The 56,885-nt window shown below is 73.4% G+C and carries 46 protein-coding genes and 3 pseudogenes (1 of these 49 only partly in view); 17 read left to right on the top strand and 32 right to left on the bottom strand.

All coding sequences use genetic code 11. The annotated features are described in order from the left end of the window. Window positions 1–853 carry the 3' portion of a cytochrome P450 gene (locus ABB07_RS32905; protein WP_208902122.1) on the top strand. Its footprint begins 374 nt before the window's first position, so 853 of the gene's 1,227 nt are visible here — the last part of the coding sequence; the start codon falls outside the window, past its left edge; it ends in the stop codon at window positions 851–853. 18 nt (window positions 854–871) lie between these two features. Here ABB07_RS32905 and ABB07_RS32900 read toward each other — a convergent pair whose 3' ends face one another. Together ABB07_RS32900 and ABB07_RS32895 are read right to left on the bottom strand one after the other, a co-directional pair. After that, window positions 872–1,387: an immunity 21 family protein gene (locus ABB07_RS32900; RefSeq protein ID WP_208902121.1), complete on the bottom strand. Its 516-nt coding sequence runs from the start codon at window positions 1,385–1,387 to the stop codon at window positions 872–874. 26 nt (window positions 1,388–1,413) lie between these two features. Next, complete coding sequence (locus ABB07_RS32895) at window positions 1,414–1,890, bottom strand: rhodanese-like domain-containing protein (RefSeq protein WP_208902120.1); 477 nt, start codon at window positions 1,888–1,890, stop codon at window positions 1,414–1,416. 94 nt (window positions 1,891–1,984) lie between these two features. Between ABB07_RS32895 and ABB07_RS32890 the strand changes: the two genes are divergently transcribed. Next, window positions 1,985–2,431, top strand: coding sequence for an Lrp/AsnC family transcriptional regulator (locus tag ABB07_RS32890; protein WP_208902119.1), 447 nt, complete (start codon window positions 1,985–1,987; stop codon window positions 2,429–2,431). Window positions 2,432–2,436: 5 nt separating this feature from the next. Here ABB07_RS32890 and ABB07_RS32885 read toward each other — a convergent pair whose 3' ends face one another. The 3 genes and pseudogenes from ABB07_RS32885 to ABB07_RS41120 form a co-directional block, all read right to left on the bottom strand. Continuing rightward, window positions 2,437–2,622, bottom strand: a complete 186-nt coding sequence (locus tag ABB07_RS32885) for a hypothetical protein (protein WP_244189589.1) — start codon at window positions 2,620–2,622, stop codon at window positions 2,437–2,439. Between the two features lie 175 nt (window positions 2,623–2,797). Beyond that, window positions 2,798–3,622, bottom strand: coding sequence for an SAM-dependent methyltransferase (locus tag ABB07_RS32880; RefSeq protein ID WP_208902118.1), 825 nt, complete (start codon window positions 3,620–3,622; stop codon window positions 2,798–2,800). 127 nt (window positions 3,623–3,749) lie between these two features. Next, window positions 3,750–4,055, bottom strand: a pseudogene (locus ABB07_RS41120) (hypothetical protein); the annotation flags it as partial. A 366-nt stretch (window positions 4,056–4,421) separates the two neighbouring features. Here ABB07_RS41120 and ABB07_RS32870 point away from each other — a divergent pair. Beyond that, entirely contained in the window at window positions 4,422–5,027 is a 606-nt protein-coding gene (locus ABB07_RS32870) for a hypothetical protein (protein ID WP_208902116.1), read from the top strand. A gap of 322 nt (window positions 5,028–5,349) precedes the next feature. On the opposite strand, the gene dnaN is transcribed toward ABB07_RS32870, so the two are convergent. From dnaN to ABB07_RS42080, 7 genes and pseudogenes are all read right to left on the bottom strand, one after another. Continuing rightward, window positions 5,350–6,480 (bottom strand): DNA polymerase III subunit beta, encoded by a 1,131-nt coding sequence (dnaN, locus tag ABB07_RS32865; RefSeq protein WP_208902115.1) that lies wholly within the window; start codon window positions 6,478–6,480, stop codon window positions 5,350–5,352. Window positions 6,481–7,002: 522 nt separating this feature from the next. Beyond that, window positions 7,003–9,993: an AAA family ATPase gene (locus ABB07_RS32860; RefSeq protein ID WP_208902114.1), complete on the bottom strand. Its 2,991-nt coding sequence runs from the start codon at window positions 9,991–9,993 to the stop codon at window positions 7,003–7,005. After that, entirely contained in the window at window positions 9,990–11,153 is a 1,164-nt protein-coding gene (locus tag ABB07_RS32855; protein WP_208902113.1) for an exonuclease SbcCD subunit D, read from the bottom strand. Before ABB07_RS32855 ends, ABB07_RS32860 begins: the two co-directional genes overlap by 4 nt. Before the next feature lie 108 nt (window positions 11,154–11,261). Beyond that, the gene (locus tag ABB07_RS32850) at window positions 11,262–11,888 is read right to left on the bottom strand and encodes a YigZ family protein (protein WP_208902112.1); all 627 of its coding nucleotides are present in this window, start codon (window positions 11,886–11,888) and stop codon (window positions 11,262–11,264) included. A 50-nt stretch (window positions 11,889–11,938) separates the two neighbouring features. Next, window positions 11,939–12,481, bottom strand: coding sequence for a SixA phosphatase family protein (locus ABB07_RS32845; protein ID WP_208902111.1), 543 nt, complete (start codon window positions 12,479–12,481; stop codon window positions 11,939–11,941). Continuing rightward, window positions 12,478–12,897 (bottom strand): annotated as a pseudogene (locus ABB07_RS42085) (hypothetical protein); the annotation flags it as partial. The gene ABB07_RS32845 and the pseudogene ABB07_RS42085, both read right to left, overlap by 4 nt. Before the next feature lie 285 nt (window positions 12,898–13,182). After that, window positions 13,183–13,578 (bottom strand): annotated as a pseudogene (locus tag ABB07_RS42080) (hypothetical protein); the annotation flags it as partial. Window positions 13,579–13,685: 107 nt separating this feature from the next. Between ABB07_RS42080 and ABB07_RS32830 the strand changes: the two are divergent. The 3 genes from ABB07_RS32830 to ABB07_RS32820 all read left to right on the top strand — a co-directional run bounded on the left by ABB07_RS32830 (window position 13,686) and on the right by ABB07_RS32820 (window position 17,286). Next, complete coding sequence (locus ABB07_RS32830) at window positions 13,686–14,096, top strand: CoA-binding protein (protein ID WP_208902110.1); 411 nt, start codon at window positions 13,686–13,688, stop codon at window positions 14,094–14,096. A 211-nt stretch (window positions 14,097–14,307) separates the two neighbouring features. After that, window positions 14,308–15,951: an APC family permease gene (locus tag ABB07_RS32825; RefSeq protein WP_208902109.1), complete on the top strand. Its 1,644-nt coding sequence runs from the start codon at window positions 14,308–14,310 to the stop codon at window positions 15,949–15,951. 66 nt (window positions 15,952–16,017) lie between these two features. Beyond that, window positions 16,018–17,286, top strand: a complete 1,269-nt coding sequence (locus ABB07_RS32820) for a 4-hydroxybenzoate 3-monooxygenase (RefSeq protein WP_208902108.1) — start codon at window positions 16,018–16,020, stop codon at window positions 17,284–17,286. On the opposite strand, the gene ABB07_RS32815 is transcribed toward ABB07_RS32820, so the two are convergent. Next, window positions 17,222–17,623 carry a YbaK/EbsC family protein gene (locus ABB07_RS32815; RefSeq protein WP_208903715.1) on the bottom strand — a complete coding sequence of 134 codons (402 nt, stop codon included), beginning with the start codon at window positions 17,621–17,623 and terminating at the stop codon, window positions 17,222–17,224. The two genes, ABB07_RS32820 and ABB07_RS32815, sit on opposite strands and share 65 nt — an antisense overlap. Next, on the bottom strand, window positions 17,620–18,192 hold the full coding sequence (locus tag ABB07_RS32810; protein WP_208902107.1) for a helix-turn-helix domain-containing protein: 573 nt from the start codon (window positions 18,190–18,192) through the stop codon (window positions 17,620–17,622). The genes ABB07_RS32815 and ABB07_RS32810 overlap by 4 nt, the downstream gene beginning before the upstream one ends. A gap of 133 nt (window positions 18,193–18,325) precedes the next feature. On the opposite strand from ABB07_RS32810, the gene ABB07_RS32805 reads away from it, so the two are divergent. Further along, on the top strand, window positions 18,326–19,183 hold the full coding sequence (locus tag ABB07_RS32805; protein WP_208902106.1) for an EamA family transporter: 858 nt from the start codon (window positions 18,326–18,328) through the stop codon (window positions 19,181–19,183). A gap of 28 nt (window positions 19,184–19,211) precedes the next feature. Here the strand turns inward: ABB07_RS32805 and ABB07_RS32800 are convergent, their stop codons facing one another. Next, window positions 19,212–20,009 carry an acyltransferase gene (locus ABB07_RS32800; RefSeq protein ID WP_208902105.1) on the bottom strand — a complete coding sequence of 266 codons (798 nt, stop codon included), beginning with the start codon at window positions 20,007–20,009 and terminating at the stop codon, window positions 19,212–19,214. A gap of 110 nt (window positions 20,010–20,119) precedes the next feature. Here ABB07_RS32800 and ABB07_RS32795 point away from each other — a divergent pair, with 110 nt between their 5' ends. Beyond that, window positions 20,120–20,647 (top strand): gamma carbonic anhydrase family protein, encoded by a 528-nt coding sequence (locus ABB07_RS32795; protein WP_208902104.1) that lies wholly within the window; start codon window positions 20,120–20,122, stop codon window positions 20,645–20,647. A 9-nt stretch (window positions 20,648–20,656) separates the two neighbouring features. On the opposite strand, the gene ABB07_RS32790 is transcribed toward ABB07_RS32795, so the two are convergent. Then, window positions 20,657–21,304 (bottom strand): DedA family protein, encoded by a 648-nt coding sequence (locus tag ABB07_RS32790; RefSeq protein WP_208902103.1) that lies wholly within the window; start codon window positions 21,302–21,304, stop codon window positions 20,657–20,659. A gap of 252 nt (window positions 21,305–21,556) precedes the next feature. Between ABB07_RS32790 and ABB07_RS32785 the strand changes: the two genes are divergently transcribed. Next, a complete protein-coding gene (locus ABB07_RS32785) occupies window positions 21,557–22,597 on the top strand; it encodes a lysylphosphatidylglycerol synthase transmembrane domain-containing protein (protein ID WP_208902102.1) in 1,041 nt (346 codons plus the stop codon). A 58-nt stretch (window positions 22,598–22,655) separates the two neighbouring features. Here ABB07_RS32785 and ABB07_RS32780 read toward each other — a convergent pair whose 3' ends face one another. The 7 genes from ABB07_RS32780 to ABB07_RS32740 form a co-directional block, all read right to left on the bottom strand. Further along, on the bottom strand, window positions 22,656–23,741 hold the full coding sequence (locus tag ABB07_RS32780) for a class I SAM-dependent methyltransferase (protein WP_208902101.1): 1,086 nt from the start codon (window positions 23,739–23,741) through the stop codon (window positions 22,656–22,658). Further along, a complete protein-coding gene (locus tag ABB07_RS32775; protein WP_208902100.1) occupies window positions 23,738–24,919 on the bottom strand; it encodes a glycosyltransferase in 1,182 nt (393 codons plus the stop codon). The genes ABB07_RS32780 and ABB07_RS32775 overlap by 4 nt, the downstream gene beginning before the upstream one ends. Beyond that, a complete protein-coding gene (locus ABB07_RS32770; RefSeq protein WP_208903714.1) occupies window positions 24,916–25,710 on the bottom strand; it encodes an alpha/beta fold hydrolase in 795 nt (264 codons plus the stop codon). The genes ABB07_RS32775 and ABB07_RS32770 overlap by 4 nt, the downstream gene beginning before the upstream one ends. Before the next feature lie 9 nt (window positions 25,711–25,719). Beyond that, entirely contained in the window at window positions 25,720–26,040 is a 321-nt protein-coding gene (locus tag ABB07_RS32765) for an acyl carrier protein (RefSeq protein ID WP_208902099.1), read from the bottom strand. Then, on the bottom strand, window positions 26,037–31,622 hold the full coding sequence (locus ABB07_RS41110) for a type I polyketide synthase (protein ID WP_244189587.1): 5,586 nt from the start codon (window positions 31,620–31,622) through the stop codon (window positions 26,037–26,039). The genes ABB07_RS32765 and ABB07_RS41110 overlap by 4 nt, the downstream gene beginning before the upstream one ends. Next, complete coding sequence (locus ABB07_RS41105) at window positions 31,619–39,190, bottom strand: type I polyketide synthase (protein ID WP_244189586.1); 7,572 nt, start codon at window positions 39,188–39,190, stop codon at window positions 31,619–31,621. The genes ABB07_RS41110 and ABB07_RS41105 overlap by 4 nt, the downstream gene beginning before the upstream one ends. 388 nt (window positions 39,191–39,578) lie before the next feature. Then, the gene (locus tag ABB07_RS32740; protein ID WP_208902098.1) at window positions 39,579–41,501 is read right to left on the bottom strand and encodes an RICIN domain-containing protein; all 1,923 of its coding nucleotides are present in this window, start codon (window positions 41,499–41,501) and stop codon (window positions 39,579–39,581) included. Window positions 41,502–41,795: 294 nt separating this feature from the next. Here ABB07_RS32740 and galU point away from each other — a divergent pair, with 294 nt between their 5' ends. After that, a complete protein-coding gene (gene galU / locus ABB07_RS32735; RefSeq protein ID WP_425264776.1) occupies window positions 41,796–42,758 on the top strand; it encodes a UTP--glucose-1-phosphate uridylyltransferase GalU in 963 nt (320 codons plus the stop codon). Window positions 42,759–42,824: 66 nt separating this feature from the next. Here galU and ABB07_RS32730 read toward each other — a convergent pair whose 3' ends face one another. After that, window positions 42,825–43,277: a DUF4442 domain-containing protein gene (locus ABB07_RS32730; protein ID WP_208902096.1), complete on the bottom strand. Its 453-nt coding sequence runs from the start codon at window positions 43,275–43,277 to the stop codon at window positions 42,825–42,827. Between the two features lie 125 nt (window positions 43,278–43,402). Between ABB07_RS32730 and ABB07_RS32725 the strand changes: the two genes are divergently transcribed. Further along, window positions 43,403–44,434 carry a DUF8017 domain-containing protein gene (locus ABB07_RS32725; RefSeq protein ID WP_208902095.1) on the top strand — a complete coding sequence of 344 codons (1,032 nt, stop codon included), beginning with the start codon at window positions 43,403–43,405 and terminating at the stop codon, window positions 44,432–44,434. Window positions 44,435–44,558: 124 nt separating this feature from the next. On the opposite strand, the gene ABB07_RS32720 is transcribed toward ABB07_RS32725, so the two are convergent. From ABB07_RS32720 to ABB07_RS32710, 3 genes are all read right to left on the bottom strand, one after another. Then, a complete protein-coding gene (locus tag ABB07_RS32720) occupies window positions 44,559–45,404 on the bottom strand; it encodes a spermidine synthase (protein ID WP_208902094.1) in 846 nt (281 codons plus the stop codon). Between the two features lie 24 nt (window positions 45,405–45,428). Then, a complete protein-coding gene (gene tuf, locus ABB07_RS32715) occupies window positions 45,429–46,601 on the bottom strand; it encodes an elongation factor Tu (RefSeq protein WP_208902093.1) in 1,173 nt (390 codons plus the stop codon). A 283-nt stretch (window positions 46,602–46,884) separates the two neighbouring features. Continuing rightward, the gene (locus ABB07_RS32710) at window positions 46,885–47,607 is read right to left on the bottom strand and encodes a DNA alkylation repair protein (protein ID WP_208902092.1); all 723 of its coding nucleotides are present in this window, start codon (window positions 47,605–47,607) and stop codon (window positions 46,885–46,887) included. Window positions 47,608–47,758: 151 nt separating this feature from the next. Between ABB07_RS32710 and ABB07_RS32705 the strand changes: the two genes are divergently transcribed. After that, window positions 47,759–48,910 (top strand): glutathione-independent formaldehyde dehydrogenase, encoded by a 1,152-nt coding sequence (locus tag ABB07_RS32705; protein ID WP_208903711.1) that lies wholly within the window; start codon window positions 47,759–47,761, stop codon window positions 48,908–48,910. Between the two features lie 107 nt (window positions 48,911–49,017). Then, window positions 49,018–49,785, top strand: a complete 768-nt coding sequence (locus ABB07_RS32700) for a TVP38/TMEM64 family protein (RefSeq protein ID WP_208902091.1) — start codon at window positions 49,018–49,020, stop codon at window positions 49,783–49,785. 3 nt (window positions 49,786–49,788) lie between these two features. Here the strand turns inward: ABB07_RS32700 and ABB07_RS32695 are convergent, their stop codons facing one another. Then, window positions 49,789–50,967 (bottom strand): thiolase family protein, encoded by a 1,179-nt coding sequence (locus ABB07_RS32695; RefSeq protein ID WP_208902090.1) that lies wholly within the window; start codon window positions 50,965–50,967, stop codon window positions 49,789–49,791. A 137-nt stretch (window positions 50,968–51,104) separates the two neighbouring features. Here ABB07_RS32695 and ABB07_RS32690 point away from each other — a divergent pair, with 137 nt between their 5' ends. Then, a complete protein-coding gene (locus tag ABB07_RS32690; protein WP_055708876.1) occupies window positions 51,105–51,584 on the top strand; it encodes a winged helix-turn-helix transcriptional regulator in 480 nt (159 codons plus the stop codon). A 102-nt stretch (window positions 51,585–51,686) separates the two neighbouring features. Here ABB07_RS32690 and ABB07_RS32685 read toward each other — a convergent pair whose 3' ends face one another. Genes ABB07_RS32685 through ABB07_RS32675 form a run of 3 tightly spaced genes read right to left on the bottom strand, consistent with a single transcriptional unit; the run spans window position 51,687 to window position 54,516 of the window. Then, window positions 51,687–52,412, bottom strand: coding sequence for a cupin domain-containing protein (locus ABB07_RS32685; RefSeq protein WP_425264775.1), 726 nt, complete (start codon window positions 52,410–52,412; stop codon window positions 51,687–51,689). Then, a complete protein-coding gene (locus ABB07_RS32680; protein WP_208902088.1) occupies window positions 52,409–53,338 on the bottom strand; it encodes a DUF6807 domain-containing protein in 930 nt (309 codons plus the stop codon). Before ABB07_RS32680 ends, ABB07_RS32685 begins: the two co-directional genes overlap by 4 nt. Continuing rightward, complete coding sequence (locus ABB07_RS32675) at window positions 53,335–54,516, bottom strand: Gfo/Idh/MocA family protein (RefSeq protein ID WP_208902087.1); 1,182 nt, start codon at window positions 54,514–54,516, stop codon at window positions 53,335–53,337. The genes ABB07_RS32680 and ABB07_RS32675 overlap by 4 nt, the downstream gene beginning before the upstream one ends. A gap of 497 nt (window positions 54,517–55,013) precedes the next feature. Here ABB07_RS32675 and ABB07_RS41100 point away from each other — a divergent pair, with 497 nt between their 5' ends. Both ABB07_RS41100 and ABB07_RS32665 read left to right on the top strand, forming a co-directional pair. After that, a complete protein-coding gene (locus ABB07_RS41100) occupies window positions 55,014–55,313 on the top strand; it encodes a hypothetical protein (RefSeq protein WP_244189585.1) in 300 nt (99 codons plus the stop codon). Window positions 55,314–55,404: 91 nt separating this feature from the next. Further along, window positions 55,405–55,584: a hypothetical protein gene (locus tag ABB07_RS32665; RefSeq protein ID WP_208902086.1), complete on the top strand. Its 180-nt coding sequence runs from the start codon at window positions 55,405–55,407 to the stop codon at window positions 55,582–55,584. Between the two features lie 27 nt (window positions 55,585–55,611). Here ABB07_RS32665 and ABB07_RS32660 read toward each other — a convergent pair whose 3' ends face one another. Next, window positions 55,612–56,223, bottom strand: a complete 612-nt coding sequence (locus ABB07_RS32660) for a DUF4291 domain-containing protein (protein WP_208902085.1) — start codon at window positions 56,221–56,223, stop codon at window positions 55,612–55,614. Window positions 56,224–56,358: 135 nt separating this feature from the next. Between ABB07_RS32660 and ABB07_RS32655 the strand changes: the two genes are divergently transcribed. Beyond that, window positions 56,359–56,835 (top strand): nuclear transport factor 2 family protein, encoded by a 477-nt coding sequence (locus ABB07_RS32655; RefSeq protein WP_208902084.1) that lies wholly within the window; start codon window positions 56,359–56,361, stop codon window positions 56,833–56,835. Window positions 56,836–56,885: the final 50 nt, after the last annotated feature.

The raw sequence follows: 56,885 nt of genomic DNA, 5'->3' as shown, positions 1-56,885 counted from the left end.
GATCGACGGCTTCGGGGACGCGCGGCAGATCGACCTGGTCGACCAGTTCGCCTACCCCTTCCCGGTGACCGTGATCTGCCGGCTGCTCGGGGTGCCGCGCGAGGACGAGCCCCGCTTCCGTGCCTGGGTCGACCCGATCGTGGCCGGCCTCGACCCCGACACCCGCACGAGCGCGGAGTCCGAGCGGGCCGCGCAGGAGGCACGGCTGCAGCTCGGCCTGTACCTGAACGGGCTGGTGGAGCAGCGCGCCCGGGAACCTCGCGACGACATGCTGTCCGACCTGGTGAACAGCAAGGGCCCGGACGGCGCCATGACGACGATGGAGGTCCTCAGCACGGCGGTGCTGCTGCTCATCGCCGGCCATGAGACGACCGTCAACCTCATCACCAACGGCATGCTCACCCTGCTGCGCCACCCGGAGATCCTGCGGCGCTTGCGTGACGATCCCGGTCTGTCGGTCAGGATCGTGGAGGAACTGCTGCGTTACGAGCCGCCTGTGCAGCTCGTGCCGCAGCGCACCTGCATCGCCGACATCGAGGTGCGCGGCGTGACGATTCCCAAGGGCTCGCGGATCTGGCTCGTGCTCGCCGCGGGCAACCGGGACCCGGAGCGGTTCACGGACCCCGACCGGTTCGACCCGGACCGCCAGGACATCCAGCACCTCGGCTTCGGCAGCGGCATCCACAGCTGCTTCGGCGCCCCGCTGGCCCGTCTCGAGGCCCAGATCGCCCTGTCCGAGTTGGCCCGGCGGCTGGAGAACCCCCGGCTGGTCGAGGACCCGCCGCCGTACCGGCAGAACGCGGTGCTGCGCGGCCCCAGGCACCTCGAGATCGCGTTCGACGGCCTCGGTTGACGGTCGCCGGCGGTCCGGTCAGTGGCCGAGCCGGCGGAGCTGCACCAGGCCGAGCCAGGTCTCCGGACCGGGCTGGACGTACGCGGAGCGCACCGAGTACGTGCCGGGTTCCAGCGGCACCCGGAGGTGCTCGCTGCGCCCGGCCGCCTGCCCCGGCCAGGCGGAGTCGAACAGCAGCACCGGGCCGGGCACCCGCCAGTGCACCTCGCTCCCCCACACCGCCGTATCCAGGGCGAAAGAGACACCGGCGAGGAGCTCCGTCTCGGAGTTCGCGGCGGACCACCGTACGAAGGTGGCGGTGTCCGGCAGGTACGAGGTGGCGGCGGGTTCGTCGCCGAACACCAGGGCCGCGCTGTCGCCGACGGGCAGCAGGCCGATGTGTCCGTCGACCTCGCACGCCCGGTCGTAGTCCGTGTCGAGTTCCTCGCTGTCGGCGCCCGCCCAGAACGGCAGCACCGTCTCCGGGACGGCTATCAGCGGGCCGCCGCCCGATTCCACCCACTCCAGCACGCCTGGATCCGCGTATCGAGCCATGGGCAGAGAACCTACACGGGTGCCGGTCAGCAGCCGCACTCGCCTTCGACGGGGGCGGTCAGCGGGTCGGCGTCGCGTCGTCCGCTCCCCTGCCAGGTCTCGTAGGCGAAGCCCTCGCGCGCCCAGTACTCGAAGCCGCCGAGCATCTCCTTGACCCGGTAGCCGAGTTCGGCGAGGGCGAGGGCGGCGCGGGTGGCGCCGTTGCAGCCCGGGCCCCAGCAGTACGTCACCACCGGCACGGACCTGTCCAGAAGGTGTTCGGCCTGCTCGGGGATGAGCGCGGTGGGCAGGTGGACGGCGCCGGGGATGTGTCCCTGGTCCCAGGACTCGGTCGAGCGGGAGTCCACGACGACGAAGCCGGGGTCGCCGCCGGCCGAGAGCGCGGCGGCCACGTCGGAGACGTCGGCGTGGAAGGCCAGGCTCGCCCGGAAGTAGGCCGCCGCCTCGGCGGGAGCGGCGGGGGCGACCCACAGGACGGGGTTCTCGGAGGTCTTGGTGATCATGACTGGAAATCTACGGTCCGGAGCCCGTCTCATGAAGGGGGAATCCACGGCACTCCCCTTGTCCACGCCGGGATTTCCCTGCTATCCATCCGGGATGACCGCGTATTCCCCGGACGCCACCGACTGGCGCATACTCGAAGTCCTCCAGCGGGAGGGGCGCGCCAGCTACGCCGAGTTGGCGCGGGCCGTCTCCATGTCGCCGAGTGCCGTCACCGAACGGGTCCGCCGGCTGGAGGAGGCGGGCGTGATCCAGGGGTACGCCGCGGTCGTGGACCCCGAGCGGCTCGGGCTGCCGATCCTGGCCTTCGTACGGCTGCGCTATCCCAACGGCAACTACAAGCCGTTCCACGACCTGGTGGGCGCGACCCCCGAGATCCTGGAGGCGCACCACGTGACCGGCGACGACTGCTTCGTCATCAAGGTCGCCACCCGGTCCATGGCACACCTGGAGGAGGTCTCCGGCAAGATCGGCGCGCTCGGCTCGGTGACCACCAGCGTGGTGTACTCCTCGCCCCTGCCCCGGCGCGCCCTGGGCCACTGACCCGGTCAGACACCGCGCTGCCGCGACGCCGACCCTGATCTGCTCCCCAGGACCTCCAGCTGCGCATGGATGCGGCGCCGCAGGTCGGGCACATGGCTGACGATGCCGACGCTGCGGTCGCGTGCGCGCAGGGAGTCCAGGAACATGGTGTAGTTCGAGTCGGTGACGAGTTGCCCGGAGACGTGTGCCACGCCTTTGCTGCGGTCAGCCTGGTCCCGCAGCTCCTGTGCTGCTTCCTTGGCTTGGTTCTGAGTGAGGAAGCCGCCCTTGCGAGGGCGTCTGCGCTCTTGGGTTCGGTGCACTTGCAGGTGCTGCCGTCGAACACGTGGGATCCGGATCCCCCTGAATGCGCGGGGCCATGACGCCCTACGGCTTCTTGGCCACGCCGCAGAACTGAGGCACATCGATGATCTCGGCCTGCCGTTGGGTCGGGCGCCAGCGCGAACACGTGACGACACCAGGTTCGAGCAGGTGCACTCCGTCGAAGAACCGCAGCAGCTCCTCGCGGGTCCGCAGGGTCATCGGCGCTGAACCTTGGCTGTTCCAGTGGCGCACCGCTTCCGTCATCGCCTCGCCGTCCACTTCAGTGGTGGGATGGGAGATCACCAGGTAGCTGCCGGAGGGTACGGCATCCAGGAGTCGGCGGACGACGGCCTGGGCCTCGCCGGTGTCGATGATGAAGTTGAGGACGCCGAGCAGCGTGAGGGCGACCGGTCGGCTGAAGTCCAGAGTTCGGGCGGCACACTCCACAATGGTGTCCGGGTCGTGCACGTCGGCATCGACGTAGTCCGTGGCTCCTTCGGCGGTGCTCGTGAGCAGCGCGTGGGCGTGACTGAGCACGATGGGGTCGTTGTCCACGTACACGATCCGGCAGGTCGGATCGACTCGTTGAGCGACCTCGTGGGTGTTGTCCACGGTGGGCAGTCCGGTGCCGATGTCCAGGAACTGCCGGATGCCCTCCTTGCCGGCGAGGTGCTCCACGGCCCGGGTGAGGAACTGTCGGTCGGCCACGGCCGAGCGGGGGAGGCCCGGTACGAACGCAAGTATCTGATCGCCGACTTCCTGGTCGATGGGGTAGTTGTCCTTGCCGCCCAGCCAGTAGTTCCAGACCCGAGCGGAGTGCGACACATCGGTGCGGAGCCGTGCAATCCGCGCGGCGCCCTCGTCGCGGGGAAGCGAAGCATCTGACATACCTGAGCTCTCCTCACGGTTCATCATGTGATCAGTATCGAGCCCAACCTAGACGCCTTCCGCCCCGTCGACATCCGCTTCATCAACAGCGGGCACGAACAGCCGGCGGCACCGAAGTGAGCACGAATCAAGGAGAGTTCGGCAAGCGGTCACCTCGTCGGTCTGGTGACCTTCGTCCGCGTGGCCCGGTTCGTTCGTCCACCACGGCCGCAGGGAGTCTCTCCGTCTCCTCTTGCGGTCTCATGAGGTTCAGGTCCTCGCCCCATGCATCCAGTACCTCGTTGTGTCCGGCCTCTCGGGCGGCAGCCTCGACCAGGGCGAACAGGTGCCGCTGCAGGGACGGGTCGCCTGTTGCCGAGATGTGGTCCACGGCGCGGAGCAACACGTCGGTGTCCCAGCCCGGCAGTGGGTGTCGGGCGAGCTCCCACTCCAGACCGACCCCGCAACCGCAGAGCGCGTCGGTGCTGCGCGCGAGCAGAAGGTGGCAGAGTTGACGAACGGCACGGTGCCGTCGGGTGCGCCGGGCAAGCCGGGACTGAAGGTGACCAAACCGGGTGCCGGCACCACGGACGTCGACGTGATCGGCGGAGATGGCTCATACATCGCTGTCGGTGGCCCGGCGAAGGCCAGGAACCTTGCCAAGTTTGGGGAGAAATGCCACATCTTGAAGTATGCGGCTGAGCAGCAGGGCGTCCGGGCCCAGGTGTACCTCGAAGAAGGGACGCCGGAGTCAGCGTTGAGCCTCGCCAGGAAGATCCTCGGCGAAGGCAATGTTCACACATTCACGAGATGAGTTGCAGTGAGTGACGGATTCTTCCATTGGTACCGCTCAGGGTGGGTCCCGGCAGATGCCGAGCGAATCGTGCAGGATCTCGATGCGCAAGGCCTGAGACTCCACAACCCCACCACGGGCCTGATCACGCAGATCGCCAGCGGGCCCGCATCCTGGGGCGAGCAGATGCCGGTTTCGCGTGATCAGCTCATGTCGAACGCAGCTCTGACGAATACCGGAGAAGTGAACTTTCAACTGTGGCTGAGCGGTGACACAGACGTGTTCACACGTATTCGTCGCCTGAACGGCGGCGTGACGGTTGCCGAATTCGGCCTTGACGGGCTCTCGCTCGAGGAGCAAGAACATGCCATTCGCGCAATCTCGAGACAGATTCGCGCGGATCTCACACGGTGCATCGGCTTTGTCTTGGACCGGCAAGGCACAACAGAGGATGTCGATTGGGATGCCGTCATCGTGCATGGCACCAATCACTTGGACAGCTGGCCCGATACGCTTGCTGTACGTCCTGACATTTCTGTAAGGCATCCGCAACTGACGGCCGCGAAGCGAACGGAAATGCCGCCGCTCATCCTGATCGGCGAAATACTCCCGGTCGATGGACCAGAGCTGTGACGCCTGATGGGATAGGCCGCCGATGTCACGCTGTACGTGCAGCAGGGTTGGCGTGGCCTGGAAAGTCAGGGGAGCCACCGAAGCCGCGTTCGCGCGAGGCATCGAAACCGACTCGCGGGTACCCGCCTCCGGAGGGGTGGATCGGATCGTTGGGGAACTGAGACGGCACCTGCTGGTCGTCGTGGGCGAGTAGAGCCCGCCCTGCGGTCTGCCGACCCACGCCGGCCTGCACCCCCGTCAAGGGCACCGCTGGCGGCCAGTCCAGAGGCGGAGCTCCCCCACCGAGGACCACTGGCCTTGGACCGATGCCTTCCTGTGTCCGTCAACTCAGCTGCCGTACCGACATCAGCAGATGGCGGTGGTCTTCGCGCTTCGTGTCTTCCTCGTCCGGTGCGGCACTCAGCAGTGCCCGCTGGCCGAGCCCTAGAAGCTCGAGGCGTACGTGCGACGCGTCGAAGGAGGTGAGGGCTTCCAGCAAGTAGGTGGGGTTGAAGGCGACTGTGAGGTCGTCGGCACCCGCCAACGTGGCCGTGAGCTGCTGGGACGCCACATCGTCTTCGTACCCCGCTTGCAAAAGCACGGTTCCTTGCGCGGAGAAGTCGAGCCGGATGGGGCTGTTCGGCTCTGCGACGACCGCGACACGACGGACCGCGTCAGCGAGCGCCTCTCGCTGTGTGATCGCGACTGCCGGGTTGTCCAGGGTGAACAGCTTGTCGTAGCGAGGCAGCCGTCCTTCCAGCAGCCTCAGCGTGGTGCGCATGCTGGTCCCCTCGAAGGCGATCAAGCCACCACTGGAGCTGTTCAGGCCGATGCGGATCAAGCCCGACTTCGCCAGCGAGCGGGAGATCTCGGTCAGCCTGCGTCCGGGAACCACCACCTCCACCACCTCGGAATCGGCCGACTCCGGCTTCCACTCCACCGTACGCACGGCATACCGGTACCGGTCCGAAGCAGCCAAGGTCATCCACCCGTCCTCCAGACGGAGCTGAATTCCCGTGAGCACCGGGAGTGTGTCGTCACGGCCGGCGGCTGTCCCGACCTGCGCGACGGCTTCCGCGAACTTTGCCGCATCCACGGTTCCCCGAAAGTCGGGAGGCTCGGGCAGCGCCGGGTACTCCTGCCTGGGCAGGGTCGACAGGCCAAAACGCGTACCGTCCCCTTCCACCGTGAAGCGCGTGCCTTCCCTCGCGCATGTCACCATCGCATCGGGCAACACCCGGCAGATGTCAAGCAGTCTCCGCCCCAGCACGAGCACCTGCCCGCCTGCTGACGTCTCCGCCGGAACCTCTATATTCGCGGAAGCCTCGTAGTCGAAGCCAGAGATTCGCAGTCGCCCCTCCTCCGCGTCCAGCAGCAAGCCGCCCAGCACGGGCACCGGCGAACGGGCGGGCAGCGACCTGGCCGCCCAGGCGACGGCCTCAGCGAACGCACTACGCTCGATCCGGAACTCCATCCGTACTCCCCTGTCGTGTCGCACAAGTTGGTGCGCGCACGCTACATGCCGCCACTGACAACAGCCCGGCTCGGCGCCGGTCCCCGGCTGTGCGGGGGAGGTGAGTCAGCCGGCTCTCGCGACTGGACCACCGCATTGAGAACGAGGGATCCCAAGACACTCGGCCCGAGCAGGCAGATGCCCCCCCCTTTCCGGCTGATACGCGCTTGCGCCTCGCACGATCAAGGAGGGTGCGCGGCCGCCTGGAGTGATCGCCGATGTCGGTGCCGCCGAGCCGCCTGATCAGGCTCTCCGCGCAGTCCAGCCAAGCCGGCCTCGATCTGGCCGGTGCGCTGATCGACCGCACGCTGATCGGACGGAGCGTGCCGAGCAGCAGTGTCGTGAGGGCCAAGCGCAGGCCGCGGCGACGCGTCGGCTGCTGCTCAGGCCTGGGACGATCAAGGAAGGAGCCGGAAAGCCAGGTGACGAATCCGCCCAGACCGGCGGCAATGCGTCGGCCGCCAGGTGCCGGTTTGCGAGCCGTCAGACACCCCGCTGCCGCAGCACCGACCCCGATCTGCCCTTCACGACCTCCAGTTGGGCGTGGATGCGCCGCCGCAGGTCGGGGACGTGGCTGACGATGCCCACGCTGCGGTCGCGTTCGCGCAGGGAGTCCAGGACGTCGAGGACCTCGTCGAGGGTCTGGTCGTCGAGGGTGCCGAAGCCCTCGTCGATGAACAGCGTGTCGAGCCGGACGCCGCCGGCCTCGGCGGTGACGACGTCCGCGAGGCCGAGGGCGAGGGCGAGGGAGGCGAAGAAGGTCTCGCCGCCGGAGAGCGTGGCGGTGTCGCGTTCCCGTCCGGTCCAGGCGTCGACCACGTGCAGTCCCAGCCCGCTGCGGCCGCGCCCGGAGCGGTCGTCGGAGTGGACGAGGGTGTAGCGGCCCGACGACATGCGCTGCAGCCGCGCGGTCGCGGCGGCGGCGACCTGCTCCAGACGGGCCGCGAGCACGTACGACTCCAGGCGCATCTTGCGTTCGTTGTCGGCGGAGGTACCGGCGGTGAGGGCGGCCAGGCGGGCGACCCGGTCGTACTCCTCGCGGAGCGGGGCGAGTCGGCGTACGGCCTCGGTGGCGCGCGCGGAGAGGCGGTCCAGCTCGGCGCAGCAGCGGGCCGCCGCGTCGCGCGCGGAGGCCGCCTCGCGCAGCCGGTGTTCGGCCGCGGCGGCCGCGCGCTCGGCCGTGTCCGGGTCGGCGGGCGGGCGCTGGGCGGCGGCCGCGGTGGCGGCCTCCGCCAGCACCGCGCGTACGGCGGCCTCCTCCGCCTGCCAGGCGTCCAGGCGGTGCTGCAGGTCGCGGTGGGCGGCGGGGTCCAGCAGGGCGGCGGCCGCGGCCTGCGGGGTGTCGAAACCGGCCCGGTAGGCGGCGTCGGCGAGGCGGGCGTCGGCGTCCTTCAGGCGCTGGGCGGCGTCCTCGGCGGCGCGTACGGCGTCGGCGGCGTCGGTGAGCAGCGCCAGCTGCCGCTCCAGCTGTGCGGCACGGGCGGCCACGCTGCCGGATCCGCCGCGCGCCTTGGCCAACTCGACGTCCAGCTGGCCCTGTTCGCGCTCCAGGGTCTCGCGTCGGGTGAGCCGGGAGGCGGCCCGTACGGCGGCCTGCTGGCGGTCGGCGAGGCGCTGCTCGCGCTCGTGCTCGGCGCGGCGCAGCTCCTCGTGGGCCGCATGCAGCGCGGAGGCGTCGCGGCGGGCGCGGGCGTACTCCTGCTCCAACTCGGCGGCGGCCTCTTCGAGTCGGTCGGTGGGCGTGTCGCCGGCCTCGGCGGTGGCGGCGGCCAGGGCCTCGCGGACCAGTCCGAGCCGCCGCTCGTCCTCGGTGTGCCGGGCGTCGGCCTGCTGCCAGGCCTGGTGTGCCCGCTCCTCGGTCTCGCGGTCGACGTGTCCGGCGACCTTGCGGGCCGGCGTCGGGTGGTCGGTGGCCCCGCAGACGGCGCAGGGTTCGCCGTCGGTGAGGTGGGCGGCCAGTTCGGCGGCGATGCCGTTCAGGCGCTGTTCCTTGAGGTCGAGCCAGTGGGCGCGGGCGTCCAGGGCGCGTCGGCCGGAGGCGGCCGCTCGATGCCGGGCCTCCTCCAGGTCGGCGGCCAGTTGGTCGCGGGTGCGGGCCGCGTCGAGGCGGCCACGCATCGGTTCCCGCTGGACGGCGAGCTGTTCGGCGCGGGTGGCGGCCTCCTGGGCGGAGTCGACCCGGGACTGCAGCGCCGCGCGGGTGGCGTCCCAGTCGGCGAGCCAGGCCTCGGCCTCGCGGAGCACGTCCTCGTCGGCGCGCTCCTGACGGTCGAGCCCCGACCGCTCCTCGGCCAGCTCGGCGAGCCGCCGCTCGGCGCGCCGGGCCGCGTCCAGGCCGCCCAGCTCCTCGGCGGCCCGGCGGGCGGCGGCGGCGAGTCCGCCCGCGCCGGCGCCGGCGTGGGAGTCGGGGAGCAGGCCACGCGCGCGTGCCTCGGCCGCGGCCGCTCCCCGGTGCTCCTCCTCGGCGGCATCGCGCAGCTCCAGCGCGGGCGCGACCGCCTCCGCCTTGTGGGACCGCTCCATGCGCCGCTGGGCCTCCTGGTGGGCGCCCGCCCGCTCCTGGAGCCGCTCGGCGCGCTGCCGGGCCTCGGCGAACCGCCCCTGGAGACGGGCGAGTTCGCGTACCTCGTCCAGGGCGCGCCGGGTGGCGGCGTGGGCGGACTCGGCGGCGGTGAGGCGGCAGTGGGCGACGGTGAGGCGTTCGCGGGCGGTGGCGCGGGCGACGGCGGCGGCACCGAGCACGGCGTCGGCCAGTCCTGGTTCGCCGGGGGCCAGTTCGGGCAGCTCCATGGCGTCGCCGGCCTCCTGCTGCATGCGGTGGGCGTCGGCGAGCAGCGCCGCGTCGCCCTCACGTACGCGTGCCTCGGTGGCGCGGCGACGCTCGGCGAGGCGCTTCTCGACGTCGGCGAAGCGCCGGGTGTCGAAGAGGCGGCCCAGCAGCCGGCCGCGGGCCTCGGCGTCGGCGCGCAGGAAGCGCGCGAAGTCGCCCTGGGGCAGCAGCACGACCTGGCAGAACTGTTCGCGACTCATGCCGAGCAGCTGGGTGATTTCCTCGCCGACCTCCTGGTGGGAACGGCTGCGGTCCTTCCAGACGCCCGACGCGCTGTCGTACTCGCGCAGCCACGTCTGGGCCTTGTCGACGGTCGTGCCGGTGCCGCGCAGTTTGGGCCGCTCCCAGGGCGGCTGCCGGGTGATCTCCAGGCGGCGCCCGGCGACGGTGAGGTCGAGGCGGACCTCGGTGCGGGTGCGCGGCTCGGCGTGGTCGCTGCGCAGGTTCATGCCCTGGCCGCTCTGCCGGGCGCCGGGGACGGAGCCGTACAGGGCGTAGCAGACGGCGTCCAGGACGGAGGTCTTGCCGGCGCCGGTGGGGCCGTGCAGCAGGAACAGTCCGGCGGCGGACAGCGCGTCGAAGTCGACGCTCTGGGAGCCGCCGAACGGCCCGAAGGCGGTGATGTCGAGCCGGTGCAGCCTCACCGGGACACCTCCCGTACGGCGGCGTCGGCGCGCACGGCGTCGAAGGCCTCGCGCAGGACGGTCGCCTCCCGTTCGTCGGGCCCGGCGCCGCGCACATGGGCGACGAAGTCCTGGGCGATCTGCTGGTCGCTGCGGCCCGCGAGGCGCCGGGCGTACGAGACCTGGGGGTCGTCCGGGGCGCGCTCGGGGGCGAAGACGAGGCTGAGGGTGTGCGGGAAGCGCTCGGTGAGCCGGGCCATGGGGTCGGCGGGACGGACCGCGTCGGTGAGGGTGGCCTCGACCCAGGCGTCCTCGTGGCGGGCCAGCGCCGGATCGGCGAGGAGGCCGTCCAGCGTGCCCTTGATACGGGCCAGCGGGCGCGGCACCGGGCAGTCCACGCGCTCGGCGGTGACGGAGCCGTCGCCACCGAGGTCGACCAGCCACATGCTCTTGCGGTGGCCGGCCTCGGAGAAGGAGTACGCGAGCGGGGAGCCCGAGTAGCGCACGCGCTCGGTGATGGTCTGGCAGCCGTGCAGATGGCCGAGCGCCACATAGTCGACGCCGTCGAAGACCCCGGCCGGTACGGCGGCGACCCCGCCGACGGTGATGTCCCGCTCGCTGTCGCTGGCCTGGCCGCCGGTGACGAAGGCGTGGGCGAGGACGACCGAGCGGGTGCCCGGCGCGCGGCCGGCGAGGTCGGCGCGGACGCGGTCCATGGCGGCGGACAGTACGGCCTCGTGGCCGGCCTTCTCCACCGCGAACTCGTCCTTCACCAGGGCGGGTTCGAGATACGGCAGTCCGTAGAACGCCACGTCCCCGTGCGCGTCGCTCAGCACGACGGGGGTGCCGGCGGCCGACGGCTCGGTGCGCAGGTGGATGCCGGCGCGGTCGATGAGCCCGGCGCCGACGCCGAGGCGGCGGGCCGAGTCGTGGTTGCCGGAGATCATCACCGTGGGCACGCCGAGGTCCGCGAGGCGGTGCAGGGCCTCGTCGAACAGCTCGACCGCGGCGAGCGGGGGTACCGCACGGTCGTACACATCGCCCGACACGACCACTGCGTCCACCTCGCGCTCACGCGCGGTGGTGACGAGGTGACCGATGAACCCGGCCTGGGCCCCGAGCATGTTCACCCGGTGGAAGGCCCGGCCGAGATGCCAGTCGGACGTGTGCAGGAGTCTCATGATCCCCGAGACTAACGGCCGGGTCTGACAGCACGGGTGGTTACTCCCGTATCGGCCCGATCTCAGCCGGTCAACTTTGGCCATACATGCCCGATTTACGCCAGTCTGTCATGCGTCTCCGTAGGCCTCGCCGCCGAGTTCGAGCCCGGCCGTGCCCGCCGTCGCGTCGGCGAGCCAGGCACGGAAGGCGTCCACGTCGGCGTCCGGCAGGCCGATCTCGATGGTGACCGCCGCGCCGTAGCGGACGTCCCGCACCTCGCGCCCGGTGGCGCGCAGGTCGTTCTGGACCTTGCCGGCGCGCTGGTGGTCGACGGTCACCGTGGCCAGCCGGAAGCGGCGCCGGGTGAGGGTGCCGAGGGCGTCGAGGGCCTCGCCGACCGCGCCGCCGTAGGCCCGGATGAGTCCGCCGGCGCCGAGCTTGACGCCGCCGTAGTAGCGGGTGACGACCGCGACGACGTAGCGCATCTCACGGCGCAGCAGCATCTGCAGCATGGGCACGCCCGCGGTGCCGCCCGGTTCACCGTCGTCGCTGGCCTTCTGCACGGAGGCGTCCGCACCGATGACGTACGCCCAGCAGTTGTGGGTGGCGTCGGCGTGCTCCTTGCGCACGGAGGCGATGAAGTCCTGCGCCTCCTGCTCGGTGGCGGCCGGGGCGAGGGCGCACAGGAAGCGGGAGCGGTTGACCTCGGTCTCGTGCACGCCCGCGCGGGCGACTGTGCGGTACTCGTCCTGCATCCCGTCAGCCTATGTGGTTCCCGGGAGTGCCGGTCACGCGCGCGTGGGGGCTACTTCTTCCTCCCGCGCGCCACGGTCAGCGAGGTCAGGAGGGCCGTTCCGGGGCCGAGGGCCGGCCAGCCGGGTCCGTGCCAGGACAGGACGGCGATCGCGGCCGTGGGGAACTTCGTCCGCACCCGCTCCAGCGTGTCGTCGAGACCGTCCCGCGCCAGCTCCAGGACCAGTTCCTCGAGCCCGGGATTGTGGCCGACCAGCAGCAGCGTCTCGACCTCGGGCGGCGCCTCGCGGACCACGGCCAGCAGCTCCTGTACGCCGGCCCCGTACAGGCGCCGGTCGTAGCGCACCGGCGGCGGAGTGCCCCACTCGGCGGAGGCCAGCTCCCAGGTGCGGCGGGCTCGTACGGCCGTGGAGCACAGGGCGAGATCGGGCAGGCAGTCCGCCTCGGCGAGGGCGCGCCCGGCGGCCGGGGCGTCGCGCAGCCCGCGCGGTGCCAGCGGCCTGCGGTGGTCCTCGACGCCCTCGGGCCACGCGGACTTGGCATGCCGCAGGACCACCAGCCGGCGCAGCGGGCCCGTGCCCGCCCGCGCGATCACGTGAGGCTCCCGAGGTCGCGGGCGAGGTCGAGGGCCAGCAGACGGTCGGCGTAGACGTACGTCTCGAAGCGGGCGCCGTCGGGGAGATCCGGGGCGTCCTCCACGGCCCGCAGCACCTCCAGCACCCCGGGCAGGCCCAGGTCGTCCTCCCACGCGGAGCGCAGCCGCGCCCGCACCTCGTCGGGCACGGGCCGCGAGGGCTGCCGCGCCCACCCGGCCACGGCCCGCCGCCACCGGGCCAGCCGCCCGGCGGCCTCCTCCAGCACGGCGGGGCCCAGCCGAACCGGCTCCCCGCGCGGCACGGACAGCAGGGCGAGCCGCAGAGCGGAGGGGTCAGCGAGCAGCACCGGGAGCGGAGGAGGGGCGGCGGGCTCGAGGGCGCGGGCCGGAGCGGGCTCGGGAGGAGCACCGGGCGCGGGCTGGGGGGCGTGGGTGGGAGCAGGCTCGGAGACGGCGCCAGGAGCGGGCTCGGGGGCGCGGGCCGGAGCCGATTCCGCAGGAGCGCCGGGCGCGGGCTCGGGAGCGTGAGGTGGCGCAGGCTCGGAGACGGAGCCGGGAGCCCGTTTACGGAGAGGCGGGACCCCAGACAGATCCACCCCCCGTCCGCCCACCACCCCCCATCCACCCATCGCCTCCTGTCCCTCCGTCGCCTCCTGTCCATCCACCACCCCCTGTCCGCCCACCGCCTCCCCCAGCCACTCCACCGGTGCCACCCACACCACCGGCCCCGCGCCGGAGGCGGTCGGGGTTTCGGTGGTGACGTGGATCACCTGGGCCTCCCCCAGGCCCGACGGGAGGTCGTGGGCGTCCTCGAACGGGCGGATGGACAGGGCGGTCGCGGCGGCGGCGAGGTCGGCGGGGTGGTGGGGCGTGGCGAGGGTCGCCCAGACGGGGGTGCCGCCCAGTTCGAGGGCGCGGACCAGGACGTCGGCGGTGAGGAGCACGCGCAGGGCCGTCGGGTCGGGGCCGGAGACGTGGGCCTCGATGCGGGTCAGACCGCGGCGGGCGGGCGCGGCGGGGACGGGCTCGCCGGTTCGGGCGTCGAGGATGCGCAGCACGGGCTGAGCGTAGGCGGGCGGGTCGCCGTACGAAGGCATCTTGTGCCGATTCGGCACGTGGTGGCGCAGGTGGCGGGCTGGGAATCCGGACCCGTAGGGTGCTGTTGCCCGGGGAAACAGTTTCCCGCAGCCCCGAGGAGGCGGCCGTGTACGGCGACGAGGCGACGATCCGCAGGATCCTGACCGAGCTGGGCGACACCTGGGCGGTGGTCGGCCTGTCCACCAACCGGAGCCGGGCCGCGTACGGGGTGGCGCAGGTGCTGCAGCGGTTCGGCAAGCGGATCGTGCCGGTGCATCCGAAGGCGGAGACCGTGCACGGGGAGCGGGGCTACGCCTCCCTCGCGGAGATCCCCTTCGAGGTCGACGTGGTCGACGTCTTCGTCAACAGCGAGCTGGCCGGCGCGGTGGCCGACGAGGCCGTGGTCAAGGGTGCGCGGGCGGTGTGGTTCCAGCTCGGGGTCGTGGACAAGGGGGCCTACGAGCGGACCCGGGCGGCGGGCGTCGACATGGTGATGGACCGGTGCCCGGCCATCGAAATACCCCTGCTGAACCAGTGAATCTTTCCTTCTACTCACAATCGTCGGCTGAATATTGACATTCCGGCCTGGCATCTGACCTGTGACAAGTCAGTGACCGAGTGTGCGCCCAAGACACCTAAGATCCCGGGTCAAAATTTGGTTAACACTCTTTTGCTCGCTCGGAAAGTCTCCCTAGCCTGTGGCCTCCTTGCTCGTAAACGCTGCGTATAGATCTGAGAGGCCACTAGACATGGCGAATGTCGACCAGGCTGCTACGCCGGTAGCCACAAGCGACACCGGCGGCGGCCTGCGCCGCGATGTGGGACTCATCGGCCTGATGTGGGCTTCGGTGGGTTCCATCATCGGCTCCGGCTGGCTCTTCGGCGCCGAGAAGGCCGTGGTGGCGGCCGGCCCCGCCGCGATCATCTCGTGGGTGATCGGGACGGTGGCGATCGTGCTGCTCGCCCTCGTCCACGCCGAACTCGGCGGCATGTTCCCGGTGGCGGGTGGCACCGCCCGCTACCCGCACTACGCCTTCGGCGGCCTGGCCGGTATGTCCTTCGGCTGGTTCTCCTGGCTGCAAGCCGCGACCGTGGCCCCGATCGAGGTCGAGGCCATGATCGGCTACGCCAAGCACTGGCACTTTGCCGACGGGTTCCAGAACGCCAACGGCACCCTCACGGCCAGCGGCATCGTCGTCGCGGTGCTGCTCATGGCCGTGTTCGTCGCGGTCAACTTCCTCGGCGTGCGTGTCCTGGCGCACACCAACAGCGCCGCCACCTGGTGGAAGATCGCGGTCCCGCTCGCGGCGATCTTCATCATCGCGATCGGCAACTTCCACCCGGGCAACTTCACGTCCGAGGGCTTCGCACCGAAGGGCGCCGCGGGCGTTCTCGGCGCGATCAGCTCCAGCGGCATCATCTTCGCCCTGCTCGGCTTCGAGCAGGCGATCCAGCTGGCCGGCGAGAGCCGCAACCCGAAGCGTGACCTGCCGCGCGCGACGCTCGGCTCGGTCGCGATCGGCGCCACGATCTACCTGCTGCTCCAGGTCGTGTTCATCGCCGCCCTGCCGCACGCCTCCTTCGCCAAGGGCTGGGCGAACCTGAACTACACCGGCATCAGCGGCCCCTGGGCGGGTCTCGCCACGCTGTGCGGTCTGGGCTGGCTGGCCTGGGTCCTGTACGCCGACGCGATCATCTCCCCCGGCGGCACCGGCCTGATCTACACCACCGCCACCTCGCGCATCTCCTACGGCCTGGCCAAGAACGGCTACGCGCCGAAGGTCTTCGCCAAGACGGACAAGCGCGGTGTGCCGTGGTTCGGCCTCGCGGTCTCGTTCGTCACCGGTGTGATCTGCTTCCTGCCGTTCCCGAGCTGGCAGACGCTGGTCAGCTTCATCACCTCGGCGAGCGTGCTGATGTACGCGGGTGCTCCGCTGGCCTACGGCGTCTTCAAGGACCGGCTGCCGAACCACGAGCGTCCGTACAAGCTGCCCGCGGGCAACATCATCTCCCCGCTGTCCTTCGTGGTCGCCAACCTGATCATCTTCTGGTCCGGCTGGGACACCCTGTGGCGCCTGGGCTTCGCGATCCTGATCGGCTACGTGCTCCTCGGTTCGTACGCCGCCTACGCGATCAGCAAGAACCTGCCCAACGCGCCGCGGCTGGACTTCAAGGCCGCGCAGTGGCTGCTGCCCTACCTGGCGGGCATCGGCGTGATCTCGTACCTGAGCACCTTCGGTGGTAACGGTGACCTGCCGCTGTGGTGGGACATCCTGGTCGTCGCGGTGTTCTCGCTCGGCATCTACTACTGGGCCAAGGCGACCGCCTCCAAGCCCGAGCAGATCGAGCGCGACATCGAGGAGGTCGTGGTCACCGACGCCCCGGCGCACTGACCCCACTCCTGCCCCGGTGTCCCGTCGGCCGCGTCGCGGCTGACGGGACACCGTCATAATGCGGGGATGATCTCCCCTTCCCCCCACCTCGACTCCCCCCACCTCGACTCCCCCCACCTCGACTCCGCGCATCTCGAATCCGGGCCGGAGGAACGCCGTACGGTCGTCGTCGTGGGCGCGGGGCCGGCCGGGCTCACCGTCGGCGGCATCCTGCGGGCCGCCTCCGTCGACTGTGTCGTCCTGGAGACCGAGAGCAGGCAGTTCATCGAGACCCGGCCCAGGGCCGGCGTCATCGAGGAGTGGGCGGTGCGCGAACTCGGCCGGCGTGGATTGTCCGAACGGCTGCCGGAGCGGGCCGAGGCCCACAGCGCCTGCGAGTTCCGCTTCGACGGCGAGCGGTACCGCTTCCCGTACGCCGAGCTGACCGGCAGCCGGCACTACGTCTACCCGCAGCCCTTGCTGGTGACGGACCTCGTACGGGAGTACGCCGACGTACGCGGCGGCGAGATCCGCTTCGGCGTCCGCGACGTCATGCTGCACGACCTGGACTCGGACCGGCCGGCGGTGTCGTACCGGTGCCCTCGGACGGGTGAACGGCGCCTGCTGCGCTGCGACTTCGTCGCGGGCTGCGACGGGGCGCGCGGCGTGACGCGGGACGCGATACCCGCGCACGCCAGGCGGATCGCGCGGCAGGACGACGGCATCGGCTGGCTGGCGCTGCTGGCGGAGGTCCCGCCCTCCACGGACTGTGTGCTGTTCGGCGTCCATCCGCGCGGTTTCGCCGGCCAGATGCCCCGCGGCCCGGAGCTGACCCGGTTCTACCTCCAGTGCCCGCCCGGCGACGATCCGGGGAACTGGCCGCACGACAGGGTCTGGACCGAGCTGCGCGAGCGGCTCGGCGCGGCCGGGGCGCCCCCGCTCACCGAGGGCCGGCTGGTCGAGAAGCGCGTGCTGGACATGCACCACTACGTCGTCGAACCCCTCGCCCACGGGCGGCTGTTCCTGGCCGGGGACGCCGGTCATCTGGTCGCGCCCATCGCCGCGAAGGGCATGAACCTCGCCCTCCACGACGCCTTCCTGCTCGGCGACGCGCTCGCGGCCTGTGTCACCAAGGGCGACGGCAGCGGCCTGGACGGATACTCGGCGGCCTGTCTGCGCCGGGTGTGGGACTACCAGGAGTTCTCGCAATGGCTGTCGGACATCTACCACGGTGTCGCGTCCGGCGACCCGTTCCGCGCCGGCACCACCCTGGCCCGGCTGCGCCGGCTGTTCACCTCACCGACCGCCGCGGCGGCCTTCGCCGAGCAGTACCTCGGCACCGCGACCGCCTACTGACGAGGACGTAGGGCAGGTCGACCACGGCCGAGTCGCTCAGCACCGGCCAGCCGGCGGGCGGTCCGACCGGGGTGATGCCGCCGTACTCCATGCCGGTCTCGCCGGTCGCCGTCTCCATCGAGGCGAACGAGGCCTTGCGGGCGCCGGGTTGGCGGCGCGCCACGCCGTTGGCGTCGACCCGGGTGGTGGAGAGCACCACGCACGCGGCCGGCGTGGTCTCACGGCCCCGCTGGCCCGCGACGAGCACGCGGTTCGCCGACCGCTCCAGCAGGTCGCGGCCGTAGTGCTCCACGAAGACGCCACCGCCCCCGTCCCGGACCGCCGCGGTACGGTTCAGCGCACGGGCGGCACCGAGACGGCCATCACCATCTCCATCGGTACGTCGCCCTCGTTGCCGTAGGTGTGTGAGGTGCTCGCCTCGAACGTGGCGCTCGCGCCGGTCGGCACCAGGTGCTGCACGCCGTCCACGGTGAGGGTCAGTTCACCGGCGGTGACGTGGACGAGCTCCACCGTGCCCACCGGGTGCGGCTCGGAGGGGCTCCGCTCGCCGGGCATCAGCCGCCAGTCCCACATCTCCAGCGGCCCGGGCGCCTCCGTGCCGGCGAGGAGGCGGTTGTAGCTGCCGGCCTCCGTGTGCCAGAGCCGTACGGCCTGCTCGGCGGGGACGATGCGGACGGTGGGGCCCTGTTCGTAGTCGAGCAGGGTGGTGATGCTGATGCCGAGGGCGTCGCCGATCTTGACGACCGTGCCGATGCTGGGGTTCGTCCGGGCCTGCTCGATCTGGATGAGCATGCCGCGGCTGACGCCCGCGCGGGCGGCGAGCGCGTCCAGGGTGAAGCCGCGCTCGGTGCGCCAGCGTTTGACGTTGCGCGCCAGGGACTGGGTCAGCAGGTCGAGGTCCGACACATCACGTCCATCGAGGGGAGGCCCGGGAGTCCTGGGAGCCCCGGGGTTCACTATATGGGATGACAGAGTTCACTTGACTGAACTACGGTGGGGTGTACCCGATCGTTCATCGAACTGTACTGCGAGGCCGGCCGTGACAGCATTCTTCGCCCTGACCACCAGCCTCCTGTGGGGGCTGGCCGACTTCGGCGGCGGACTGCTGACCCGGCGTACGCCCGCGCTGACGGTGGTGGTCGTCTCACAGGCCATCGCGGCGGCGGTCCTCGGCGTGATCGTCGTCGCGACCGGCGGATGGAGCGAGGCCGGACCCCGCCTGTGGTTCGCGTTCGCCGCCGGCCTGGTGGGTCCGGTGGCCCTGCTCTCCTTCTACAAGGCGCTCGCGCTCGGCCCCATGGGGGTCGTCTCGCCGCTAGCGACGCTGAGCGTGGCCGTGCCGGTCGGGGTGGGCCTGGTCCTCGGCGAGCGGCCCGGGCTGCTCCAGGTCGCGGGCATCGCGGTCGCCGTCACCGGTGTCGTCCTCGCGGGCGGTCCGCAGCTGCGCGGGGCGCCCGTCCAGCGGCGCACGATCCTGCTCACGCTGGTCGCGGCGCTGGGTTTCGGCACGGTCTTCGCCCTGATCACGGAGGCTTCGACCACCGTCACCGGCCTGTTCCTCGCCCTGTTCGTGCAGCGGCTGACGAACGTCGCGGCCGGCGGGACCGCGCTCGCCGTCTCCGTACGGCGGGGCGGCCGGGCGGTGCCGGAGGGCGGCTTCCCCTGGGCGTCGCTGCCCGCGCTGGCGTTCGTCGGGCTCGCCGACGTGGCGGCCAACGGCACCTACGCGGTCGCCGCCCAGCACGGCCCGGTCACCGTGGCGGCCGTCCTCGCCTCGCTGTACCCGGTGGTGACGGCGCTGGCCGCGCGCGGCTTCCTCAGCGAGCGGCTGCGGGCGATCCAGGCGGCGGGCGCGGGGCTGGCGCTGCTCGGCACGCTGTTGCTGGCGACCGGCTGAACCACCACCGCCGACCACCGGGAGCCGGTCAGCCCTCGGGCTCGAGCTCCGCGAGCCGGGCCACCGCGTCCTCGTCCAGTTCCGCGAGCCGGGCCACCCCGTCCTCGTCCAGTTCCGCGAGCGCCCGTAGCTGCTCCGGCGTCGTCCCTTCCGGGATGGGCACCGGGGCCGGCGTCCTGAGCGGCGGCTGCCAGCCCTGCTCGGCCGTCCAGCGCCGGACGACCCGGGCGGGCGCCCCGGCCACCACGGCATGGTCCGGCACCGTGCCCCGTACGACCGCCCCGGCCGCGACGACCACGTTCCGGCCGATCCGCGCGCCCGGCAGGATCACCGCGCCGGTGCCGATCCAGCAGCCCGGGCCGATCTCCACCGGCTCCATCCGCGGCCACTGCCTGCCGATGGGCTGGTGCGGGTCGTCGTAGGAGTGGTTGGTGGAGGTGACGTAGACGTACGGGCCGAAGTAGCAGTCGCTGCCGATGGTGACCGTCGTGTCCGCGATGACATGGCTGCCGCGGCCGAGGACCACGCCGTCGCCGATGCGCAGGATCGGGTCCGGGCCGAGGTCCAGGTCCGGCATCAGGCCGGCGGTCAGCGTGACCTGTTCGCCGATGATGCAGTGGGAGCCGAGGTGGATCCAGGGCTCGCCGAACACCGTGCCGAGCGGGAACGCGAGCCGTGTGGCTTCGCCGATCGCGCCGAACTTCAGGCGGCCGGGGTGATCGGCGGTGACGGAGCCGGTGCGCTGGGCCCAGGCCCAGGCCGCGTGTACGGCACGCTGGGCGAGGCCCTGCCTCCAGGATGAGAACGTGTTCTTGCGCTTCGGCACGGGGTCACGTTACTCAGCGGTTGCCTTCGGGGAGAGGGCGGGCTGCTGTGATCTTTGCCCCACGCCGTGTCGTACCGTGCCGGGGTACGTACGGATGCGAGGAGACGGTGATGACACAGCAGGCGCTGATCGTGGGCATCGGGGGCAGGGAGCCGCAGGTGGATCCCGAGGCGTTCGTGGCGCCGACCGCATCCGTGATCGGGGACGTGACCCTCCACGCGGGGGCCAGTGTCTGGTACGGGGCCGTGGTGCGCGGCGACGTCGAGAGGATCACCGTGGGGGCGCAGGCGAATGTGCAGGACAACGTCACGCTGCACGCGGATCCCGGGTTCCCGGTGAGCGTGGGTGAGCGGGTGTCCATCGGGCACAACGCCGTGGTGCACGGGGCGACCGTGGAGGACGACTGCCTCATCGGGATGGGGGCGACCGTGCTGAACGGGGCTGTGATCGGGGCCGGGTCGCTCGTTGCCGCTCAGGCGCTGGTGCCGCAGGGGATGGTGGTGCCGCCCGGGTCGTTGGTGGCTGGGGTGCCGGCGAAGGTGCGGCGGGAGCTGACCGAGGAGGAGCGGCAGGGGGTCACCCTCAACGGCACCATGTACGCGGAGTTGGCGAAGGCGCACAAGGATGTGCACCCGTAGGCCGGTGGGTCACTCGCCGGCGCTGACAGGCTCCGCGTCTCGCTCGTGCTGCTGCTGGGCCTTCTTCGCCTTGCGCTTGATGATCAGCATGGTGGCGAGGCCCAGCACCACCGCCGCGGCCAGGCCGACGTAGGAGAACTTCTTCAGCCAGCCCTCGGCGACCACGCCGACGTAGTAGACGGCGGCCGTGGTGCCGCCGGCCCAGCAGATGCCGCCGAGGACGTTGGCGATCAGGAACTTCCAGTACGGCATGTGGAGGACGCCCGCGAGCGGGCCGGCGAAGATGCGCAGGAGGGCGATGAAGCGGCCGAAGAAGACGGCCCACATGCCCCACTTCTCGAAGGACCGCTCGGCGGTGGCCACATGGCCCTCGCTGAAGTGCTTCGGGAACCTGTTGCCGAGCCAGGCCAGCAGGGGCCGGCCCCCCTTGCGGCCGATCGCGTAGCCGATGGAGTCGCCGATCACGGCGCCGGCGGTCGCGCACGCGCCGAGGACAACCGGATTGATGCCCGAGTGCTGGGAGGACATCAGCGCCGCGGAGACCAGGATGATCTCTCCGGGAAGCGGGATGCCCAGGCTCTCCAGACCGATCACCAGGGCCACCACGGCGTAGACGGCGGCCGCGGGCACCGTGTCGAGCCATTCCTGGACGTGCACCGGCGGGATCCTCCCCTGTCGCTGTCCTTGCCTTCCGGGCCGCCGCATGCAAAGCGCGCCCCAAGGGAAGGCTACCTGGTCGGCGGTGAACGGCGGCCGGATCCGGCCCGCCGACGGCACCGTCCCGACCTCGTGCCTTCGGTTTTCGGACATCCCCGTGTCACGCGGGAGGGGAAGGCTCCCCGCGGTATCGCCCGACCCGCCTCCCCCAGGTCCCCATCGCGGGACCCGCCGCGGAAGGACGACGTCCCCGTGTCCTCACTGTCTTCCTCCCCCTCGCTCTCGTCCCCCTCGCTCTCGTCCTCCCCGCTCTCGTCTCCTCCGCTCGCCTCTCCCCCGTCCACCCGGTCCGCGTCCCCCCTCGCGGCCCGGCACCTGCGGCTGACCCTGTGCCTGGCTCCCCTGCTGCTCGCGGCCGGCTGGGCCGTCGCCAACCGGCCGGTGCTGTACGAGGGCGTCCGGCGGCTGGTCGCGGCCGACCCGGGGTGGCTGCTGGCCGCGGCCGGTTTCAGTTGCCTGAACTGCGTGGCGGCCGCGTGCGTCCGGCAGGGCGCCCTGCCCGACCGGGTGCCGCCGGGGCTGCTGCTGGCCTCGCAGTTCGCGGCCGGTGCCGCCAACCACGCGCTGCCGGGCGGGCTCGGCGCCCATGCCGTCACCCTGCGCTTTCTGCGGGGGCGCGGGGTGCCGCCGGCCCGGGCCACCGCGTCGATCGGGCTGTACTCGCTGGCCAAGTCCAGTGCGAAGACCGTGGTGCTGCTGGTGTTCCTCGCCGCGTCGCCGTCCTGGCGGCGCCTCGGGGACCTGGTCCCGGACGGACGGCTGGTGGCTCCGGTCGCGGCCGTCGGGGGCGGGGCCGTCGCGGTGGCCGGGGTGCTGCTGACGGTCGTACGACCGGTCAGGCGGCCGGTGGCCGGGCTGCTGCGTTCCGCCCTCGCCGACGCACGCGAGGTGCACGCGCGGCCCTGCCGGGTGGCCGCGCTGTGGGGCGGGGCGGTCGCGATGCCGCTGGTGCAGGGGACCACCCTGGCCTGTGTCGGTGCCTCGCTCGGGCTGGGGCTGTCCTGGGGGCACGTGGTGCTCGCCTATCTCACGGCGGGCACGGCCGTCGGGGCGGTTCCGGCGCCGGGCGGGTTCGCGGTCGACGCGGCGCTGGTGTGGACGCTGGTCGCCTTCGGCTCCGCACCGGCGGTGGCCACCGCGACGGTCATCGGCTACCGGGTGCTGACCGACTGGCTGCCGCTGCTGCCGGGGACCCTGACGCTGTCCGCGCTGATCCGCGCCAAGGTGCTGTGAGTCACCGCGGGGCGGAGAGTCACCGCGGTGCGGAGAGTCACGGGGCGGTGGGTCCCGGTCACTCACGGCGGGCCACCAGGCGGTAGGCGTTGGACAGGCCGAGGCGGTGGGACAGGGGACGGACCGCGAGCCGGTCGAGGAGCGTCGCCGTGAGGAGCGCCGGCACCCCCGCGAGGAGGAGTGCGGTGCGCGCGGCGCGGCGCAGGGCGCCGGGCGGCTCGGGCAGCCAGGGGGCGTCCTCGCGCGGGGCAGTGTGGTCGAGGGCCAGCCAGACCGCGGCCAGCAGGTCGACCGGGTCGTGCGCCGCGGCGTGCTGCTCGGCGACCACCGTGAAGCCCCGCTCGGTCAGCCGCCGCCTCAGGGCCGCGACGGGCATGAAGTGCAGGTGCTGGGGCTGGAGCCAGGGCAGCCACCAGCGGCCGAGCAGCCGGGCGTAGCGGCTCTCCGGGTCCGGCACCTCGATGATGAGGTGGCCGCCGGGGTGTACGGCCTGGTGGGCGGCGCGGAGTTCGCGGTCCGGGTCGGTGCTGTGCTCCAGGTAGTGGAACATGCTCACCACGTCGTAGCGGGCGGCGAGTTCGAGGGCCAGATCGGGGAAGGCGCCGCGGTGGGCGTGGTCCACGCGGCCCTCGCGGGCGGCGAGGTCGACGCCCTCGGTGAAGTCGAGCCCGTCGAAGCTGGTCCCGGGCAGGACGGTGCGCGCGGTCGCGCAGAAGTGGCCGTGGCCGGTGCCGACGTCCAGCCACGTCTTCGGGGCGGGGTCGTGCGGGAGCATCGCCTCGGCGCGGGCCCGGTACATGGCGCCACGGCCGCCGAAGGTACCGCTCATACGCTGTTCGCCGAGGCCGTCGTAGAAGTCCCGGTAGTAGAACTCCAGCCCCTCGGCGGTCAGTTGGGGATTCTGGAAGACGTGGCCGCAGTCGGCGCAGCGGTCCAGGGTGAAGCGGCCGGGCTTGTGCTGGAGCAGGTCGGTGGTGCGCAGGCGGGTGCGGAGCCGGTCCGAGCCGCACCAGGGGCAGTCGGGGCGGCGGGCGGCGAAGAACCGGTCCGTGCCGGCCGCCAGATCCCTCCGGTAGGCGGGGCGCAGGGCGGCGATCCGGTCCGCCCCGGATCGCCTGCCGCCGCTGTCGATCGGCTCGGTCATCGGTCCTCCGCTGCGAGTCGTTCGAGGTGGGCCGCCGCGGCCCGGGCGCCGCCCGCCGCGCGGAACGCGGTGCGGATCCGGGCGGCGGCGGCCCGGTGGCCGGGATCGGTGAGGACGGTGTCGAGGGCCGCGCCCAGCCGGTCCGCCCGGGCCCGGCCGAAGCGGACCCGGACACCGGCCCCGGCGTCCACGACCTGTCCGGCCACCACGGGCTGGTCGTCGCGGATGGGCGCGACGACGAGCGGGACGCCGTGCCACAGGGCCTCGCACACGGTGTTGTGTCCGGCATGGCAGACGACGGCGTCCATCCGCTCCAGCAGGGCGAGTTGGGGCACGGACGGAAGGACCAGGACGTCCTTGTCGCCGGGCGGCACCGCGAGAGCGCCGCCCGGGTCGGCGATCACCGCCTGCACCCGGTCGGCACGCTCCCGCAGCGCGGTGAGGCACTCGGCGAGGAACCGGCCGCCCGCGTCGGCGTTCGCCGTGCCCAGGGTCACCAGGACCTTCGCCCGGGGCTGGTCCAGCAGTTCCCAGGGGAAGCCGGGGCCCGCCGGGCGGCCGGCGAGGGAGGGGCCGACGTAGTGGATGTGCGGCGCCAACGGAGCGAGCGGGCCGATGAGTTCGGGTGTGCTGAAGATCAGCAGGAGATGCGGGGAGGAGCGGGGGTCCACGGTGCCCGACGGGTCGCCGATGCGGGTGCGCAGCCCGGTCAGCCGGTCCCGCAGCCAGTCGGCGACCTTCGGCAGGCCGTCGTAGGCGCCGGTGAACTCCGCCGAGGTGGTGGCCGAGGTGGCCCAGGGCAGTCCGAGGCGTTCGGCCACCAGGGCGCCGGCGAAGGCCTGCTGGTCGGCCACCACCACGTCCGGGCGGAACGCCTCGGCCGCCGCCCGGACCCCCGGTGCCATGGCGTCGGCGAGCGGCAGCAGATACCACTCCCACAGGAACTTCAGCGCCTCCGCGCCGCGCAGGTCCGGCGGCCGTACGGCGCCCTCGGCGCCCGGCACCGGGCCGGCGCAGCCGAACACCTCGGCGTCCGCGCCCGCGAGCCGCCGGACCAGCGCCGGGTCCGGGCACACCCAGGCCACCCGGTGCCCGTGGGCGGCCAGCCGGGCGGCGACGCCGACGGCGGGGTTGATGTGCCCGGTCAGCGGCGGCACCACGAAGAGGAAGGCGCTCATCGCACCCCCGCCCCGGCGCCGATCAGGTCCAGGACGTGCCCGCCCACGGCCGCCGGCGCCTCGACCAGCACCGAGTGCTCGTGCCCGGGCAGCACCACCGCCCGGTAGTCGGTCAGCAGCACCCGCAGCAGCGGCACCAGCGCCACGAGGTCCGACTCGCCGCCGTACACGCCGAGGACCGGGCAGCGTACGGCCCTGATCGCGGCCTCGGTCAGCACCCGGCTGGCGGGGATGTCCCGGGCGAGGGTGGTCTCCCGGGCGAGCCGGGCCGCGCCCTTGGCCAGCCGGGCGGTGTTGTGGCCGCGGTGGGCGGTGATCCAGGCGATCGCGTCCGGCTCGTTGTGGGCGAGTTCGGTCGTGACCCGGTCGAGGATGCGGCGGAGTTTCGCCGCCCAGGCGGGGGTCGCGGGCTCGGACTCGATCAGCGTCAGACTGGCCGTGCGCTCCGGGTGCCGGGCGGCGAAGCCGAAGGCGATCGTGCCGCCGTAGGAGTTGCCGACGAGGTGGACGGGCCCGGTGACCGCCAGCCGGTCCAGGAGGGCCTCCAGGTCGTCGATGTTGTGGTCGAGGGTGTAGCCGTGCGGCGGGCGCTCGCTGCGGCCGTGGCCGCGCAGGTCGTACATGACCACGTCGAGGCCGGCCGCGGCGAACGCGGGCGCGACGGTGAAGTAGTAGCTGGCCAGGCTGTCGGTGAGCAGCCCGTGCACCAGGACGACCGTGGCGTGCGGGACGCGGCCGTCGGCCGGGCCCGTGCGCTGGACGTGCAACCGGATCCCGCCGGCGTCGGCCATCGCCACGGCTCAGCCCGCCTGCGCGGTCTTCAGGCTCCGGACGACGTACTCCACGAGCCGGCCGACGGTCAGCTCGATGATCTCGTCGAACTCCATGCCCGCCAGGAACTCGGCCAGGTTGACCCGCTGCCCGTAGCGCTCCTCCAGCAGCCCGGCCAGGGTGACCAGGTCGATGCTCTCCAGCTCCAGGTCGCGGTTGAAGGTGGTGGACAGGCCGATGACCACGTCGTCGTCGCCGTACTCCGCGAGCACGGTGCGGAGCATGCCGGTGAGGTCGGCGAGCACGGTGTCGGCGGTGGGCTGCGCCGGGGCCGGCTGGATGGGGTTCATCGGGGGAACTCCTCGGCTGCGTCGTCGGGTGCTTCGTGGATGTGTCCGTCGTCGGCGCCGGGCCCGGTCGTCCAGGCCACCATGTAGGTGCGCCGCGGCAGGGCGGGCGGGTTGGCCACCGGTGCGCAGTGCACGGTGTAGACGCGTTCCAGGCGGCCGGAGACCAGCAGCCGGCTGCCGTCCGGCGCGGTCTCCAGCACCGCGAAGTCCCGTGGCCGGCCGCCGAATCCGACGCCCTCGGCCTTGGCCACGGCCTCCTTGGCGGCCCAGAACCGGGTGAACCACACGGCTTCCCCGCCCTCCGCGGCACTGGCGCGCAGCAGGCGGAGTTCGGCCGGGCCGAGCGCGGTGGCGAGGGTCGCCCGGTCGCGCTCGGTGACCTCCTCGATGTCGATGCCGGGTCCGGGCCGCGGGCTGTGCGGCCGGACGATCGCCACGGCCGCCTCGGCGCGGTGGGCGAGCGAGACGTCCAGCGGGGGCGGGGTACGGCCGTGGGCGCCGGTGACGTACGGCCGCCCCAACTCGTCGTTGCGCACCCGCAGTTCCGCCGGGAAGACGGGTCCTTCGCCGTGCCGCCAGAGCCACTGCCGTACGGCGTCCTTGGCGGCGATCCGGCCGAGCAGCCACTGCCGGCGGCCGCGCGGCGGGCGTGTGGCGTACTCGGCCCGTTCGGCCCCGCCGAGCGAGTTGCGCATGATCAGCTCGCGGGAGGCGAGGTCGGGCCAGCGCTCGTGCACCAGCGTCCAGCCGCCGGGCATGGCCTGGGAGAGGGTGTTGCGTTCCGGGAAGCGTTCGACGGGCCGGGTGGTGGGGTCGTTGTCGAAGCGGCGGTCCTGCCAGCCGCCGATCACCGCCCACACCCGGCCGCCGACGGTGAGCTCCGCGTCGGCCTCCAGGACGATGTCCGTCAGCGAGGTGATCCACAGCACGCAGCCCACCTGCGTGCCGGGTGCCGGGTGCGGTCCGTGGAACCGCAGGTGCCGCATCCGCACGGGGAAGACGACGGTCCGCTCGGTGCCGGTCGCCATGATCCAGTAGCCGAGCAGCTGGCCCACGTTGTCCAGCAGCGCGCCGGGGGCGGCGGGCGCGGTGATCACTCCCCGGATGTGCCGCTCACCGATCGCGGTGAGGTCGGTCAGGCCCTGGAAGCCGGGGCCGTGGAACATCCAGCGGTCCCGGTAGAGCTGGGCCGCGGTGTGCTCGGGGCGGCGCTCGGGGCCGTCCGGGAGGGGGCCGGGCGGAGGTGGTGCGGGGTGGCGCCGGGCGAGTTCGACCGTGGCGCGGGCCGTAGGGCCGAACGCGACGGTGACGCGGTCCGGGTGGCCGGGGGCCGGGGTGACGGTGACCGGTACGTCGACGGGGGGCGCGGCGGTGAGCCAGCGGTCGAATCGGGCCTCCCGCACGGCGACCGCCCGCAGACCCGGCACCGCCGCCTCCGCCGCGTCCATCATGTGCCGCACGATCGTGGTGGCCGGGACGACCGGCCAACGGTCCTCCATGTCCGGCCAGTCGGGGCGTTGCCGGAAGAAGCAGTGGTCGAGGAGGTGGGGCATGGTGCGGGGGGAGACGTGGAGGGTGGTTGTCGTCGGGTTCGGCGCGGGGGTGGTCGTGACGGGTTCGAGGGCGGGAGCGGTGGATGCCGGGGGCGGGGCGGCGGGGGCGGGGGCTGCGGGGGCTGGGGCTGGGGCTGGGGCTGGGGTTGTGTGTGCGGGAGGCGGGGCTGGCGCGGTGCGAGCGGGGGGCGGGGCAGGGGGCGCCGGGGGCGTGACGGGTCTGGGCGCTGTGGCTGGGCGCGTGGAGGGTGAGGCGGGCACGGGAGCGGGGGCAGGGCGCGCAGGAGGAGTGGCGGGTCTGGGCGCTGTGGCTGGGCGCGTGGAGGGTGTGGCGGGCACGGGAGCGGGGCCAGGGCGCGCAGGAGGAGTGGCGGGCACGGGAGCGGGGGTGATGGGGGCGGGAGCCGCGACGGGCCGGGGAGTTGGGGCGGGGTGGGTGGGGATCGTGCCGGGCTGCGGGGACGGGGCAGCAGCAGCCGGGGCCGTGGTCACTGTGGTGGCTGCGGTCGTGGCGGTTCTCCGGTCGCGCCGGGCACTCGCCGCGATCAGCTCGGCCGCGGTGTCCGCCGTGTCCCGCAGCAGCGCGGTCAGCTCGGCGGCGGCCGGGAAGTGCGCTGCGAGGCCTTCCAGTTCACCGAGCCCCGCGCCGCTCGGACCGGATGCGGGCCCGGGGCGGGCGGCAGGGGGCCGTACCGAACGGTGACCGGGCTCCGGGTGCACGGCGGGCGCTCGCGGGCCCCTCGCCGGCGCAGGCTGGGCGGCGGACGATCCCTGGTGGACCGTGGGCGCGGGCTGAACGCCGGGCAGCCCGGGGCCGCTCGTAGCCGCGGGATGGGCGGAAGGCAAGCCGGGGCCGTCTGGCCGCGCGGGCTCAACGGCAGGCAACCCGGGGGCGTCCGGAGGCACGGGCTGCGCCGCCTGGAATCCGGAGCGCAGTTCCGCGCGGAGTGCGTCGAGTACCGGTCCGTCCAGCGAGACCAGGGCGCCGCCGAGGTCGAGCCGAACGGGCCGGCGGCGGCGTGCCGACGCGGTCGCTGCCGTATGGGGAGGCAGGGGCCGCGTGGTCGTTGCGGTGCGGGCCGGCGCAGCGGACGCAGTCGTCACAGTGCGGCCCGGCGCAGCCGGCGCGGTCGCTGCTGTGCCGGGCGAGGAAGGAGGCGCAGCCGCTGCGGTGCGCGGCGGCGCGGCTGCTGCGGAAGTCACTGCCGCAGGCGGTCGTACCGTCGGTGTCACGGATGCCCCCGCGACCCACAACGCCACGGCCACCCGGCGCAGTTGGGACATTCCGCTGCGCTCGGGGGCGTTGGCGGCGACGGTCAGGTGGTCGCGGTCGCCGAGGGTGTCGGTGATCAGGGAGGTGAGCCGGCCGGGGCCCACCTGGACGAAGGCGCGGTGCCCGGCGGCGTACAGGGCCTCGGTCAGCTCGCGGAAGCGGACGGGTTCCAGCAGATGCCGTACGAACAGCTCGCGCACCGCCGCTTCGGCCTGCGGGAACGGCGCGCCGGTCGTCCCGGACCACACCGGAACCGTCGGCGGATGGAGCCGGAAGCGGCCGGCGGCCTCCTCGATGGGTGCGAGGTACGGCTGCAGCATCGGCGTGTGGAAGCCGGAGCGGAAGGGCAGCACCTGGCAGATCACGCCCCGCGCACGCAGGGACCGTACGAACTCCTGGACCGCGGCTCCGGGCCCGCAGACCATGGACTGGCGGGGCGCGTTGTCGTGCGAGAGCACGATCCCGGAGTCCGCCCAGGACGCGGCGAGCGCGGCGCGGACGTGCGCGGCCGAGGTGCCGAGGGCGGCGAAGGTGAGGCCGGGCACGGTGACGGTGTCCGGGTCGAACCCGGCCATGAACGCGTCGACCTGGTCCGGCGCGTAGAGCCCGCCCGCCGCCATGGCCGTCCACTCGCCGACGCTGTGCCCGGCGACCGCGTCCGGTACGACGCCCATGCGGCGCAGCGCCCGGTCCAGCAGGCGGCCGACCCCGACGACCCCGAAACCGTGCCGGCCGACGTCACCGACCCGGACGTCCGTGCCGGGCAGCGGGGTGAGGCCGAAGTGGGCGGCGATGTCGTCGGTACGGGGCGTGAAGTCGCCTTCCAGGCCCGGGAAGACGAACGCCAGCCTGCCGCCGCCGGCGGGGCCGAGCAGCGGGCCGGGCCGGAACCACACATCGCCACGGCCGTGCCAGCCACGTCCCTTGGCGACGGCTCGGCGGGCCAGGGCGAGCCGCTTGGCGGTCGGGGCCACGATGCCGAGCCGGACGGGGCCGGCGCCGGGGTGCGGCAGGTCCGGGTCGAGCCCGGCGGCGAGGACGGCCGAGTCGTCGGCACCGAGGAGCGCGGCGAGGTCCGTCTCGCCGTCGGCGGCGAGCAGCAGGATCCGCTCGGGCTCGGTGACCTGCGCTGGAACGGACGCCGAGCGCACACCGGGCGCCCGGTCCGCCGCCGAGCCTCCCGGCACGCCGCCCTGCGCCCCCGAACCAGCGCCTGCTGCCTCCGCACCCCCCGATCGCGCACACGCACCTCCTGGCTGCACACTCCCCGAACGGGCACGCGCTGCCCCCGCCCGGCCGGAAGGCGCGCGCCCGCTCTCCCCCGGCATGGACCCGGAACCCGGTGCCTCCTCCAGCACCACATGGGCGTTGATCCCGCCGAAGCCGAACGCGTTGACGGCGGCCCGGCGGACCGGGCGGCGGGCGTCCGTCTCCCAGGGCCGGGCCTGCGCCAGGGTGCGGAAGCGGGTGGCGGCGAGGGCGGGGTGGGGGTCGTCGCAGTGGAGGGTGGGCAGGAGGGTGCCGTGGTGGAGGGCGAGGGCGGCCTTGACCAGCCCGGCGACCCCGGCGGCCGGCATGGTGTGCCCGATCATCGACTTCACCGAGCCGAGGACGGCACGGCGGCCCTCGCCCCCGGCGGGCCCGAACACCTCGGCGAGGGTGATGAGTTCGGTCGTGTCACCGGCGGGGGTGGCGGTGCCGTGCGCCTCCAGCAGGCCGATGGAGTCCGGCGCGGCGGGGTCGAGCCCGGCGGCCCGCCAGGCCTGGCGTACGGCTCTGGCCTGCCCGCCCGGGTCCGGTGCGACCAGTCCCGCGGTACGGCCGTCGCTCGCCACGCCGGTGCCCCGGATCACGGCGTACACCCGGTCACCGTCGCGTTCGGCGTCCGCCAGCCGCTTCAGTACGACGACGCCGGTGCCCTCACCGATGAGGATGCCGTCGGCGTCACGGTGGAAGGGGCGGATGCGCTGGCTCGGGGAGAGCGCGCGCAGTTGCGCGAAGACGCTCCAGAGCGTGATGTCGTGGCAGTGGTGCACTCCCCCGGCCAGCATCAGGTCGCAGCGGCCGGTGGTGAGTGCGGTGACCGCCTGGTCCACGGCGACCAGGGAGGAGGCGCAGGCGGCGTCCACGGTGTAGGCGGGGCCGCGCAGGTCGAGCCGGTTGGCGATGCGCGAGGCGGCCAGGTTGGGGACCAGGCCGATCGCGGACTCCGGGCTGTCGGGGCCGAGCCGGTCGGTGAACGCGGTGCGGATGCGGCCGAGCTGGGCCCTGGAGAGGCCGGGTAACAGCTCACTCAGGGTGCGGGTGAGCTGTGCGGCCGTGCGTACGCGCTGGTCCAGGCGGACCAGGCCGGGGGTGAGATAGCCACCGCGGCCCAGGGCCACGCCGATCCGGTGCCGTTCGGGCAGCCGTTCCTCGCCGCCGGCGTCCGCGAGCGCGGCGGCGGCCACGTCGAGGGCGATCAGCTGGTCGGGCTCGGTGCCGGGCACCGAGGCGGGCATGATGCCGTAGCGGGTGACGTCCACCTCGGCGAGCCCGTCCACGAATCCGCCGCGCCGGCAGTAGATCCGGTCGGGCGCGGCGGGTCCGGTGGCCGAGTCCGGCGTGTAGTGGTCGGCGTCCCACCGGCCCGCGGGGACCTCGCCGATCGCGTCGACTCCGTCGCGCAGGTTCCGCCAGTAGGCGTCGAGTCCGGGGGCGCCGGGCAGCAGCACCGCCATCCCGACGACCGCGACGGGGACTTGACGTTCGGTCATGTCAGCGTCCCCGAGGCGGTGTAGACGACGGCGCGGACCGACGGTTCGCCCCAGGCGAGCTCCCGCAGCAGGGCCGCGGTGCCCTCGTCGGGGTCGATCAGCTCGATCCCGCGCCGGGCGTACGCGCGGCCGAGTTCGGCACCTACCATGCCGCCGTGCGTCGCGGACGGTGCCCAGGGTCCCCAGTGGACGGTCAGCGTGCGCGCGCCCGTCCGGGCGGCCCAGTCGGCGCCGAGGGCCTCCAGGGCGTCGTTGGCGGCGGCGTAGTCGGCCTGGCCGCGGTTGCCGAGCACGGCGGCGACGCTGCCGAACAGCACGGTGAACGCGGGCGCGCCCGGCAGGTCGTCCAGGGCGGCGAACAGCGCCGCGGCTCCGGCCGTCTTCGTGCCGTAGACCCGCTGGAAGGACTCGGCGGTCTTGTCGGTGATGAGCCGGTCCTCGATGACACCGGCGGCGAAGACGACCCCGTCGAGACGGCCGTGTTCGGCGTGGATCTCCTTGACCGCCCGCAGTACGGCGTCCCGGTCCCGGAAGTCCACCGAGCGGTAGCGTGCTTCGCTGCCGAGTGCGCCGAGTTCGGCGAGGGTCGTGGTGATCTCCCGCTGGGCGAGGATCAGTTCGGCGGCCGTGTTGATCTCGGCGGGGGCGGCCGCGCCCGGTCCCGCGGCGAGTGCCGCCCGCAGCTCGACGGGGGTGCGCGCGACCGCGGTGTGCGGGGCCTCGGGCGCGGTGGGCGCGGGCGTACGGCCCAGCAGCTCGACACGGCACCGGCAGGCACCGGCCAGCGCGGCCGCGAACCGCGCGGTGATGCCCCGGGCGCCGCCGACCAGCAGCACGACGGAGTCCCGGTCGAGCCCGAGTGCCGCCGCTTCGGCGGCGCCGTCCCCCGCGGGCCCGGCGCCGGTGCTCGCGAGCGGGCCCAAGGGGGCGGGTACGAGCTCGGGACCCTGCCGGGCACCGGCCGCCGTACGCAGGACGACAGGGGCCTGCCCGGGCGCCCGCAGCTCGGCGAGCAGGGCGTCGGTGACGGCCGCCGGAGCGGTGTCGGCGACGGCGACGACCCGTGCCAGCAGATCCGGGTACTCGCAGCCGATGCCGCGGAACAGGCCGTCCAGCCCGGCCGCCCGCAGCGCGCCCGTGCGGTCGGCGGCCCGGAGGGCGAACAGCCGGCGCGGGCCGCGCGCGAGCGCCGCGCGGAGCACCGGGAAGGCGTCCGGCAGCACCGGGAGGTCGGGGCCGGGCAGCGCGCCGAGGTACACGACGTCGTCCACCGGGCCGTCCGCCGCGGTGAGGAGGTGGTTCGCGTCGAGCATCACGGCTTCGGCGCCGTGCTCGGCGAGCCGCGCCGCGACCTGCGCCGCCGCGCCCGCGCCGTCCCCGAGGAGGGCGAAACGCCGGCCGGACAGGGCGTGGTCCTGGTCCTCGGCGGCAACAGGGTCCGGGGCCGGGAGGGGTACCGGACGCAGCTCGCAGCGCCGGGGTGGAACGCCGAGGACGGGGGCGGGGGCGTGCACGGCTTCGGCCGGTTCCCGGGGGTGCCCGGCCGCCGCGCCGACGAGGGCCTCCTCGGCCCGCTCCCCCACGTACTCTGCCCGGCCGTCGGCGCGAGGCTCCTGCTGCCGCCCGCCCGCCGCACCGGACTGTGCCCCCGCCTCGCCGGGCTCTGTCCCCGCCTCACCAGACGGTGTCCCCGCCCGCGCCGTCAGCCAGGCCGTCACCGCGGCAGCCGTACGCGCCTTGGTCAGCTCCTCCAGCGCGGCGTCGTCCAGTACGTCGGCGCCGCCCGCGATGCCGAGCCGCTGAGCGAGCTCACCCGCTATCTCGGCCCGCTTGATCGAGTCGATGCTGAGGTCGGCCTCCAGGTCGAGGCCGGGCTCGATCATGTCGACGGGATAGCCGGTGCGTTCGCTGATGATCTCCAGGACGACCTGCTCCACGTCGGTCACCGGCGCCGCACCGTCCGGCTCGGTCGACTGGGCATCGAGCGCGGGGACCTCTGGTGCGACCTCCTGCGGAAGCGGTACGGCCGGGACGGGCGCCGGCGGCATCGCGCCCGGTGCCGGTGCGGTACCGAAGTAGGTGAGCAGGACATCGCGCTGGGCGGCGATCATCTCCCGGCTGGTGCGCAGGAATTCGGAGATGAGCGCGTCCCGGTTGTCGGCGGGGGCGCCGTACGGCTGGTCGGTGGTCACGGTCGTCTCCACGACTCGTCGGGCCGGTGCGAGGGCACCGGGAAGGAGTGCTCCGTCGGCGGTGCGGACGAGGTGTCCGTCGACCGTCCAGCCGGGCCGTTTCGGTGCCGGGGTGCGCAGCGCGTCGACGGCGTCACGGCCCCGCAGCAGCCAGGCGGTGCGCACCGGCTGTCCGGCGACGGCGAGGCGGGCGAGGGCGTCGAGCCAGCCGCGCAGGCCGCTGTCGGGGTCGGGTTCGCAGGCGACCGTGCGGTGCGGGCGGTCGCCGAGGATCCGGGCGACGAGCCGGGTGAGGACCGTGCCGGGGCCCGCCTCGACGAAGACGCGCGCGCCCGCCTCGTACATGGCCTCGATCTGGGCGGCGAACGCGACGGGGGCACCGATCTGGGCGGCGAGTTCGGCGCGCACCTCGTCGGGGCGGGGCGGATAGGGCGCGGCGGTGCGGTTGGCCCAGACGGGGAACTCGGGCGGGCGCACCGTCTTGTCCCCGAGGACCTTGGCGAACCGTTCCCCCGCGGCGGCCACGAGCGGGCTGTGGAAGGCACAGGCCACGGGGATGCGCCGCGCGCCGAGCCCGGCGTCGCGCAGCATCCGTACGGCCGACTCGACATCCGCCGTCGGTCCTGAAATCACGGTTTGATCAGGTGAGTTGAGGTTGGCGACGACCACGGAGGCGGGTGCGCCGGACGTCTGCAGGGTGCGTACGACGGTCTCGGCGGGGGCGCCGACGGCGGCCATGGTGCCCGGGTCGTCGCCCGCCGCCGCCAGGATCGCGCCGGCCCGCTCGGCGCTCAGCTCGAGCAGCGTCCCGGGGTCGAGGGCGCCGGCCGCGGCAAGGGCGACCAGCTCGCCGTAGCTGTGCCCGGCGGCCAGGTCGGGATGGACCCCGGCCGAGGTGAGGAAGGCGTGCGCGGCGAGTCCCGTGATGCCGAGGGCGGGCTGCGCGGCCCGGGTGTCGGTGAGGGCGGCCCGCCGGAGCTCCCGCGCGGCCTCGTCGAAGGCGGCGGGCGGGTGGACCGCGTCGGCGTGCCCGCGACCGAGCTCCAGGTAGTACCGCAGCTCAGGCAGATGCACCAGGAGCTCGGCAAGCATCCCGGGACGCTGACTGCCCTGACCGGGGAACAGAAAGGCGACCTTGCCCGGCACCGAGTCGGCACCCTCACCCCGAACCAGCCCGGCGCCCGCGCCCGGCACCGAATCGGCACCCTCGCTCCATGGTGAGCGGATGACGGTGCTCTCCACCGAGCCGGCGACGCCGTTTCTCACCGGACCCGCGCCCCTGCGGTCGACCGGCTCGGCACCCCTGCCGTCGACCGGCTCGGCACCCCTGCCGACGGCCGGCTCGGCGCCCCTGCCGACGGCCGGCTCGGCGCCCCTGCCGACGGCCGGCTCGGCGCTCCTGCCGACCGCCGACTCCACGACACCGCCGCGCACCCCGGCCGGCACGCCGTCCCGCACCGGATCCGCGGCCTCAGCCTCCCCCGGATCCGCGACCTCACCCTCCGCCGGATCCGCGACCTCACCCTCCCCCGGATCCGCGACCTCACCCTCCCCCGGATCCGCGACCTCACCCTCCGCCGGATCCGCGACCTCACCCTCCACCGGATCCGCGGCCTCAGCCTCCCCCGGATCCGCGGCCTCACCCTCCACCGGATCCGCGCCCACCCCCGGCACCGAGTCCGCCGCGCCCTCCCCCTCCGGCTCCGTCACCGCGTGCTCCGGCTCCGGCACCGGATCGGCGACATGGATGCCCGCGGCCGGATCGTGCTCCCCGGTGAGGAGCCGCCGGAGTTGGCGCGTGAGTTCCTCGGTGTCGTGGGCCACGAGTGCGGCCTGGACCGGCTCGTGTGAGGTGTCGGCGCGGTGGGCCGCGGCGAGGGCGAGGTCGCGCAGGCGCCAGGGGTGGCCGTCGGCCTCGGCGGCCCGGAGGAGCTCCGCGGCCTGCCGGTGGGCCGCCGTGGTGTCCCGGCCGCGGAAGAGGAACAGCTCGGCCGGCCAGGCGTCCAGGGCCTGCCGGGGCGGTACGGCGTCGGCGTGAGCGGCCAGCACGGCGTGGAAGTTGGTGCCGCCGAAGCCGAACGCGCTGACCCCGGCGAGACGTTCGGCGGCCGGTGCCGTCCAGGGCCGGGCGCGGGTGTGGAACGCGAAGGGGCTGCCGTCCTCCGTCCAGGCCGGGTTGGGCCGCTCCAGGTGCAGGGTGGGCGGGGTGACGCCGGTGTGCAGCGCGAGGACGGTCTTGATGAGGCCCGCGAGCCCGGCGGCGCATTTGGTGTGCCCGATCTGCGACTTGACCGAGCCGAGGGCGCAGCGGCCGTGCTCCGCGCCCGCTTCGGTGAACACCTCGGTGAGCACGGCGAGTTCGGTGCGGTCGCCGACGACCGTGCCGGTGCCGTGCGCCTCGACCAGGCCGACGTCCGCGGGCGAGACACCGGCGTTGCGGTACGCGCGCTCCAGCGCCGCCCGCTGGCCTTCGGGGCGGGGCGCGGTGAGGCCGAGCGAGCGGCCGTCGCTCGCGGAGCCGAGGCCCTTGACCACGCCGTAGATCCGGTCGCCGTCGCGTTCGGCGTCGGCGAGCCGTTTGAGGACCACGCAGGCCACGCCCTCGCCGAGGGCGATGCCGTCGGCCGAGGCGTCGAAGGCGCGGGAGCGCCCGGTCGGCGAGAGCGCGTGGACGGAGGAGAACAGCACGTAGTCGTTGATGCCGTTGTGCAGGTCGGCGCCGCCGCACAGCACGAGGTCGCTGGTGCCGGCGACGAGTTCCTTGCAGGCCACGTCGAGAGCGGCGAGGGAGGAGGCGCAGGCGGCGTCGACGGTGAAGTTGGCGCCGCCGAGGTCCAGCCGGTTGGCGATCCGGCCGGAGATGACGTTGGCGAGCATGCCGGGGAAGGAGTCCTCGGTGAGCCGGGGCAGTTGTTCCTCGATGCCGTCGGGCACCTTGCCGTAGTAGGACGGGAGTACGGCGCGCAGGGTGACGGCGTTGGCCAGGTCGCTGCCCGCCTCGGCGCCGAAGACGACCGAGGTCCGCGCGCGGTCGAACGCCCGCCCCCGTTCGCCGTACCCGGCGTCCTCCAGCGCCCGGCGGGCCGCCTCCAGGGACAGCAGCTGGACGGGTTCGATGCTGCCGAGGGAGGCGGGCGGGATGCCGTAGCGCAGCGGGTCGAAGGGGATGCGGGGCAGGAATCCGCCCCACGTGGACGCCGTGCTGCCGGCCGCGTGGTGCACTGCCGGGTCCCAGCGTTCCGGCGGCACCTCGGTGACGGAGTCGCGGCCGCCGACGATGTTGGTCCAGAAGGTCGCGAGGTCGGGGGCCCCGGGGAACATGCAGGCCATGCCGACGACGGCGACGTCCAGCGGCGCGGGCGGCTCCGGCTCGACGGCGGAGGGCACGCGCGCGTGGGCGGTCTGCCGCGTGCGGACCTCGGCGGCCGACCGCGTCAGGAACGCGGCGGCGCCGTCGGTCACCGCGCGGTGCAGGTCCGCCAGGGTGGTGGTCGCCGAGCGCAGCACGGCGACCTCGCCGGCCATGAACATCCCGTCCGCGAGCTGCCGTTCCTCGTCCACGGTCGCCAACGCGCCGTCGGCCCCGCGCTCGACGCCCTTGCTGGCGATGCGCAGCCGGCCCACGTTGAGCCGCTCCAGCTTCTCCCAGACCTCGCGGTCGGTCAGCCCCTGCTCCCGGAGCGCGGCCTCGCGTGCCCGGTAGTCGCCGGTGAAGGGGCTCGGGACACAGCGGGTGGCGTGGCCGGGGGCGGTCCGGAGGAGCGTGGTCGTGGTGGCGGTGAGCACCTGCCGCTGGAAGAGGGGCCGTACGGCGCCGTGCGCGACGGCCTCCTCGGTGAACAGGTAGGCGGTGCCCATGAGCACGCCGACGGCGGCGCCCCGCGCGGTGAGCGGTGCGGCCAGGGCCGCGACCATCGCCGCCGACCGCTCGTCGTGGACACCGCCGGCGAAGAACACCTCCAGCCGGCGGGCCGTCGGGTCGTCGGCGCCGGCCAGGAAGTCCTCCAGCACGGCCAGTTGGGCCTCCCAGAGCGGGAAGGAGGCGCGGGGTCCGACGTGCCCGCCGCACTCGGACCCCTCGAACACGAACCGGCGTGCCCCCGCGTCCAGGAACTGCCGCAGCAGTCCCGGCGACGGCACGTGCAGGTAGGCGTGGATCCCGGCCCGCTCCAGCGTCTCGGCCTGGGCGGGCCGTCCGCCCGCGATGACGGCGTGCGTGGGCCGCAGTTCCCGTACGGCCTCCAGCTGGGCGTTCCTGATCTCCTCGGGGGCGAAGCCGAGCACGCCCACGCCCCAGGGCCGCCCGTCCAGCACGGCCCGCGCCTCGGTGAGCATCGACCGGGCCCGCTCGCCGTCGGCGAGGGCCAGCGCGAGGAACGGCAGCGCCCCGTCGGCGGCGACGGCCGCGGCGAAGCCCGCCTGGTCACTGACCCGGGTCATGGGCCCCTGAGCCACCGGGAGCCGGGTGCCGAGCGCCCGGCTCATGGCCGACCCGGGTCCCAGGGCCGTGGCGGCGCCGTCGCCGGCCGCCCCGAGCATGGCCGCCGACACCTCCCGCACCGAGCGTCGTACGTCCCCGTACCGTTGGGCGAACCGGGCGGCGAGGGAACCGTCCTGGCCCACCGGCAGCAGCCGGCCGTACCGGTCGTCGGCGCCCAGCAGGGAGGCGACCGCCCCGGGGTCGTCGGCCGGCGGGCCCGGCGCGTCCGGTCCCCTGCGCCGCAGGACCCGGTGGCCGCCGAGCACCACGGTCTCCGAGCCGTCCAGGGAGCGCAGCACCGAACGGACCGACTCGGGCAGCCCCGACTCGGCGAGCAGCGCCAGCTGGCTGTCGAGGACCACCCCCGCGGCACCGCCGGCCACCGCGGCCGCCGCCGTGCGCGGGCCGATGCCGCCGCAGGCCCAGACCGGGACGCGGCCCGACGCCGGGTCGGACAGCAGCTGTTGCAGCAGGACGAAGGTGCTCAGCTCGCCGACCCGGCCGCCGCTCTCGGCGCCGCGGGCGATGAGCCCCTGGGCACCGGCGCGCAGGGCCGCGCGCGCCTGCTGAAGGTCCGTGACCTCCACCAACACGCGTACTTCTGAGGGCAGTTCGGACCGGGGCCAGACCGCGTCGGCGGTGAGGACCACGGTGCCGGGGCCGTCGCCGACCTCGGCCGGCGGCAGCGCGCAGCGCCCGGTCACCCGTACCCCGAAGGGGCCCGGCGCGGCCCGGCTCAGCCGGGTGAGCGCCTCTCGGGATCTTCGGTCCCCGGTGCCGAGGTCGAGGATGCCGAGCGCGCCGGCGGCGCAGGCGGCGGCGGTGAGACCGGCGTCGGGTTCTCCGAAGGGGGTGAGGCACAGGACGAGGTCATGGGCGCGCACAGGCGAGGTCATGATGCTCCGGCACGATCGGCGAGACTGCACGGTGGGGGGTGTGCGGCGGAACGCTCTGGTGCGAGGGCACCGGAAACTAGCCTCGGCTTACTCACGGGTCAATAACGACGCTCCCTTTTCGCGCCCAGGGACATCGATTCGGCCAGTGGGTCGAATTCGCCGCAAGAGGCGGAAAACGCGGTAATTCCCTTCACCGGTGCGGGCGGGGGGCCACCGGGACCCCCGCACCACACCACCACAACCCCGGGCGAAACCCCCGCCTGCGCCACCGCGCACTCGCCCGGCCGCACCGCGGCGGGACATCCGCTCGAAGTCTGTAAATCCCGCATGACTTCGGCGCCGTGGCCCGATCGCCGCCCGGCGTCACCGAGATGTCCCGCGCCGCGCGTCAGCGGAGCAGTGTGCCCACGGTCGCCGGTACGGCGGCGACCGGGCCGGCGACCGGCGGCAGGACCCGGTGCACCGCGCGCGCCGCCCGGGCGGGTGACACGGATCCGGTGCGCCGCCGGTCGTTGTCGGCGCCCACCTGGGCGATCCGGGTCTCGTCGGCCTGGCCCGACTTCCCCGGAGCGCCCGGCCCGCCGGCCGCGCCCTGCGGCGCCCCGCCCGAGGTGAGCCCAGGCGCGGGGCCCCCGGCATCGCCCGTCGAGAGCCCGTCGCCTGCCGAGGACCCCGCCGATGAGCCCCCTGGCGCGTCCGCCGCACCGTCCCCGGCGGCACCGGATCGGCCCGGAGCGCCGGGGTCACCCGGCACCCCCGGCCCGCCCGGCGCCACGTCCGGCCGACCCGCCCCGTCCGCCGCCGGCTCCAGCGCCCAGCGCTGGTCCGGCGCACCGTCGCGCGGTGCCAGCACGACGCCCGCGGAGGTGTCGCCGGAGCCCGCGGCGAGCGCGAGGCCCTCGTGCCGGCGCGGCAGGATCTCGCCGCGCACGGTGATGTCGTACGCCACCTCTCCGGCGTGCACGACACACCCGGCGAGCACGACGCTCTTCGAACCGGGGTCGGCGGCCAGGCACAGGGACGGGTCGGCGGCGCTGCGCAGCAACCCGTCGTCCTGGTACGACCACTGCTGCGAGGCGGCGGAGGTGCAGGGCGCGAGCACGACACCCGCACCCGCCCGCACACTGTCCCCGCGCACGTCCAGGCAGCGCCCGGAGGCGAGGCCGCGCAGGCCGCCGTGGGCCACCTCGGCGGGCCCGCCGGCCGAGGCGGCGGAGGAGTCGGCGGCCCGTGCGCCGGGGCCGCCCGGGTGTGTGGTGTGCCCGGCGGGGGCACCCCAGGTGGCGCCGGGCGTGGGGACACCGTTGTCATCGGACCAGCTCCTGGCCACGAGGACGGTGGCGAGCAACGCGAGCGAGGTCAGTCCGACGCCGACGGCCACGGCTGTGCGGTGGCGGCTGCCGGTCCCCGTACGGTGTCTGCCGCCCGCCTTCGCCTCCCCCGGATCGGACGCCGGCGCACACGGCGGGTCCTCGGTGGCGCCGCGTCCGGGGCGCGAGTCGAGATAGCGGCGGGCGCCCCAGCCGAGCACGGTCTCGGCGAGCAGCAGGCCCAGGCCGTCGTCGACCAGCCCGAAGGTCTCGGCCGCGTGCCGGCAGTACGCACAGGCCGTCAGATGCTGTCGTACGTCCGGCAGCAGGGCGCCGCCACGGCGCATGGGGACGTCCAGGAGCCGGTTGTAGAAGCGGCATTCCTTGGTCGGCGCGAGTTCCCGGTGGGCGCGTACGCAGCCCGCCCGGAATTGCTCGCGCGCCTGTTCCAGGGCGGCCGCGGCGGTGGCCGGGTCGACGCCCAGCAGACCGGCGGGTATGTTTATCGGTTCGGCTTCTACCTCGGTGTGCCACAGAAGGCATTGCGAGGCGCCGGGAAGGGCCTGGAAGGCGCGTTCGGCGAGTTGTCGTCTTTCCGGCGTTCCGGGCTTTGTCGCACGCAGTCCGCGACCTCCGGTGGGTTTGCGCAATTCCGGCAGGGTCGCGCAGGCCACCTCGTCCGCCGCCCAGGCGCGGACGATGTCGCGGACGGCGACGAGCAGGTGCGGGCGCAGGGCGCCGCCGGCCGCTCCGCCCGCCGCCCGGCCGAGGACCTCGTGGAAGGCGGCGGTGGCCACGAGTTGGGGCGCGGGACCGGCGGAGGCCAGGCAGACAACGGCGTAGTCGCGGGCGGCCCGCCAGTGGCGGGCCAGCAGCAGGGCGACGGCGTGGTGGTGGGCGGCGTGCGGACCGCCGAGCCGGGCGGCGAGATCGCGGTCGGACTCCCCGGGCGAACCGGGCAGCGGCGGATACGGCGGGCGTGGGGGGTGAGGGGACTGCACGGAACCATTTCCTTCCAGCCGCAGGACGCACACGAAATGCCGTCCTGACGGAAAGCAGTGCCATGTGATGCATACCTGGATCTGGTACGTACCTAAAGGGCCGGCCCTGGCGTTCGACGCCTGCCTTTGCCCTCCCGCGGGAAGGCTCACCTTCGCACACGCTGCTCACAGGAAACAAGAAGTTCGAATGACCCGGCTTCAAACTCAGCGAATTGCTCAGGAGTTACCGCCGGTATCACTTCCACAGCCGGTTCCCATGTTTCTCCGGGCCCGCTCTCATCCGGGTGCCCGAGCATGGGCCGCATGATCGCCTCCCGCTCCACAACCGCCCCCGCTCCCTCCCGTACGGTCCGCAAGGCGGTCGTACCGGCCGCCGGACTCGGTACCCGCTTCCTGCCCGCGACCAAGGCCACGCCGAAGGAGATGCTGCCGGTCGTCGACAAGCCGGCCATCCAGTACGTGGTCGAGGAGGCGGCCGCGGCCGGTCTGGACGACATCCTGATGGTCACCGGCCGCCACAAGCGGGCCATCGAGGACCACTTCGACCACGCCTTCGAACTGGAGCAGGCGCTGGCGGCCAAGGGCGACACCGTGCGGCTGGACGCGGTGCGCGATCCGGCGCGGCTCGCCGACATCCACCACATCCGCCAGGGCGACCCGCTCGGTCTCGGCCACGCCGTGCTGTGCGCCCGTCACCACGTCGGCGACCAGCCGTTCGCGGTGCTCCTCGGCGACGATCTGATCGACCCGCGCGAGACCCTGCTGAGCCGGATGCTCGAGGTCCGCGAGCGGTACGCGGGCAGCGTGGTGGCGCTGATGGAGGTCGACCCGGCGCAGATCCACCGCTACGGCTGCGCGGCGGTGGAACCGGCCGGTGAGGACGGGGTCGTACGCGTCACCGGGCTGGTGGAGAAGCCGGCGCAGGGGACCGCGCCGAGCCGGTACGCGGTCATCGGCCGCTATGTCCTCGACCCGGCCGTGTTCCACGTCCTGGAGCGCACCCCGCCGGGCCGCGGCGGCGAGATCCAGCTGACCGACGCCCTGCAGGCCCTCGCGGCGGACGGCACCGTCCACGGGGTCGTCTTCGACGGCCTGCGCTACGACACCGGCGACAAGGCCGACTACCTGCGCACGGTGGTCCGGCTCGCCTGCACCCGCCCCGACCTCGGCCCCGGATTCGCGCGCTGGCTCAGGGAGTTCGTGACGGAACTGGAGGAGAGCGCGACGGGCGGCCGGAACGGCCGCCGGGCCGCGTAGAGCGACACACCGGGCGGAACGAAGGGGCCCCTTTCCGAGGGGCCCCCTTCAACCGCCCGTCATTCCCTAGCTGTTGGGACGCAACGTCCAGACGACGGTCATCTCACCCGTCACGGCGCCGTCCGCACGGCGGATCTCGATCGCCACGGGGAACTCGGGGCGCTGCCCGGCGTCCAGCTCGGCCACGACCTCGGCGGCCGGACGGCCCAGCGTGGCGGTCGCGGTGACGGCGCCCATCGCGAGCTTCTTGTAGGCGATGTCGGCACGGACGGCGAGCGGCACCGCGCGGGAGAGCTGGTCCCCGAACGCGGCCAGCACGATGGCGCCGCTCGCGGACTCGCCGAGCGTGAACATCGCACCGGCGTGCGGCCCGCCCACATGGTTGTGATACGCGCCCTGGTCCGGCAGGGACACGACGGCCTTGTCCCCAGAGGTCTCGAGGAACTCCAGGTTCAGTGTCCGGGCCATGGGCACGGTGGCGGCGAGCATCTCGCCGATCGACATCTGGTCTGCGCTCATGGCACCATGTTACTCACGAGTAGCCGAAACTGACCAGCACGGACCCTCCCCCGCCCCGCTTCGCTACGACCCTGGCGAGGGCCGGTGACCGAATCGTGTCCCTGGCGGCACTAGGGTTACTGGCCATGTGGCCAGATCAGCAGCCGCCAGGGGGCGCGCCGAACCCGGGGAACGCCGGGCAGAACAACCCGCAGCAGAATCCGTACCAGCAGCCGGGTTACCAGCAGCCGAACCCGTACCAGCAGCCCGGATACCAGCAGTATCCGCAGGCCGGGCCGTACGGTCAGCAGCCGCAGTGGGGGCAGCCGCAGCCGCCCGCCGCGCCCGCTCCGCAGCCTCCGCAGGGGGGCGGCCGCACGAAGCTGATCGCGATCGTCGCGGCCACCGCGGTCGTGATCGCGGCCGCCGTGACCGGCTATCTCGTCCTCGGCAAGAAGGACGGCAAGGACGACCGGGCCGACGGCGGCAAGGGCGGCCGGGCGAGCCAGTCGCCGGCCCCCCAGCCCACGGCCAGTTCGTCGGCGACGGACGACCCGCGCGGAACCGGGACGGAGAAGCCGGCCATCCCCGGCTGGAAGGTCGTGGTGAACCCCAAGTGGGGCGTCGCCTTCGACGTGCCGCCGCAGTGGGAGGTCGAGTCCACCGGCCTCGCGGTCGGCTTCGACTTCCCGAAGAGCGAGAAGGACTCGGGCATCACCATGTCGGGTCTCGCCGAGTACCAGCCGAAGTGGTGCACCTCGGACGACGACAAGGACGGCCGCACCGAGGACACCCCGCTGGCGGTCGTGGGCACCAAGGGGGCGAGCGGCGCCAAGAACACGGACGAGATCGCCCTCAACACGCCGCCCTGGTGGGTCTACGGCGGCTACACCATGCCGGACAAGAAGAGCATCTCCTGGGACAAGAAGGCCACGTCCTTCAAGTCCGCCTCGGGCGTCGAGGGCAGCTACGCCTGGGCCCAGTCGACCCACACACCGCGCAAGGGCAAGTGTGTGACCGACGGCAAGGCGCTGACGTTCGGCTTCCAGAACTCGGTGCACGACTACGTGTCGTTCAACTTCTACGGCGCCAAAGGCGTGACCGGCGAGGTGTCCAAGGCGACCGTACTGAAGGTGCTCAGCACCGTCCGGCTGCACGGGGACCCGACGAACCAGTGAGCCCGCGGGGTGTTCCGGCCCGCCGTCGCGCGGCGGGCCCGGAACACCGTGGAGCCTCAGCCCTGGCGCAGGTGGCCGCGGTGGACCCGGTGACCCCAGAGGGTGTCGTCGCCTGCTTGTCGGGTCAGCCGATGCCGAACGCCCCGCCCGGGGGCTCGGGTGACGGTACGGCGTCGGCGTCCTCCACGGGCCGGGCGGAACCGGTGAACTCCCGTACCGCCGCCCCGTGTTCGACCCGCGCCGGGAAGGCGTCCGCAGCGGTACGGCGGGCCAGTGCGGCGGTGTCGAGGGGCCGGTGTGCGGCGGCGAGCACCGCGTTTCCGAACCGGCGGCCGCGCAGCACCGCGGGCTCGGCGATCAGCACCAGCTCCTCGAAAACGGCCGCGAGCGTGGCCAGTTGGGACCGCAGGAACCCGAACGGCGCGGCGTCCGCGAGATTGGCCAGGTAGACCCCGCCCGGCCGCAGCACCCGCTCGGCCTCGCGGGCGTAGGCGAGCGTGGTCAGGTGCGCCGGCACCCGGGACCCGCCGAAGACGTCGGCGATCAGCACATCGGCGTGATCGTCCGGGGCCGCCTCCAGCCAGGCCCGGGCGTCGGCGGCGTGCACCGCGACACCCGAGCCGGCCGGCAGCGGCAGGTACTCGGCGACCAGCTCCAGCAGCCCCCGGTCGGCCTCGACGACGTCCTGCCGCGAGCCCGGCCGGGTGGCCGCCACATAGCGCGGCAGCGTCAGCGCCCCGCCGCCCAGGTGCAGCACGTGCAGCGGCCGCCCGGCCTCCGCCACGGCGTCGAGCACATACCCGAGCCGCCGCGCGTACTCGAACTCCAGATACGCCGGATCGTCGAGATCGACGTACGACTGCGGCGCCCCGTCGACGGTCAGCAGCCAGGCCCGCGCGCGATCGACATCGGGCATGAGCTTGGCGGTGCCGTGATCGGTGGCGCGGGTCACGGGTATGGGTTCGTTCACCCCTCCATTGTGGGGGCGACCGCGCTACCCGACCGTCGTCACGGTCCCCGCTCCCACCGTCCGACCGCCCTCACGGATGGCGAACCCGAGCCCCGGCTCCAGCGGCATCTCCCGTCCCAGCTCGACCGTCATCTCCACGGTCTCTCCGGGCCGGGCCATGCCCACGGCGCCGAGGTCGACGTCACCGACCACGTCCGCCGTGCGGATGTAGAACTGCGGGCGGTATCCGGTCGCGACCGGCGTCGTACGACCCCCCTCGCGCCCCGCCAGCAGGTACACCCGCGCCGAGAACCGCCGCGCCGGCACCACGCTCCCCGGCGCCGCCACCACATGCCCGCGTCGCACGGCGTCACGCGGCACACCCCGCAGCAGCACCGCCACGTTGTCCCCGGCCTCCGCCTCCTCCATCGGCTTGCCGAAGGTCTCGAGCCCGGTGACCACGCTGTCCACCCCGGCGCCGAGGACCGAGACCCGGTCCCCCAGGCGGAGCGTGCCCCGCTCCACGGCACCCGTGACGACCGTGCCCCGGCCGGTGATGGTGAGCACGTTCTCCACCGGCAGCAGGAACGGCGCGTCCAGATACCGCTCCGGCATCGGCACGTACGTGTCCACCGCGTCGAGCAGCGCCTCGACGGCCGCCGTCCAGCGCGGGTCGCCCTCCAGCGCCCGCAGCCCGGAGACCCGTACGACGGGCACGGAGTCGCCCGGGTAGCCCTGGGCGGTCAGCAGGTCGCGGACCTCCAGCTCGACGAGGTCGATGAGCTCCTCGTCGTCCGTGCCGTCGGCCTTGTTGAGGGCGACGACGATGTGGTCGACGCCCACCTGCCGGGCGAGCAGCACGTGTTCGGCGGTCTGCGGCATGATCCCGTCGAGCGCGGACACGACGAGGATCGCCCCGTCGAGCTGCGCGGCGCCGGTGACCATGTTCTTGACGTAGTCGGCGTGCCCCGGCATGTCCACGTGGGCGTAGTGCCGGGTGTCGGTCTCGTACTCGACGTGCGCGATGTTGATGGTGATGCCGCGGGCGGCCTCCTCCGGGGCCCGGTCGATGCGGTCGAACGGCACGAAGGTGCCGGAGCCGCGCTCGGCGAGGACCTTGGTGATGGCGGCGGTCAGGGTGGTCTTGCCGTGGTCGACATGACCCATGGTGCCGATGTTCAGGTGCGGCTTGGTGCGCACGTAGGCCGTTTTGGACATGGCTGTACCTCGAAGCCTCTCAGCCGTAAGGAGAAACGCGGGACCCCGGGGACTCGCCGACCCTCCCCCTGCGGGGTCCGCCGGACGTTCCGGAGAGGGTCAGCTTCGGGCGCCGTCGACAGCGGCCACGAGGATCAGGACGGCAGCCTTCGGCGCATCCGCGACGGCGGATGCTGCGAGGAGGAAGGCGTACCGGAACATGCGGTCGATCCTCGCCGAGCAGGCGTCCGGCGTCGAACGATTTTCGGCTGCCGGTGAGTTGGGGCCCACCCGCCGGTGATGCTCACGCGCCGATGTTCTTCAGCGCCTCCCGGACGGTCAGTGGCGCGAACCTGCCCCGCTCCCGCGCCAGGAAGGCCCGTACGGCCCCGGGGTCGGTCTTGGCGTACTCGCGCAGGGCCCAGCCGATCGCCTTGCGGACGAAGAAGTCGGGATGCCCGGACTGGACCAGGCAGTAGCCGAACAGCCGCTCGGCGTCGGTGTCTTCCTTGCGGGTCAGCTGGTGGAGCAGGGCCGTGCGCACCGGCCACCGGTCGCCGTCGGTGATCCAGGCGTCCATGTCGGCGGTGAGCCGGGGGTCGGCGGCGACCAGGCGCCCGACCACGTGGGCGGCGAGCAGATCGACGGTGTCCCACCACGGGACGGTCGTGACGAGGTGCCGGGTCACCGGCAGGAAGCCGGACGAGCACCGCGCGGCGTGCCGGCGCAGGTAGTCCACCGCGAAGTAGTGGTACTCACGCTCCGGCAGCGCCCAGCAGCGCAGCGCGATCGCGGTGCAGTCGGCCTCGTCGGGGCGCGGGGTGCCCGCGAGGACGGTGCGGGACAGGATGCGGCGGTCCGGGGTGGGGATGCCGAGGAAGGGGGCCACGTCCTTCATGTACGCCCGCATCGGGCCGGCCCGCCCCGGATCGGCGGCGGCCGCGAACACCACCGTCAGCCGCTCCAGCACGGTGTCGGCGAGAGCACTGGGCGGCACGTGCGGCGGGGCCGCGCCCACGACGGTCATGAAGGAACGATACTATCGAACACGCGTACGATCACGCTGCAGCATCACGCGCCTCGAACCGCGGCGCAGCACCCCTCCGACGGGGGTTGCACCCCCCTCCCCACCGGCGTTCCCTGGAAGTAGTGGCGGTGAAGCGGCGGAGGTGACAGAGGTGAAAGCCGTCGTCTACGAAGAGCCCTTCAGCGTGGTGGTGAAGGACGTCCAGGATCCCCGGATCCAGCATCCCAACGATGTGCTCGTACGCGTCACGTCGACCGCGATATGCGGTTCGGACCTGCACATGTACGAGGGCCGCACGGCGGCCGAGTCGGGCATCGTCTTCGGGCACGAGAACCTCGGCATCATCGAGGAGGTGGGCAGCGGGGTGACCTCCCTGTCCCAGGGTGACCGTGTCGTGATGCCGTTCAACGTCGCCTGCGGATTCTGCAAGAACTGTCTCGCCGGCAAGACCGGCTTCTGCCTGACGGTCAATCCCGGATTCGCGGGCGGGGCCTACGGCTATGTGGCGATGGGCCCGTTCATCGGCGGCCAGGCCGAGCTGCTGCGGGTGCCGTACGCCGACTTCAACTGTCTGAAGCTGCCCCCGGGCGACGAGTTCGAGACGGACTTCGTCCTGCTCGCCGACATCTTCCCGACGGGCTACCACGGTTGCGAGCTCGCCCAGGTCTCCCCCGGCGAGAGCGTGGCCGTCTACGGCGCCGGGCCGGTGGGACTGATGGCCGCCTACTCGGCGCTGCTGCGCGGCGCGGCGAAGGTGTTCTCCGTCGACCGGGTGCCCGAGCGGCTGGCCAAGGCGGAGGAGATCGGGGCCATCCCGATCGACTTCACCAAGGGCGACCCGGCGGAGCAGATCAAGGAACAGACGGGAGGCGAGGGCACCGACAAGGGTGTCGACGCCGTCGGCTACCAGGCCCAGGCGCACGACGCCAGCCACGAGGAGCCCGCCATCGTCCTCAACGAGCTGGTCCAGACGGTACGGCCGACGGGCATGCTCGGCGTGCCCGGTCTGTACGTGCCCTCGGACCCGGGCGGTCCCGACGACCACGCCAAACACGGCCAGCTGCTGGTCTCGATCGGCAAGATGTTCGAGAAGGGCCAGCAGATGGGCACCGGTCAGTGCAATGTCAAGCGGTACAACCGCCAGCTGCGCGACCTGATCATCGCCGGGCGCGCCAAGCCCAGCTTCGTGGTCTCCCACGAGCTGCCGCTGGACCAGGCGCCGCAGGCGTACGAGAAGTTCGACAAGCGGATCGAGGGCTACACCAAGGTGGTACTGCACCCCGGTCACGCTCTCGCCGCGTGAGACACGTGAGACAAGGGACCACGGGTCCGGGCGCCACGGGTGCCCGGACCCGCTGGGTGCGGCAGACCTGACGGCGATCACACGCGTTCGTCGGTTAATGTCACCGGATGCTCGATGCCACCCGCTCTGGCACCGCCACGGCCGCTCCCCCGGCCGCCGCCACGGAGCTCGCCGTACCCGCCTCCCGCCTGCCCCGCGCCGGGTTCGCCGGGCGGTGTGCGCGGGCGCTGGCGCATCCCTATGCCCGGCTGTCGCTGCTCCTCGTGCTGCTCGCCGGTGCCGCCGCGAGCGTGCTGGTCTTCCAGCCGCAGCGGCTGCTGACCCACGGGTGGCCGCCGCAGCTGGGCGGGGCCGCGGCGGCCGCGGTGTTCGGCGTGGCGTACGGGCTGTGCACCGTGGCGTTCGTGCCGCGCCCCCTGCTCAACCTGGCGGCGGGCGCGCTGTTCGGCTCACAGCTGGGGCTGGCGACCTCGCTGGCGGGCACCGTGCTCGGCGCGGGCGTGGCGTTCGGGCTCGGCCGGGTGCTCGGGCAGGACGCGCTGCGCCCGCTGCTGCGGGGCCGCTGGCTGAAGGCGGCCGACGGTCAGCTGAGCCGGCACGGGTTCCGGTCCATGCTGGCGGCCCGGCTCTTCCCGGGTGTGCCGTTCTGGGCGGCGAACTACTGCGCGGCCGTCTCCCGCATGGGCTGGTGGCCGTTTCTGCTGGCCACTGCCGTCGGTTCGATCCCGAACACCGCCGCCTACGCGGTCGCCGGCGCCCGCGCCTCCGCGCCGACGTCTCCCGCCTTCCTGATCGCGATGGCCGGGATCGCCGTACCGGCGCTGCTGGGCGCGGTGGTGGCCTGGCGCAAGCGGCACCATCTGCGCGGCCGCTGAGGCTCATTCCGGCCGGAGGCCCTCGAGGATCATCGCGTTGGCCAGTCCGCCCGCCTCGCACATGGTCTGCAGGGCGTATCGGGCGCCGCGCTCGCGCATGGCGTGGACCAGGGTGGTGGTCAGCCGGGTGCCGCTGGCGCCGAGCGGGTGGCCGAGGGCGATCGCGCCGCCGTGCACGTTGACCTTGGCCAGATCGGCGCCGGTCTCCTGCTGCCAGGCCAGTACGACGCTGGAGAAGGCCTCGTTGACCTCGAAGAGGTCGATGTCGGCCGGCTTCAGTCCCGCCCGGTGCAGCACCTTCTCGGTCGCGGGGACGACCCCGGTGAGCATCAGCAGCGGGTCGGAACCGGTGACGGCGAAGCTGTGCAGGCGGGCCAGCGGGCGCAGGCCGAGGCGGGCCGCGGTGTCGCCGGAGGTGATCAGCACGGCGGAGGCGCCGTCGTTGACTGGGCTGGCGTTGCCCGCGGTCACGTTCCACTCGATCTGCGGGAAGCGCTCGGCGAAGCCGGGGTCGTAGTAGGCGGGCTTGAGGCCGGCGAGGATCTCCGGGGTGCTGCCGGGGCGGACGCACTCGTCGCGGGAGACGCCGTCCAGCGGCGCGATCTCGGCGTCGAACAGGCCCTTGTCCCAGGCCGCGGCGGCCTTGTCGTGCGAGGAGACGGCGAACTCGTCCATCCGCGCACGCGTCAGGGACCACTTGGCGGCGATCAGCTCCGCGCTGATGCCCTGCGGGACCAGGCCCTCGGGGTAGCGCTCGGCGACGCCGGGACCGAACGGGTCCTTGTCCGCGGGCACGTTGGACCACATCGGCACCCGGCTCATCGACTCCACACCGCAGGCGACGACGAGGTCGTACGCCCCGGACAGCACGCCCTGCGCGGCGAAGTGCACGGCCTGCTGGGAGGAGCCGCACTGACGGTCCACCGTGGTGGCCGGCACCGTCTCCGGGAAGCCGGCGGCGAGGACCGCGTACCGGGTGGTGTTCATGGCCTGCTCGCCGACCTGATCGACGGTGCCGCCGATGACGTCGTCGATCAGCGCCGGGTCCACGCCGGAGCGTTCGACCAGGGTGCGCAGGGTGTGGGCGAGCAGCTGCACGGGGTGGACGTGGGCGAGGGAGCCGTTCGGCTTGCCCTTGCCGATGGGGGTGCGTACGGCTTCGACGATCACTGCGTCGCGCATGGCGCGGGCCTCCTTGGCCGCCTGGCTGTCCGCAGCGAGCCGGGCGGCGGGCTGCGGCAGCTACCAGTGAGTAGGTAATTCAAACTCACCATAGCTTGACGGGTTGGAAAATCAAACCCTCCTCTAGACTGACTCTCATGGCCGCACGAAAGACCGCGCACGACCCGCGCCCCTGCTCCATCGCCGACGCCCTAGCGCTGGTCGGCGAGAAGTACTCCTTGCTCGTCCTGCGCGAGGTGTGCCTGGGCAACGGCCGCTTCGACCAGCTCGTGCGCAACATCGGCGCCCCGCGCGACATCCTGGCCACCCGGCTGCGCCGGCTCGTGGACGCCGGGATCCTCACCAAACGCGTCTACAGCGAGCGCCCGCAGCGCTTCGAGTACCGGCCCACGCAGGCCGGCCTCGAACTGGAGCCGGTCCTCATGACCCTCAAGGAGTGGGGCGACCGCCACATCCGCAAGGGCGCCGACCTGCCCATGGCCGTCGAGCACGTCTGCGGCAACGAACTGGTCCCGGTCGTCACCTGCCGCGCGTGCGGGGAGGAGGTCCGCCACGAGGACCTCACGGCACATCCGCAGGCGCCGGGGTGGACGCTGACCGGACCGACAGCGGCGTAAGCCCCCCGGAAGGGGCGCGGGGCTGTATCGATGTGCGGCTCCGCCGCGTGGGCGCGACCAGCCACGACGGATCCGCAGCCGCTCGACGGCCCAACGCGGCACCTACAGCGGCGTATCGTAAACGTCAAGCCGCCCGCACATCCCGAACCGCCCCTGCTCAAAGGGGAATTCGGACTGTACAACCGCCTCGGCGAGGTGCGCCGAGTCCCCCTCCGCCAGCCGGTCCAGATGCCGGCCCGTCGCCTCGGCCGCCGCCAGCGCACCCTGCCGCCACCGCTCTCTCCACTCGGCGACCCGGGGCCGTACGAGCGCGAGGGCGGCCCGATGGAAGGCGGCCAGCGCTTCCGGCTCCCGTGCGGCCCGCAGGGCCCGGTAACCCTCCAGAGCCAGGTCACGCCGAGCGCGAGCGGCCCGCTCCCGCTCCTCCTCCGGTGCGTCCACCGGGATCGTGGTCGCGGCGGCGTACGCCTCCGGGTCGGCCAGGTGCTCCGGCGGGAGCGTGAGCACCGCGTCCCCGGCCTCCGGCAGCCCGCTGTTCTGCATGAGGACGGTGATGCGCAGATCGCCGTCGTTGACCAGCCGGTGGATGGTGCCCGGCGTGAACCAGGCGACCGTGCCGGGCGCGAGCGGGGTGACCTGGTAGCCGGACGCGGTCAGCGTCTGGACCGCGCCCCGGCCGCCGGTGACGACGTACGCCTCCGAACAGGCCAGATGCACATGGGGAGTTCCGCCACGCGCCCCGTCGGCGGCGGGCCAGTCGTACACGCACAGCCGGGACACGGCGATCCCGCCCGGCAGACCGGCGAACGTGTGCTCCCCGGCGCTCACCACGGATGCGTCTCCAGGTACGTGACGACGTCCGCCCGCCGCCAGGCCCCGTCCGCCACCACGACCCGGTAGCGGCGGCGGAGCGTGTCGCCGGGGACGAGCTCCAGCTCCTCGAAGAAGGACCAGGAGGGGGCGACGGCGGCGAAGGGGTCGTTGCGGACGAACCAGTGGGCGGGGTGGGTTCCGCCCGCGCCGGAGTGGTCGTTCTCCGGGGCGTGCGCGAAGACGAGGGTGGCGTGGCCGTCGATGCCGTCGTGTTCACCGGAGTACGCCAGCCAGGGCGCCTGGGTGCCCATCAGCGCCGGGCCCTCCCCCTCCGGGCCGATGATCCGCCCCTCCCGGAAGGCGCGCGGACCCCGCCAGAAAAGGCCCGTGTAGCCCGCCAGTTCGCGCCCGGCGGTGGTGGGGCTGCCGAAGCGGAGCGGCTCGGCGCGCCGGTTGGTGATCGCGCTGGTCCAGGTGAGCGCCCAGGAGCCGGAGTCCGGGTCGACGTCGTGGACCTCGATCCGCCGCTCCTCCTCCGCCCACAGCTCGCCGTCGTACGGATGCCAGGTCAGCCGCTCGGCGATCACCGCCCCGCCGTCGGCCGCCGAGACCTCGTCGAAGCCGGCGTGCCGCATCGAACCGACCCGTTCGGGCAGTTCGAGGTAGCCCTGCCCGGGCACATAGGTGTTGCCGCCCCACAGGTTCGCCCCGGACAGGTGCGAGGCGGTCAGGGACAGGCCCTTGTGCCAGCGGTGGTCGTTCGGGCGGTGGTCGGTGACGACGGCGCCGGTGAGAGTGCGGACCGGGTGGAGGTAGGGCCGGGGCGCCTCCCAGGCGGCTTCGGCGCGGTAGACGTAGGCGAACAGGTCGACGCCGGTGGCCGGTTCGCGGACGGTGATCCGGTCGCCGTGCGCGTGGACCAGCCGCAGTGCGCCGGTCACGCCGAAACCTCCTCGGCGGTCACCGGCGCCCAGCCGGGGGCGCCGCCGTGCAGGGCGGTGTAGTAGGGGTCGCCGGGGCCGATCTCGCCCGCGCGGACGGTGGTGTCCGTGAACGCGGACTTGTACAGGGCCGTGATCAGCTCCAGGCTCGTCCGCCCGTCCGCGCCGCTGCTGCGCGGCCGCTCACCCGCGCGCATGGCGGCGACCAGGTCGCGCAGCTGGGCCAGGTGGGAGCTGGGCACGTCCGGACCGAAGTCCCGCCACCGCTCGGCCTGTTCGGCGGGTACGTCCGGGGCCGGGGTGATGCGCCAGTCGTCGTTGGCGTGCCCGTAGAGGTGGGTCAGCTCGACGGTCGCGCGCTCGCAGTCGATGCGGATGCGGCTGACCTCGTCGGGGCTCAGCACGCTGTTGACGACGGTCGCGAGAGCGCCGCTCGCGAAGCGGACCAGGGCGGTGGAGACGTCCTCGGTCTCGACGTCGTGCACCAGCCGCCCGGCCATGGCCCGCACCTCGCTCCACGGACCGAGCAGATCCAGCAGCAGGTCCATCTGGTGGATGCCGTGCCCCATGGCCGGGCCGCCGCCCTCGGTGTGCCAGCGGCCCCGCCAGGGCACGGCGTAGTAAGCGGTGTCCCGGTACCAGGTGGTCTGGCAGTGCGCCACCAGGGGCCGCCCGAGGGCGCCTTCGGCGAGCAGCCGGCGCACGTGCCGGGATCCGGAGCCGAACCGGTGCTGGAAGACGATCGCCGCGTACGGCCCGCCGTCCGCGCCCTCCTCCGCCTCGATCGCGTCGAAGTCGGCGAGCGAGGGCACCGGCGGCTTCTCGCACCACACCCAGGCCCCGGCGCGCAGCGCGGCCACCGTCTGCGCGCGGTGCAGGGTGGGCGGGGTGCAGATGCTGACCAGGTCGGGCCGCTGCTCGGCCAGCATCCGGTCGAGGTCGGTGCAGGCGTGCGGGATGCCGCTCTCGGCGCAGAAGGCCTCGACGGCCTTTTGGTCGATGTCGACGGCGGCCACGACCTCCACCTCGCCCTCCCGTGCGAGCTGGGCCAGTGCCGGCAGATGGGAGCCGCGCCCGATGGCGCCGGTGCCGATGACGGCGGCACGGATGCGGCGGCCGGTGAACCGGGGTGTCGAACGTGGGCGGTCGGGCGTGGGCGGGAGGGGAGAGGGCGGCATGGGCGGGTTCAGCACTCCTCCGGTACGGCGGGCGCGCGGGCCGGCGATGCGGCGAGCATGTCCAGCAAGCGCTTTCTCCTGCGCTGCAACGTAAGCGGAGGCGTGGGGACCGGTCAACACCAGGGAGCGGCTGAACCGTTCGACCGCCGATTCGGCGCAATGGCTCCGGCCGACCACGCTCCTCCCGTCGTGTGATCACCTCTTGACCGTCACGCTTGTCCAGGCAGGCACCCTGACCCCGCACGCGGCGCGGTCGGCGGCGAGCGCGGCACGGACCGGCCGGAGACACGCCCCATGGCCCTCACCCAGCAGTTCGCCCGTGTCACCCCGAGTATCCCCTGCGGTGCCGGACGACGGCGCTCGCCTCCCCCGACGCCGCGCCGGGCCGGGCCCCGCCGGAGAGCGGCACCCTGGACACGGACTGGGCGCTGTGGGGACTGCCGCGGTTCCGCCGTGGCCTGGGCGCCGACCCCGCCGCGGCCCGCCCGCTCGACCGGGTGACCGGCGGCGACGCCGACGAGGACGTGGGCTTCCTCGACCACCCCGACGAACACGACGGTTTCGACAGCCCGCCCCGGCTGCCGTCCGCAGCCGCCGTTTCGGACATCTCCCGCGCCCTGAACCAACTCGGCCTGGACGGCGTCCTCGCCCGGCTGCCCGCGGCCGCTGCGGCCTGCGGATGCCCCGGCTTCAGCGGTGCCGTACGGGCCTACCTGACCGGGCACTTCGCCGCCGCCCGCGCCTTCTTCCGCGAGGCGGCCCGGCAGGGCATGTGCGTGGTGGTCCGGATCGACTGAGGGCCTGACGGCCGGCGACGGTGACCAACTGCACCCCTTCTGTGTAGCCGAACGGTAGCGCAGTGTCAGTGCTCGGCCCTAGGCTGTGCCCATGTCCCCCGATGTCCCGCCCTCTGGTTCCGTGCGGTCTGCTGCCGAGGTGAACGAGCAGATCCGGGCGCTGTGGCTGCGTGCGGGCGGCACCCTGTCGGCCCAGGAGCGCGTGGAGTACGAGCTGCTGGTGGTCGAGTGGGCCGAGGCGATCCGCTGTGAGGTCATCGAGGCCGCCTGACCCGGGCGGTGTCCCGCCGCCACCGGCCTACGCCCGCAGATGTGCGAGCACCTCGTCCGCCACCGGATACGGCCGCTCCTCGGGCAACAGCCCTGCCGCTTGCGCCAGTTGTCCGGCCCGCACCAGGCCGTGGACCTCGCAGGCCAGCGGGGTCACGTCCTCGATGCCCACGATCCACTCGTCGGCGTACCGCGCCGCGGCCTCCCCGGCGAGGCCGAGCTGCAACGACCGGTAGGGCAAGGGGTTGTGGTGCAGATCCCGCTCAGGGTCCCACTGCACACGCGCCGGGGACCGGCGCAACTGCCGCTTCCAGGACGCCTGGTCCTCGTGCAGCGCGGGCACGTAGTGCGACAGACAGGCGTGCCGCAGGGCCCACTCGAATCCCGCGCGGTCGATCTCCACGGCGAGCACGGTCTCCTGCCCTTCTTTCGTGCCCCAGCCGCAGCGGTACATCATCCACAGGAAGGACGGCTTGATCCAGGTCATCCGATCCCGCTTCCAGGCGGCCGGGAAGCGTCCGGTGCGGGCCGCCGGGTGGCCTATCTGCGGGCGGTAGGCCTGGTACACGGTCACCGTGGATTCCGTGTACCGGGCGCGGATGCGGAACTTCGGTTCGGGGTCGATGGGTTGATCGTTCATGGCTAGAGGTTCGGGGTTCCGGGCCGCCGCGCACCACCGAATATCCACGGACGCCGATCGTCCCGATGTCCCCGGGCCACCGATTGTCCCGGCGCGCCTCTTGGCTCAGCGCCCGCCATGCCCAACACTGTGCCGATGACCCAGCGCGCTGAGCTCGCGACCGTGATGGACCGGCTGGCCGTGGACGAGTTGATCACCGCGTACGCGGTGGCGGTGGACGACGGCGACTGGCCCGCGTACCGGATGCTGTTCACGGCGGACGGACGGGCCGACTACCGATCGGCCGGCGGCATCGAGGGCGACGCCGGGCAGATCGCCGCGTGGCTCGCCGAGAACCTGGCCCTGTTCGCCATGCGCCAGCACCTGATCGTCAACCGCCAGGTCCGCTTCGGCCTCCTGGAGCACGACACCGGCGACACCGCCTCGGTACGGGCCGACTACCTCAACCCGATGCGCTTCGCGGCCAACGGCACCCCGACGGCGCCGGACCTGGTGTGCGGCGGCCGGTATGACTTCGGGTTGCTGCGCACCCCGGAGGGCTGGCGCCTGCGCGAGGTGACCGTCGACGAGAAATGGCGCCGCCTGCCGGCCACGGGGACTGCGACCCCGTGAGGGGCGCGGGGAACCGCGCGACCAACGGACGACGAGCCGCGGACGCCGCA

The sequence above is a fragment of the Streptomyces incarnatus genome (assembly GCF_001027185.1).
Classification (GTDB): domain Bacteria; phylum Actinomycetota; class Actinomycetes; order Streptomycetales; family Streptomycetaceae; genus Streptomyces; species Streptomyces puniciscabiei.
The sequence above is the reverse complement of the archived record's forward strand: the minus strand, read 5'-3'. Positions and strand labels throughout refer to the sequence as shown.

Excerpts from the sequence above, each read along its gene's own strand:
- ABB07_RS32695 (WP_208902090.1), bottom strand. The coding sequence starts at position 50,967 with ATGCGCGACGCAGTGATCGTCGAAGCCGTACGCACCCCCATCGGCAAG.
- dnaN (WP_208902115.1), bottom strand. The coding sequence starts at position 6,480 with ATGGAGTTCCGGATCGAGCGTAGTGCGTTCGCTGAGGCCGTCGCCTGG.
- ABB07_RS32730 (WP_208902096.1), bottom strand. The coding sequence starts at position 43,277 with ATGAGCGCAGACCAGATGTCGATCGGCGAGATGCTCGCCGCCACCGTG.
- ABB07_RS32770 (WP_208903714.1), bottom strand. The coding sequence starts at position 25,710 with ATGGCCGACGCCGGCGGGATCCGGTTGCACGTCCAGCGCACGGGCCCG.
- ABB07_RS32855 (WP_208902113.1), bottom strand. The coding sequence starts at position 11,153 with ATGAGACTCCTGCACACGTCCGACTGGCATCTCGGCCGGGCCTTCCAC.
- tuf (WP_208902093.1), bottom strand. The coding sequence starts at position 46,601 with ATGTCCAAAACGGCCTACGTGCGCACCAAGCCGCACCTGAACATCGGC.
- ABB07_RS32660 (WP_208902085.1), bottom strand. The coding sequence starts at position 56,223 with ATGAACGATCAACCCATCGACCCCGAACCGAAGTTCCGCATCCGCGCC.
- ABB07_RS32825 (WP_208902109.1), top strand. The coding sequence starts at position 14,308 with ATGGCGAATGTCGACCAGGCTGCTACGCCGGTAGCCACAAGCGACACC.
- ABB07_RS32900 (WP_208902121.1), bottom strand. The coding sequence starts at position 1,387 with ATGGCTCGATACGCGGATCCAGGCGTGCTGGAGTGGGTGGAATCGGGC.
- ABB07_RS41105 (WP_244189586.1), bottom strand. The coding sequence starts at position 39,190 with ATGACCTCGCCTGTGCGCGCCCATGACCTCGTCCTGTGCCTCACCCCC.
- ABB07_RS32675 (WP_208902087.1), bottom strand. The coding sequence starts at position 54,516 with ATGCCGCCCTCTCCCCTCCCGCCCACGCCCGACCGCCCACGTTCGACA.
- ABB07_RS32665 (WP_208902086.1), top strand. The coding sequence starts at position 55,405 with ATGTCCCCCGATGTCCCGCCCTCTGGTTCCGTGCGGTCTGCTGCCGAG.
- ABB07_RS32780 (WP_208902101.1), bottom strand. The coding sequence starts at position 23,741 with ATGACCGAGCCGATCGACAGCGGCGGCAGGCGATCCGGGGCGGACCGG.
- ABB07_RS32690 (WP_055708876.1), top strand. The coding sequence starts at position 51,105 with ATGGCCGCACGAAAGACCGCGCACGACCCGCGCCCCTGCTCCATCGCC.
- ABB07_RS32655 (WP_208902084.1), top strand. The coding sequence starts at position 56,359 with ATGACCCAGCGCGCTGAGCTCGCGACCGTGATGGACCGGCTGGCCGTG.
- ABB07_RS32775 (WP_208902100.1), bottom strand. The coding sequence starts at position 24,919 with ATGAGCGCCTTCCTCTTCGTGGTGCCGCCGCTGACCGGGCACATCAAC.
- ABB07_RS32765 (WP_208902099.1), bottom strand. The coding sequence starts at position 26,040 with ATGAACCCCATCCAGCCGGCCCCGGCGCAGCCCACCGCCGACACCGTG.
- ABB07_RS32820 (WP_208902108.1), top strand. The coding sequence starts at position 16,018 with ATGATCTCCCCTTCCCCCCACCTCGACTCCCCCCACCTCGACTCCCCC.
- ABB07_RS32850 (WP_208902112.1), bottom strand. The coding sequence starts at position 11,888 with ATGCAGGACGAGTACCGCACAGTCGCCCGCGCGGGCGTGCACGAGACC.
- ABB07_RS41110 (WP_244189587.1), bottom strand. The coding sequence starts at position 31,622 with ATGACCGAACGTCAAGTCCCCGTCGCGGTCGTCGGGATGGCGGTGCTG.
- ABB07_RS32700 (WP_208902091.1), top strand. The coding sequence starts at position 49,018 with ATGCTCGATGCCACCCGCTCTGGCACCGCCACGGCCGCTCCCCCGGCC.
- ABB07_RS32795 (WP_208902104.1), top strand. The coding sequence starts at position 20,120 with ATGACACAGCAGGCGCTGATCGTGGGCATCGGGGGCAGGGAGCCGCAG.
- galU (WP_425264776.1), top strand. The coding sequence starts at position 41,796 with ATGGGCCGCATGATCGCCTCCCGCTCCACAACCGCCCCCGCTCCCTCC.
- ABB07_RS32710 (WP_208902092.1), bottom strand. The coding sequence starts at position 47,607 with ATGACCGTCGTGGGCGCGGCCCCGCCGCACGTGCCGCCCAGTGCTCTC.
- ABB07_RS32880 (WP_208902118.1), bottom strand. The coding sequence starts at position 3,622 with ATGTCAGATGCTTCGCTTCCCCGCGACGAGGGCGCCGCGCGGATTGCA.
- ABB07_RS32895 (WP_208902120.1), bottom strand. The coding sequence starts at position 1,890 with ATGATCACCAAGACCTCCGAGAACCCCGTCCTGTGGGTCGCCCCCGCC.
- ABB07_RS32890 (WP_208902119.1), top strand. The coding sequence starts at position 1,985 with ATGACCGCGTATTCCCCGGACGCCACCGACTGGCGCATACTCGAAGTC.
- ABB07_RS32725 (WP_208902095.1), top strand. The coding sequence starts at position 43,403 with ATGTGGCCAGATCAGCAGCCGCCAGGGGGCGCGCCGAACCCGGGGAAC.